Raw genomic sequence first — 54,814 nt, forward strand, 5'->3', positions numbered from 1 at the left:
AGCGCACGCGCCGGGACGGCCACCGCGACCGCCGCCGCGCCGACCGCGACCGCGTGCGGGCCGGCGGCCAGGTAGCCGGTCGCCACGATGGCCAACGCCGCCGCGGCGACGGTCGCCATCAGGCCGTACATCCGCTCGTCCGGGTCGGCGTGCGAGCGCAGCTGCAGGACCAGCGAGAGCAGCACCCACACTCCGAGCGTGCCCAGGATCGCCGCCGGCGCGTTCTCGCGGCCCGCGCCCAGCACGGCCACGTCCGCGGCGAGCGCGCCGGCGAAGCCCAGGGCGATGCCCTGGCGGGCGGGCCACATGCCGTTCAGCCGGAACCAGCCCGCTGCCGTCACGGCCTGGAGCGCGACCAGCGGCACGAGCAGCGCGTAGACGCCGAGCTCGGCCGTGCCGGCCAGCAGCAGACCCAGCAGCGCGGTGAGCGCGGCCGGCTGCATCCCGGGTTCGATGATCGGCGAGCGCCCCTCGGCGCGGGCCCGCTGGGCGTCGGTGACGCGGGCGTTGCCGGCGAGGGTGGCGGGACCGTAGACGGGCTCGTCGCCGGAGGGGGCGGCGGCGGGCGTCGCGGGAGCGGCGGGCCGGGGCTGTGCGTGCTGTGCTCGCTGTGCCTGCTGCGCGTGGGCAGCCGCCGGGTCCTGAGCTCCCACGGGCGGCAGGTACGCCGTCTCCGCGGCGGCAGCGGCGGGCGGCCGCGTGTGCGCCTGGGTGTCCCAGGTCTGCCCCTGCCACTGCTGCGTGTACTGGTGGGCTTCCTGCGGATCGTCGTACGCCTGCTGCCCGGGCCACACCTGCGGCTGGGGGTGCGGGTACGGCTGCTGCGGGGCGGGCGCCTGCGGGTACTGCTGCGGATGTTGCTGCGGGTACTGCTGCGCGTACGGGTCGTACCCGACGTAGGGGTTCTCGTGGGGGTTCTCGTTCCAGGACCCCTCATACGGCCGATCGGTCATCGCTCACCCTCCTGCGAACGGCGGGAGCACCTCGACCGTGCCGCCCTCGGTCAGCCGTACCGTCTCATGTCCGCGCGTCCCCACGGGGTCACCGTCGATCAGGAACGAGCAGCGCGCCAGGACGCGGACGAGTTCGCCGGGGTGCCGCTCGCGCACCGCGTCGAGCACCTCGGCGAGCGTCTCCGCCTCGTACGGCTCCTCGGCGACCCCGGCCGCGGCCTTCGCCGCCGCCCAGTAGCGCACCGTGACCTTTGCCATCCCGTCCCTCGAGTCGATCGGCCCTGCACTCGGCAATGGACCTCTGCAGTGAACAGGGTCAGGCTAGCCCGCCTGTGCGAGGGTCCAGCGCGCGATGCGGTGCAGGAGCTCGTCGGCGGCGGCGTTCTCGGCGTGGCCCATGCCGGGCTCCAGCCACAGTTCCCCGTGGTCACCGGCGGCAGTGGCCAGCATCCGGGGGTGGTCGAGGGGGAAGTAGCCGTCCCGGTCGCCGTGCACGATCAGCAGCGGGGTGGGCGCGATGCGGGGCACCGCCTCCACCGGGGAGAGCGGGACCGGGTCCCAGTCGCGGTGGTGGATGCGGGTGTGCAGCCCGTAGCGGCTGAGCAGGCGGCCCTCGGGGCGTGTGACCAGCCAGTGCAGCCGGCGCATGGGGGCCGTGCCCCGGTAGTACCAGCGCGCGGGCGCGCTGACGGAGACCACGGCGTCCGTGCGCGCCTCGGCCCGTGCGGCGTCCTCGCCGTGCAGGGCCGAGTGCCGCAGCACCACCGAGCCGCCCATGGAGAAGCCGACGGTCACCACGCGCGCGTGCCCGAAGCCCCGCGCCCACGCGACCGCCGCCGCCAGGTCCAGCACCTCACGGTCACCGACGGTCGAGCGCCCGCCGGAGGCCCCGTGGCCGCGGAAGGAGAAGGTCACGACGGCGCCGTGGTGCGCCAGGGCCCGCGCCGCCCGGCGCACGTGCGGCCGGTCCAGGTCGCCGGTGAAACCGTGGGCGATCACGAACACCAGGTCGCCGGAACCCTCGTGCACGCCCTCGTACGCACCCCCACGCACGCCCCCGTGCGCGGTCGCACCCGGCTCGTACACCGCGTCGAGGGCCACCCCGTCCGCCGTGCGCAGAAACGTCCTGACGCGCGTTCCCGACGCCGTACCGGGCTCCGGAACGCTCGTCGGACGCGCCACATGACCTGCCGATCCCGTGCTCATGTCGGTTATTCTGCTGCGAAGAGGACTCGGGCAGCGAAGCCCCCGGGTCCTTTTGTGCTTTTGTGCTTTCGGAAGCGTTGTGTGCGACGCGGGCAGCCGCGGGTGTACGGGGCCGTCGATCGCGCAGTGGCTCCCCGGAGCCACGGACTCCCCCACCGCTGAACGCGTGGGAGGTGCCCCCATCGCAGGGACCCGAGGAGGAACCGGACGTATGGACGAGCGGACCGTGCACGAACGTACGACGACCTGCGCAGGGGAGTCCCCCCTGGCCGGGCGGGGCCGAGCGCCCGAGGGAGGGATGCGATGAGTTCCCTGCTGCTCCTGACCAACGCCCTCCAGCCGTCGGCGGAGGTGCTCCCCGCCCTCGGCCTGCTGCTGCACAACGTGCGCGTGGCCCCGGCGGAGGGACCCGCGCTCGTGGACACCCCGAGTGCCGACGTCGTCCTGGTCGACGGGCGGCGCGACCTGCCGCAGGTGCGCAGCCTGTGCCGGCTGCTGCGCTCCACGGGCCTCGGCAGCCCGCTGATCCTCGTGGTCACGGAGGGCGGCCTCGCGGCCGTCACCGCCGACTGGGGCATCGACGACGTCCTGCTGGACACCGCCGGCCCCGCCGAAGTGGAGGCCCGGCTCCGGCTGGCCCTGGGCCGCCGGCAGATGGCGGGCGAGGACTCCCCCACGGAGATCCGCACCGGTGACCTGTCCGTGGACGAGGCGGCCTACAGCGCCAGGCTCAAGGGGCGGGCGCTGGACCTGACCTTCAAGGAGTTCGAGCTCCTGAAGTACCTCGCACAGCACCCGGGCCGCGTCTTCACCCGCGCCCAACTGCTGCAGGAGGTCTGGGGCTACGACTACTTCGGCGGCACCCGGACGGTCGACGTGCACGTACGGCGGCTGCGGGCCAAGCTCGGTCCCGAGCACGAGTCGCTGATCGGGACCGTCCGAAACGTCGGCTATCGATTCGTCACTCCCGAGAAGGCCGAGCGCGTCGCGGACGAGGCCAGGGCCAGGGCCGCACAACCAAAGCCGAACAATCCGGACGCCACGGACGATCCGGTGGCCGACCGGGCCCGCGCGCAGGCGTAGGGGGCGCTCCGGCGGGGCATGGTGTCCGCGCATCCACGTTTCGATCCGCGCGTCCATGCTTCGATACGCCCTGCCCGGTGCGGGTCCATCCGCGTAGACTCCGCGCGTGGCCAAGGTGACTCGGGACGACGTGGCGCGGCTGGCGGGAACATCCACCGCCGTGGTCAGCTATGTCATCAACAACGGACCCCGGCCGGTCGCCCCGGCCACGCGCGAGCGCGTCCTCGCCGCGATCAAGGAGCTGGGGTACCGGCCCGACCGGGTCGCCCAGGCGATGGCCTCGCGGCGCACGGACCTCATAGGCCTGATCATCCCGGACGCCCGCCAGCCCTTCTTCGGCGAGATGGCGCACGCGGTGGAGTGGGCCGCGGCCGAGCGCGGAAAGATGGTGCTCGTCGGCAACTCCGACTACGTGGCCGAGCGCGAGGTCCACTACCTGCGGGCGTTCCTCGGGATGCGGGTCTCCGGCCTGATCCTGGTCAGCCACGCGCTGAACGACCTGGCCGCCGCCGAGATCGAGGCCTGGGACGCCCGGGTGGTGCTGCTGCACGAGCGGCCCGAGGCCATCGACGACGTGGCCGTGGTCACCGACGACCTCGGCGGCGCCCAGCTCGCCGTACGCCACCTGCTGGAGCACGGCTACGAGTACGTCGCCTGCATGGGCGGCACGGCCGACACGCCGGCCGTGGGCGACCCGGTCTCCGACCACGTCGAGGGCTGGCGGCGCGCGATGGCCGAAGCCGGCCTCTCCACCGAGGGGCGTCTGTTCGAGGCGCTGTACAACCGCTACGACGCCTACCGGGTCGGCCTGGAGATCCTCTCGGGCCCGAACCGTCCCCCGGCGATCTTCTGCTCCACCGACGACCAGGCGGTCGGCCTGCTGCGGGCCGCGCGCGAGCTGCGCATCGACGTGCCGGGCGAGCTGGCGGTGGCCGGGTTCGACGACATCAAGGAGGCGGCGCTGGCGGACCCGCCGCTGACGACGGTCGCCTCGGACCGGTCGGCGATGGCCCGGACCGCCGTGGACCTGGTGCTCGACGACTCGCTGCGGGTCGCCGGTTCACGGCGGGAGCGGCTGAAGGTGTTCCCGTCGCGGCTGGTGGTACGGAGGTCCTGCGGCTGCAAGGAGCCGGGGAACGGGGAGTAGCCGCCCGCCGCGGCGCTTGCTCATAACGGGCATACGAGGTTCTGTCTGGCTTCTCAGCCGGGACTCAGGCGCCTTTCATGATCACGGGTCACTCTCATGGTCATGAGCGAGAGCATCCGCCGCAGCGGCGAGCACGAAGACCCCCGGAGTGACGGCCGGGCCCCGGTGCACCCGGAGTGGCCGCCCCCGCCGGCGTACGCCCCTGCGCCTCCTGCGGCTCCCGCGGCCCCCACGCTCCCCGCATCCCCCGCGCACGCGTCGAGGAAGCGTTCCCGGGGCCCGCTCGCCCTGTCGGCGGCGGTGGCGGTCGCCTCCGGCAGCACCGGCACCACCTACCGGGCGATCCAGACCGACGCGTCCCTCGACCCGGGCAACTCCGACGGCGCGCTGCTCGACGCCGGCGGCAACGTCATCGGCATCAACTCGGCGATGTACTCGGCTGTTTCCGGCTCGGACGCATCCGGTGCCGGCAGCGTCGGCCTCGGCTTCGCCATCCCGGTCAACACCGTCAAGTCCGACCTGGCCACGCCGCGCTCCGGCTCGCGGAGCTGAGCGGCGGCACCCACCACGGCAAGGAGTACGACATGATCCAGCAGGTTGTGCACGAGACCACGGACACCATCGACGCGACCGCCCCCGGCGGCATCGCCCAGGCCCTGACCGTCGCGAAGGAACTCCACGGCCCGGCGCACCGCGCCCCCGGGGTCGTCGCGGTCCCCGAGCTGATGGGCCTACGCACCTCCGCCGCGCGTCCGCACCGGCACAAGGTACCGCTGAGGAAGCTCACCGCGCTGGCGGCATGAGCGACGGCACGCGCGCTCCGGGCCGCACGCCGCGGCCCGGAAACGTGCGACGCTGAGAACGTCCCGCCCCGGACCGGCCGGTCCCGTGACCGAGCCGGCCCGGCCACGAGCCGAGTCACCCGAGGAACAACGACCGATGAGCCCCGCCGACGGCGACCGTGACCCCCAGCGCATCCTGATCGTCGACGACGAGCCGGCGGTGCGCGAAGCGCTCCAGCGCAGCCTCGCCTTCGAGGGGTACGACACCGAGGTCGCCGTGGACGGCACGGACGCGCTGGACAAGGCGAGCACGTACAAGCCCGACCTGGTGGTCCTCGACATCCAGATGCCGCGGATGGACGGCCTGACTGCGGCCCGCCGCATCCGTGGCGCCGGCGACACCATCCCCATCCTGATGCTGACCGCCCGCGACACCGTCGGCGACCGGGTCACCGGCCTGGACGCCGGCGCGGACGACTACCTGGTCAAGCCGTTCGAGCTGGACGAGCTGTTCGCCCGTATCCGGGCGCTGCTGCGCCGCAGTTCGTACGCGGCGGCCGTGGCGGGCGCGGCCGACGAGGGCGATGTCCTCACCTTCGGCGACCTGCGCATGGACCTCGCCACCCGCGAGGTCACGCGCGGCGGCCGGCAGGTGGAGCTGACCCGCACGGAGTTCACCCTGCTGGAGATGTTCCTGGCCCATCCGCGCCAGGTGCTCACCCGTGAGCAGATCCTGAAGGCGGTGTGGGGCTTCGACTTCGAGCCCTCGTCCAACTCCCTCGACGTCTACGTCATGTACCTGCGCCGCAAGACCGAGGCCGGCGGCGAGCCGCGTCTGGTGCACACCGTCCGCGGGGTGGGGTACGTGCTGCGGCAGGGCGGCGCCGAGTGAGCAAGGTCGTCCGCCGGTTCCGTACGCTGCCGATCCGCTCCCGCCTGGCCCTGCTGGTGGCGGCGGCGGTGGCGTTCGCGGTGGCGGCGGTCTCGGTGACCTGCTGGTTCGTCGTGCGGGGGAAGCTGTACGACGAGGTCGACAGCCGGCTCGCGAGTTACGGCAGGGTGACCCTCGACACGGCGAGGGAGCTGGCCGCCGACTGCGCGCAGACGACGGACAGGTCGACGAGCGACATGCAGCGCTCTTTCCTCTACGTACAGTTGGTGACGTCGCACGGCAAGTTCTGCGTGAGCCCCTGGTCCGAGGGCGCGATCAAGGTCACGAGCGTGGACAAGAAGGTGGCCGCCGCCCCCGGTGTGCGCAAACGTACCTTCCACACCAGCACCGATACGCACGGCAACAACGTCCGCGTGATGACCCTCGGCGTCCCGACGGCCTCCGGCCCCGGCGCCCAGGCCTACCCGGGCATCGCCTTCATGCTCGGCTTCTCCCTCAAGGACACCGAGAACACCCTCAGCGACCTGGCCCTGCTGCTCCTCCTCGTCTCCGGCACAGGAGTCCTCGGTGCGGGCGCCGCCGGCCTCGCGGTCGCCCGGGCGGGTCTGCGCCCGGTGGACAAGCTCACCCAGGCGGTGGAACACGTGGCCCGCACCGAGGACCTGAGGATCCGCATCCCCGTGGAGGACGACAGCGAGGACGAGATCGCCCGTCTGTCCCGCTCCTTCAACTCCATGACCTCCGCCCTGGCCAGCTCCCGGGACCTGCAGCAGCAGCTCATCGCGGACGCCGGCCACGAACTGCGCACCCCGCTGACCTCGCTCCGTACGAACATCGAACTCCTCACCCGCAGCGAGGAGACCGGCCGCCCGCTCCCCGAGGCCGACCGCAAGGCGCTGCTCGCCTCGGTCAAGGCCCAGATGACCGAGCTGGCCTCCCTGATCGGCGACCTGCAGGAACTGTCCCGCTCGGAGAGGCAGCGGGGCGAACGGGTCGAGGTCGTCGCCTTCCACGACACCGTGGAGGCGGCGCTGCGCCGCGCCCGGCTGCGCGGCCCGGAGCTGACCATCACGGCGGACCTGGACCCCTGGTACACCCGGGCGGAGCCGTCTGCGCTGGAGCGGGCGATCGTCAACGTCCTCGACAACGCGGTGAAGTTCAGCCCCGAGGGCGGCAAGGTCGAGGTCGTCCTCGAACAGGGTGCCCTCACCGTCCGCGACCACGGGCCCGGCATCCCCGCCGACGACCTCCCCTACGTCTTCGACCGCTTCTGGCGCTCCCCCGGCGCCCGCGCCCTCCCCGGCTCGGGCCTCGGCCTGTCCATCGTCGCCCGCACGGTCCAGCAGGCGGGCGGCGAGGTCGCCCTGACCCGGGCGGACGGCGGCGGCACGGTGGCGACGGTACGTCTCCCGGGCGCCCCCGTCCCACCGCCGGAAGGGCCGTACGGAACGGGCGCCTGAGGACCGGTACGGACGCCCGGCCCGGGTGCCGTGGAGCCAGGTGGCGAGGTCCCGCACCGAGGCGGGACACCGAGGTGCTCGTGGCGGGCGGCCTCCCGTCCGACCGGCCGCCCCTTCACCGGGAAGAAATTTCGTTGCATTTTTCCCGAAACGCCATCCCATTCCGGCTCTGCGCCGTATCCACTACTGAGACACATTCGAGCAGGAGGAAGACCATGGCGATCTTCAGTGCTCTCGTCCCTGCCCTGCGCCGTAATGACGGCCACGGCAGCGGCCACGGCTATGGACGCAGTGGCTACGGACGCAGCGGCTACGGCCACGGACGCAGCGGCCACGGCCACGGACGCAGCGGCCACGGCCACGGCCACGGACGCAGCGGCCACGGCCACGGTGGGCGTTACTAGTAACACGAAGCGGAGCGGACCGGCGGCCGAAGGCGCTGGTCCGCTCCGTCGCCATGTCCTGCGGCGCCTGCTGTCGGTGGACACGGACACCGACGCCGTGGTCGCCGGCGCCCCGCCGCTGCCGCCGCGCGAGGTCTTCCGGCGTTTCTGGCCCTACACCCGGGGGCGCCGGCTCTGGCTCGTGCCGCTCATACTGCTCAGCCTGCTGCAGCCGCTCGTCTCCGTGGGCGAACTGTGGCTGTTCAAGACCGTGGTGGACGGGGTGCTCGTCCCACGGGACCTCACCCCCTTCCTGTGGATCGCGCCGACGTACCTCGGGCTCATCGTCGTCTCCGGCATCCTGGGCTTCGCCGACAGTGTGACCTCGGCGTACGTCAGCGAACGCTTCCTGCTCTCCCTGCGCTCCGACGTCTTCCGGCACGTGCAGGGACTGTCACTGGGATTTTTCGAACGGCGGCGGCTGGGAGACGTGCTCTCGCGGATCACGGGAGACGTGGACGCCGTCGAACTGTTCCTGCTCTCCGGCGTGGTGGACGTGTTCTACTTCGTCCTCCAGCTGGGCATCTTCGTCGGTCTGCTCTTCTACCTGAGCTGGGACCTCACCCTCCTCGCGATCGTCATCGTGCCGCTGTTCTGGGGCGCCGCCCGTCACTTCTCCCGGCTGACCAAGCAGGCCTCCCGGGAGCACAGGCGCCGCAGCGGTTCGCTCAGCGCGGTCGCCGAGGAGTCGCTGGGCAACGTGACTCTGGTCCAGGCCTACAACCGGCAGGACTGGGAGCAGCGCCGCTTCGAGCGCGAGAACCTGGGCCGGTTCCACGCCTCGATGGCCTCGACGCGGATCCGGGCGGTCTACCGGCCCCTGGTGGAGTTCATCGAGGTGTGCGGCGGCCTCGCCGTCATGGGCCTGGGCACCTGGAAGCTGGCGCAGGGCCAGCTCACGCTGGGCGGGCTGCTGGTCTTCCTGGCGCTGATCGGCAAGCTCTACGGCCCGGTCCGCGACCTGTCCCGCCTCGCCCCCACCTTCTACGCCGCCTCCGCCTCCGCCGAACGCATCGCGGAACTGCTCGACCAGCGGCCCGAGGTCCGCGAGGCCGCGAATGCCCGGAGGATCGGCCGGGCGCACGGCGAGGTCGAGTTCGACGGCGTGTCCTTCCGCTACCCCGAAACCTCCCGCTGGGCGCTGTCCGACGTGTCGTTCCGCGTCGGTCCCGGCGAGACCCTGGCCCTGGTGGGAGCGAGCGGTGCCGGGAAGTCCACGGTGGCCAAGCTGCAACTGCGCTTCTACGACCCGGACCGGGGCGCCGTCCGCCTCGACGGCACCGACCTGCGGGAGCTGGCCCTGACCGACGTACGGAACAACGTCGCCGTGGTCCTGCAGGAGACGCTCGTCCTGCACGGCACGGTCCGGGAGAACATCGCCTACGGCCGGCCCGACGCGACCGACGCGGAGATCGTCGAGGCGGCCCGTGCCGCCGACGCCGACGAGTTCGTCCGGCTGCTGCCGGACGGCTACGACACCGTGGTCGGCCAGCGCGGCCGGATGCTGTCCGGTGGCCAGCGTCAGCGTCTCGCCATCGCCCGCGCGATGATCAGGGACGCGCCCGTGCTGCTCCTGGACGAGCCCACCACCGGCCTGGACGCCCAGTCGGGCCGCCGGATCATGGACCCGCTGCGCCGGCTCATGTCCGGCCGGACGACCGTCGTCATCTCCCACAACCTGCTCACGGTCCGCGACGCCACCCGGATCGTGGTGCTCGACCACGGCCGGGTGGTCGAGTCCGGAACCCACGACGAGCTGTTCCTGCACGGCGGCACGTACGCGCGGCTGCACCGGCTGCAGACAGCCTCTACCACGCAGGCCGGCCCACCGCAGCAGGGCGTGAGGCTGTCATGACCGCCACGCAGGCCACCGTACGACCGCCACTGCCCGCGGGCACCCGCCCGGTCGAGGGCTACGAGATCATCGGGCTCTTGGACCGCACCGGGTGGATGGACGTGTACGACTCCTGGAGCGAGGAGCGGGCCTGCCGGTGTGTCATCAAGATGGTGCGCCCTGACCTCCGCGACGACCCGGAACCGGCCGACCGGCTGCTGCGGGAGGGCCGGTGGCTGCGCGAGTTCACCCACCCGCACCTGGCCCGCGCGTACGAGACCTTCACGGAGCCCGAACCGCTCGTCGTCATGGAGACGCTGACCGGGGAGACGCTCGCTCACCTCATCGGCCGGCTGCGGCGTCGGCCGGCCGCCACCGACGTGGCCCTTCTCGGGGTGCAGCTGTGCTCCGCGGTCCACTACCTGCACGGCCGGGGCCTGCTTCACCTGGACCTCAAGCCGTCCAACGTCGTCGTGGACCGCGGCCATGCCAAGCTGCTCGACCTCAGCACGGCCCAGCCGCCCGGGGACGCCCCGAGCGGGGTGGGCACGTTCGGCTACCTCTCGCCGGAACAGGCGCGCGGCGGGCTGCTGACGGAGGCGGCCGACGTGTGGGGCATCGGCGCCACGCTGTACGAGGTGGCCGGGGGCGACGCGCCCTTCCACCGGGCCGACCGGGATGAGAGGGACGACCGGGGCGAGAGGGGCGAGACGGGGACGTACGACCGCACCGGCCGCACCACAGGTGACCGCCGGTATCCGCAACTGGAGGCGGCGGCCCCGCCGATCGCCTCCCTGCGGCGCCTGCCGCGCCCGCTCGCCGCGCTCATCGACGGCTGCCTGAGCCGGGACCCGGCGGACCGGCCCACGGTCCGTGAGTTGACCGCGGCGCTCGGCGCGCTGCTGCCCGCACCCGTCTGACCACGTCCCGTCGTCCGGCTACCGAACAACATCTGCCCTTCGCCCCTGGTGGCCCGGAGGGCCGCAGCGGCACGGCCAGGACGGCCTCGTCCGACGACAAAGCCGTCGGATCCACCGCCGGACGAGCGGAAAGCGACGCCTGTGGAGGCCCCGTAAGACCGGTCTTCCCGGAGAGCGGCAAGGGTCGGCAAAGCAGGAACCCGAGGTGGCATCGCGTGGCGGTGCGGACCGGAATCCCTTTCCCTCGGGCAGGAGAGGACGTCAAGTCTCGTCGGTGCCCGCGGCGAAGTGGGCCCTGGCCAGTACGGTGCCGTCGGGTGCCGTCACCCGGGCGGCGGCCAGCGTCGCGGGGTCGATGGCCGCCGGGCCGCCCCAGGAGCCGCGGCCGCCGTGCAGGGTGAACGCTCCGGCGCGGACCGTGGTGCCGTCCTTGTGCACCAGCACGCAGGTGACCTTCCCGTCGTGGGACGTGCTGCCCCCGGGAAGGTCGACGCTCATGTAGATCCAGCCCGGGGAGCCCCGGTGGGCGTAGATCTCACCAGCCGGTTTGCCGGGCGCGCCGGTGGAGACGAGCCCGCCCCACAGCATGCCCGTCCCGGCGGTGGCCGGAGCCGGCGGGGCCAGGGTGTCCTCGATCGCCGTGCCGACCGCCCAGCCGCCGAATCCGATGGCGAGGACGAGCACGCCCGAGACTGCGGCGACCTGCGGCCGTATCCGGCCGAGGACTCTCCGGCGCGGGATGCCGGACCCGCGGATGCGCGAAGCCCCCTCGTGCCCCGCCCCCCGCGTCAGCGCCTGCGCGACCCGGCTCTCGAACCCGACCGGCGGCTCGCCGCAGGGAAGCAGCCCGATCAGCCGGTCACCCACGAGAGTCAGCTGACGGATGTACTCCCGGCAGTCCGCGCACTCCTCCAGGTGAGCCACGGCGCCCGCCCGCTGCCGGCCCGGCAGCACGCCGAGCGCGAGCTCCGCGCCGATCTCGCGCAGCTCCTCGCAGGTGAGCTCACTGGGCATTGTCCCCTCGCTGGAAGGAAGCGAGCGTGGTCCGCAGCTTTCCCATCCCCGTCCTGATCCGCGTCTTGGCGGTGCCCAGCGGAATGTGCTCCCACTCGGCGACCTGCTGGGCGGTCATGCCGTAGATGCCCGCCATCACCAGGGCACGGCCCTGTTCGGGCGGCAGCTCGGCCATGGCGGCGCGCAGCCGGGAGGACGCCTCGTCGGCCAGCGCGTACCGCTCGGGGGTCTCGCTGACGACGTCCAGGATCGCGTCGAGGTCCTCCGGCGCGACCGGCTCCGGACGCCGCGAGCGGACGGCGTCGATGGCGAGGTTGTGGGCGATCGTGGTCAGCCAGGTGGTGACCGATCCACGCCGCGAGTCGTAGATCTGTGCATGGCGCCATGCCCTTTCGAACGTCTGCTGGGCGACATCCTCGGCGAGCTGCGGATCCCCGGTGACCGCGACGGCCACACCGAAGACCCGGTGCTGGAACCTGCGGACGAAACCGACGGCGAGCTCCGGGTCTCCGGTGGCCAGGCCGGACAGCAGTGCCTCGTCCGGAAGGCGGCCCACGGGGAACCGGAACTTCGACACATCCGTATATACGGCCCACCCCCGCCCGGGGATTGCCCGATCAAAACGGAATCCCATAATCCGATTCTTACGCCGGTCCGCCCTTCGCGCCTGCCGTGCCCGCTCCGGCGGCCGGTGAGGGAGCGGCCATGGTCGTGGAGCGCGCGGCCGCGCGGTCGGCAGTGACGGCGGGACGGCGGGACGGCGGGGCGGTGCGTGGAACCACCCGCCCCGGTAGGGCAGTCTTTCCCCTCGTGGGGAGCGTTCCGTATCAGGGTGGCGCGCCGGGGGGCGCGGGCGCGCACATGGTGGTGTGCGGGGACGACGGGCTCGCGCTCCGGCTGGCCGCCGAGCTGCGGGGCGTGTACGGCGAGCACGTGACGCTGGTCGTGCCGCCGTCCGAGCGCACGGTACGGCCACCGGTGGTGGGCCGGGCCCGTACGGCCTCCGCGCTGCTGGACCGGGTGGTGAACGCGGCGGTGCACCGGGCGGGCGGCAACGGCGCCGGCGTCGGCAGTGGTGGCGGTGGGCCCGGTCAACCGGGTGGCGCCGACCGGCAGCTGGAGGCCGCCGAGCTGACCGAGGCCGTCCTCGCGGACGCCGGTGTGGAGCGGGCGGCGGCGCTGGCCCTGGTGTACGAGGACGACGAGACCAACATCCGCGCCGCCCTCACCGCCCGCCGCCTCAACCCGCGGCTGCGGATCGTCCTGCGCCTGTACAACCGGCGGCTGGGCCAGCACATCGAGGAACTCCTCGACCAGGCCGCCGCGTTGGCGACCGGGGACGGCGAGGCGGCACTGGGCGGGGGCATGCTGGGCCCGGACGCGTCCACGACCGTGCTGTCCGACGCGGACACGGCCGCGCCCGCCCTGGTCGCCGGCGCCGTCGCCGGCACCAGCAAGGTCGTCCAGACCGACCGGCTGCTGCTGCGCGCGGTGGAGCGGCCGCCGTCCGCGCCGGACCGGGTCCCCGACCCCGGGCTGTGCACCCTGGCGCTGCTGTCCGCGACGAGCAGCGACCCTGCCGGGGCGGACGGGTCCGAGGACAGCGGGGAGCAGGGGCCGCAGCTGCTGCCGGACGAGGCGGCGGTACGGGCGGCCACGGGTCGCGGGACCGTGGTACTGGAGCAGGTGTCGTACGCCGCCGGTCCCCCGCTGTCCGTCGCCCGCGCGGTCGCGGCCGTCGTACCGCCGCTGGCGTCGCTGTTCTCGCGGCGGCTGCGGTGGTCGGTGGCGGGGCTGGTGGCGTGCGTGTTCGCGCTCGCGGTGGCGCTGTGGGTGGTGATGGATGTGCATCCGCTGGGTGCCCTGTACCTGACGCTGCTCGACCTGTTCGCCATCGACGACCCCGCGCTGGGCGAGCCGGTCGGGCGGCAGGTGCTGCAACTGCTGTCCGGGCTGGTGGGGCTGCTGCTGCTGCCGGTGCTGCTGGCGGCGGCGCTGGAGGCGCTGGGCACGTTCCGGTCGGCTGCCGCGCTGCGCAAGCCGCCGCGCGGGCTGAGCGGGCATGTCGTGCTGCTGGGGCTGGGGAAGATCGGCACGCGGGTGCTGACGCGGCTGCGGGAGCTGCGGATCCCGGTGGTGTGCGTGGAGTCCGACCCGGAGGCGCGCGGGATCGCGGCGGCGCGGCGGCTGCGGGTGCCGGTGGTGCTGGGGGACGTCACGCAGGAGGGTGTGCTGGAGGCCGCGAAGATCCACCGCGCGCACGCGCTGCTCGCGGTGACCAGCGCGGACACGACGAACCTGGAGGCCGTGCTGTACGCGCGGTCCGTGCGGCCCGATCTGCGGGTGGTGCTGCGGCTGTACGACGACGACTTCGCGACGGCGGTGTACCGCACACTGCGGACGGCGTACCCGCGCGCCCTGACGCGCAGCCGGAGCGTGTCGCACCTGGCGGCGCCCTCGTTCGCCGGGGCGATGTTCGGGCGGCAGATCCTGGGGGCGATCCCGGTGGAGCGGAGGGTGCTGCTGTTCGCCTCCGTGGACGTGGGCGGCCACGCGCAGTTGGAGGGCCGGACGGTGGCGGAGGCCTTCCGGGCGGGGGCCTGGCGGGTGCTGGCGCTGGATGCGGGGGTGACGGCCGGGAACCCTTCCGGGGGGTTGGCCGGGGGCCTCTCCGAGGGATCGGAGCTGGTGTGGGACCTTCCCTCCACGTATGTACTGCGGGCGGAGGACCGCGTGGTCCTCGCGGCGACCCGGCGGGGGCTGGCAGAGCTGTTGGGCCGTCGGTCCCGGGCGGGGGCACAGGGGTCATAGGGGCGGGCGGGGTCGGGGGTGCGGGGCAGAGCCCCCGCACCCCCGACCCGGGCTCACGCCCCGTTTCTCACTTCGGCAGGTGGCGGTCTGCGAAGTCGAGTTCCAGGCGGACCTGTTTGATGTGTTCGTCCACGACCAGGGAGCCGTGGCCGGCGTCGTAGCGGTAGACCTCGTGGACGGCGCCGCGGGACTGGAGGCGCTTGACGTAGTTCTCGATCTGCCGAATGGGGCAGCGGGGGTCGTTGACGCCGGCCGAGATGTAGACCGGGGCCTTGACCCGGTCGACGTAGGTGAGGGGGGAGGAGGCCTCGAAGCGCTCGGGGACCTCTTCCGGGGTGCCGCCGAGCAGCGTGCGGTCCATGGCCTTCAGCGCTTCCATCTCGTCCTGGTACGCCGTGACGTAGTCGGCGACCGGGACCGCCGCGATGCCCAGCGTCCAGGCGTCCGGCTGGGTGCCGAGGCCGAGCAGGGTGAGGTAGCCGCCCCAGGAGCCGCCGGTGAGGATCAGGCGGTCGGGGTCGGCGAGGCCCGAGGTGATCGCCCACTCGCGGACCGCCGCGATGTCCTCCAGCTCGATCAGGCCCACCCGGTGCTTGAGGGCGTCGGTCCACGCACGGCCGTACCCCGTGGAGCCGCGGTAGTTGACGCGGACCACCGCGTAGCCGTGGTCGACCCAGGCGGCCGGGCCCGCGGCGAAGGAGTCGCTGTCGTGCCAGGTGGGGCCGCCGTGGATGTCGAAGACCGTGGGGAGGGGGCCGGTGGCGCCCTCCGGCTTCTGGACCAGGGCGTGGATGCGGCCGCCGGGGCCCTCCACCCACACGTCCTCCACCGGGACCGAACCCGGGCACTTCATGCCGGGGGGATCCAGGACCACCCCGCCGCTCGTCGAACGCACCGCCGACGGCTCGGCCGCCGAGGACCACAGGTACTCCACGCTGCCGTCCGGGCGGGCGGACGCCCCGGAGACCGAGCCGGGCGGCGTGGGGATCCTCGCCAGCTCGCGGGTGGCCAGGTCGTAGCGGAACAGCTCGCTGCGGGCCTCGAAGCTGTGCGCGACGACGAGGGCGGTGCCGTCCGGGTACCACTCCGCGCTCACGTCGCCGGGCAGGTCCAGGGACAGGTCCGTCTCCTCGCCCGTCGTCACGTCCCAGACCAGGGGCTCCCAGCGGCCCCGCCGCTGGTGGCCGACGAGCAGCCGCGCGTCCCCCTCGACCGGGGCGAAGCCCAGCACCTCCAGGCCCAGCTCGACCGTCCCGCCCTTGGTGTCGTCCAGCTCGGCGACCGCCGTACCGTCCGCGCGCAGCACGCGCAGCGCCGAGTGCATCGCGTCGCCGTGCTCCGTGTGCTCGACGGCGATCAGCGTGCCGTCGTGGGAGAGGTCGCCCACGCCCGCCGACTCGCGGTGCCGGTAGATCTCCACCGTCGCCCGGCCCTCGCGGGCCAGGTGGATGGTCGTGCCCTCCTCGTCCGTCGACCGGCCCACGACCGCCGTCCGCCCGTCCCGCCCGAGCGCCAGCCCCGCCGGGTACGACGCCCGGAGACCGGGCACGGCCGCCTCGTCGGCCCCGCCCTCGAAGGCCTGCCGCCGCCAGATGCCGAACTCGTCGCCGTCCTTGTCGTCGAACCACCAGATCCAGCGTCCGTCCGGCGAGAGCACTCCGTCCGTCGTGCCGTTCGGCCGGTCGGTCACCTGCCGCTGCTCACCCGTCGCCCGGTCCCAGGCGTACAGCTCGTACGTCCCTGTCGCGTTCGACACGAACAGGGAACGCTCCGGGGCGTCCTCCGCCCAGTCCGGCAGCGACACGCGGGGCGCGCGGAAGCGCTTCTCCCAGTCCGGCATCTCCTCGATGAGCGCCCGCCGGTCGAGCTTCCGCGGCGAGTCGGACCCGTTGCTCTCAGTCATGACTCCATACTGCCTGGTCCCACCGACAGCGCGCCGACCAGTCTCCCCAGCCTGTGGAAAAAGTACGCTCCGGGCCACCCCCGCGGCCCGGGTGAGGCGCACGGCACCGTACCGTTGAAGGCGTGTACCGGTTTCTGCTGACGCCCCGCTGGTGGGGCATCAACGTCTTCGCGCTGCTCGCCATCCCCTTCTGCGTCTTCATGGGCTCCTGGCAGCTGGGCCGGTTCGAGGCACGGGTGCAGGACCACCGGACCGCGAACGAGCAGGCCGCCACCCACCGCGGCGAGGCGCCGCGCCCACTGGAGGAGCTGCTGCCGGTGGACAAGCGGACCTCCGGCATGCAGACCACCGCGACCGGCCGGTACGGCGAGCAGCTGCTGATCCCGGACCGCGAGCTGGACGGCAAGCAGGGGTACTACGTGCTGACGCTGCTGCGCACCGACTCCGGCAAGGCGCTGCCGGTCGTACGCGGCTGGCTGCCGGGGACCGCCGGGAAGGCGGACGCGGCGAAGGCCCCGGCACCGCCCGCGGGCGAGGTCACGGTCACCGGTGCGCTGCAGGCGTCCGAGACGCCGGGTGACAACGGGGTCAGCGCCCGCGGCGGACTGCCGTCCGGACAGACCGCGGCGATCAGCGCGGCCTCGCTGGTGAACCTCGTGCCCTACGACGTCTACGACGCCTGGGTCACGCTCAACCAGGGCGACTCCGGGATGACGGCGGTGCCCGCGAGGGCGCCGAGCAACACCGGGCTGGACCTGAAGGCGTTCCAGAACCTCGGCTACACCGGTGAGTGGTTCGTCTTCGCCGGGTTCGTGGTCTTCATGTGGTTCCGGCTGCTCCGGCGCGAGGTGGAGGCGGTCCGGGACGCGCAGCTGGGGCTGGGGACCGAGGAGGAGCAGGTCGCCGCGGTGTGAGCCGGACCGGCTGCCCACCCCGGCGACACCACTCCTCGCAGTCCGCGGCCTGCTACGAGGTCCGGCCGACCTGCTACGACGCCGTCAGCACTCCCGTGCGGTAGACCGTCCCCTCACACGCGTTGGACACCGTCGTCGACACCGTGGGTGAACCCGCCTCCGCCGTGTAGGAGACCACCACGCTGCCGTCGACCGGGCCGTCCGCCCTGAACGTCTGGGGCGTGAAGCCGGAGTCGCTGCCGGTGCTCGCCGTGCCCGTCGCGCCCGTGGCACTCGCGCCCTGAGTCGGGGACTCGTCGGGCGAGGGCCCGCCGGTCTCGCTGTCGCCGGGGCTGCCGCCGCCGGTGGTGGGACAGGTCTGGGAGGGCACCCAGGCGAACTTCACCTCGTACGCCGCACCGGGCGGCAGAACCAGTCCCGGCGCCTCCGTGGAGGGGTCGAGCAGCCTGGTCGCCGCGTCGCCCGGGACGTGGTCGGCCACGCTGATCCTGGTGTCGTCGGCCGCGCCCTGCGCGAGGGTGTCCACCCTGCCCGGGCCGCCGACCGAACAGCCCTTGGCCGAGACGTTCACGATGCGGAAGGTGCCGTGGACGGCACCGGCCGAGTCCGGGTCCTCGACCGTGGCGGTGGCGGAGCCGAGCTGGGAGGACGTGCACGCGGGCGTGTCGCCGCCGGAGTCGGCCGAGGGACTGTCCGGGCCGCCGACGGGGCCGGCGCCGGTGCCCGTGTCGCCCTTCCGGCCGTCCTCGCCGCCGCCTCCGCCCTTGTCGGTGGCCTTGCCCGAAGGGCCGCCGGCACCGCTCCCGCCGCCGTCCTGGCCCTTGCTCCGGCCCGTGCCGCCGTGCGCCTCGGAGGCCTGGCCGGCGATGGCCGGGTTGGCGTCGGAGCCGGTGGACTGGGAGACGTGCACGAGGGCGGGGACCGCGGTGCACACGAACAGGGCGGCGGCCGCCATGCCGACGGCGGCCTGGCGCTTGCGGGCGCGCCGGGCCGGGACCGCGCGCCGCAGGTGATCCAGCGCGCCGTCGCGCGGCTCGACGTCCTGGACCGCCTGGTGCAGCATCCTGCGCAGTTCCAGCTCGTCCGAGGCGAGCCCGTCGGGGCCCAGTTCGTCAGGGCTGTCGTTCACGGTTCCGTTCCCAGCGTGCGATGGCGTGTGCTCGTGCTCATGTGACCGCGCCGGCTCCTGCCGGGCGTGGGGCTCGTGCACGTCGCGCCCCTCGTTCTCGTCCTTCTCGCTCATGCCCGCGCTCCCATCGCGACCCGCAGCGCCGCAATGCCCCGTGAACCGTACGCCTTGACCGAGCCGAGCGAGATCCCCAGCGTCTCGGCGACCTGCGCCTCGGTCATGTCCGCGAAGTAGCGCAGCACCAGGACCTCGCGCTGGCGGCGCTGCAGGCCCTTCATCGCCTTGATCAGGGAGTCGCGCTCCAGCTGGTCGTAGGCGCCCTCCTCCGCGCTCGCCATGTCCGGCATCGGCTTGGACAGCAGCTTCAGGCCGAGGATGCGGCGGCGCAGGGCCGAGCGGGAGAGGTTGACGACCGTCTGCCGCAGATAGGCGAGGGTCTTCTCCGGGTCGCGGACGCGTTTGCGGGCGGAGTGGACGCGGATGAACGCCTCCTGGACGACGTCCTCGCAGGAGGCGGTGTCGTCGAGGAGCAGGGCGGCAAGGCCCAGCAGTGAGCGGTAGTGCGCACGGTAGGTCTCGGTGAGGTGGTCGACGGTGGTACCGGCCGCCACGCTCTCCTCGGTGCCGTCACGCTGACTGGGTATGCGGGCGGGCCGCGCGGCGGGCATCGGCGCGATCACCGGAAACCCGCCGGGCCTGCCGGGCAGGCGCGGACGGAGTGCCGCGCGGGGCGGCCGCAGGGCCGTGCCGCGGGCCGCTGCTGAAGATGTCCCCTGCTCGAAGAGCTTGGGGGAGAAGTCGAGAACCTCTGCCACGCCAGTTGGACACGCCTGCCCCCGCCGGGGTTGTACGCGCCGGGCATCACTTTTGCGTCGTGTGACGCCTCCGACACCGATCTCGCGGCAGGCGGCACGTCAGAACGCGCCTCGTATGCCCTCATGCGTCCCGCTCATCCCCTATGCCTGAATCACCGGGACGTCCCCACGCCCCGCAGTGTCCCCACGCCCCCGGAGGGCGACGGCAAAGACGCTCCCCGCCCTTGACACGGTTGCGCGGGACGGGGAGGGAGATCTTCCGCCGCCGAGACGGCACGGAGCAACTGGTTCGGACCACTGGCCGAACTCTGATTTTCACATGGATCTTACAAACAAAACATGGGGTGGCCACGGGATTTCCGCCGGTGACCCGGTTCCGCGACAGGAGTCACGGCGCCGCCACCGCGCCGTCACCTCGCCTCGCCGGCCACCAGCTCCGCGATCTGCGCGGTGTTGAGCGCGGCGCCCTTGCGCAGGTTGTCGCCGCACACGAAGAGTTCCAGCGCGGTGGGGTCGTCCAGCGCCCGGCGCACCCGCCCGACCCAGGTCGGATCGGTGCCCACCACATCGGCGGGCGTGGGGAACCCGCCCGCGGCCGGGTCGTCGTACAGCACCACCCCGGGCGCCGTGGCGAGAATCTCCCGTGCCCGGTCGACGGTGACCTCGTCCTCGAAGCGGGCGTGCACCGTCAGGGAGTGTGCGGTGACCACGGGCACGCGTACGCAGGTCACGGCGACCGGCAGCCGCGGCAGGCCGAGGATCCTGCGGGGCTCCTCCCGCAGCGCCATCTCCTCCGACGACCAGCCGTCGTCGCACAGCGAACCGGCCCACGGCACCACGTTCAGCGCCACCGGCTCCGGGAACGGCCCGGTGTCGTCCCCGACCGCCCGCCGTACGTCGCCGGGGCCGGTCCCCAGCTCCGTGCCCGCCACCAGGGACAGCTGCCGGCGCAGCGTCTCCACGCCCGCGCGCCCGGCCCCGCTGACCGCCTGGTACGAGGAGACGACCAGCTCACGCAGGCCGAACTCGGCGTGCAGCGCGCCCAGCGCCACGATCATGGACAGGGTGGTGCAGTGCGGGTTGGAGACGATCCCGCGCGGGCGCCGCCGCGCCGCGTGCGCGTTGACCTCGGGCACGACGAGCGGTACGTCCGGGTCCGTGCGGAAGGCCGCGGAGTTGTCCACGACGACCGCGCCCCCGGCCGCCGCCACCGGCGCCCACTGCCCGGCGACCTCCTCGGGGACGTCGAACAGGGCGATGTCCACCCCGTCGAAGGCGTCCTCGGTGAGCGCGACCACCTCGACCTCCTCGCCGCGCACGGCCAGCTTGCGGCCGACCGAGCGCGGGGAGGCGATCAGACGGATCTCGCCCCAGATGTCCGCGCGCTGGGACAGGATCGTGAGCAGGACCGTGCCGACGGCTCCGGTCGCTCCCACGACCGCGAGCGTCGGTCGGCCGGTCATCGGCCGGTGCCCCCGTAGACGACGGCCTCGTCGCTGTCGGAGTCCAGCCCGAAGGCGCTGTGCACGGCGCGCACGGCCTCCGGTACGTCGTCCTTGCGGGTGACGACCGAGATACGGATCTCGGAGGTCGAGATCAGCTCGATGTTCACCCCCGCGTCGGACAGCGCGGTGAAGAAGTCCGCCGTGACGCCCGGGTTGGTCTTCATGCCCGCGCCGATCAGGGAGATCTTGCCGATCTGGTCGTCGTAGCGCAGGGACTCGTAGCCGATGCCGGACCGGTTCTTCTTCAGCGCCTCGATGGCCTTGCGGCCCTCGGTCTTGGGCAGCGTGAAGGAGATGTCCGTCAGGCCGGTGGAGGCGGCGGACACGTTCTGCACGATCATGTCGATGTTGATCTCGGAATCGGCGATCGTACGGAAGATGGAGGCGGCCTCGCCGGGCTTGTCGGGCACGCCGACGACCGTGATCTTGGCCTCGGAGGTGTCGTGTGCGACACCGGAGATGATGGCCTGCTCCACCTTCTTGTCCCCTTGCTGCTGCGTCTTTTGAACGAGTGGCTCACTGCTGACCCACGTGCCGCGCAGCCCGCTGTAGGAGGAGCGGACGTGGATCGGGATGTTGTACCGGCGGGCGTACTCCACGCAGCGGTGGAGCAGCACCTTGGACCCGGAGGCGGCCAGTTCGAGCATGTCCTCGAACGAGATCCAGTCGATCTTCCGGGCCTTCGTCACCACACGCGGGTCGGCGGTGAACACTCCGTCGACGTCGGTGTAGATCTCGCACACCTCGGCGTCCAGGGCGGCCGCGAGCGCCACGGCGGTGGTGTCGGAGCCGCCGCGCCCCAGCGTGGTGATGTCCTTGCCCCGCTGGCTGACACCCTGGAAACCGGCGACGATGGCGATGTTGTCCTCGTCCAGCGCGGTCCGGATGCGGCCCGGCGTGACATCGATGATCCGGGCTTTGTTGTGGACCGAGTCGGTGATGACACCTGCCTGGCTGCCGGTGAACGACTGGGCCTTGTGGCCCAGGTTTTTGATCGCCATGGCCAGCAGGGCCATGGAGATCCGCTCTCCGGCGGTCAGCAGCATGTCGAGCTCGCGCCCGGCAGGCATCGGGGAAACCTGCTCGGCGAGATCGATCAGCTCGTCCGTCGTGTCGCCCATCGCGGAAACGACCACGACAACGTCGTTGCCGTTCCTCTTCGCTTCCACGATCCGCTTGGCGACGCGCTTGATGCCCTCGGCATCGGATACGGAGGAGCCTCCGTACTTCTGCACGACAAGGCCCACGTGCGCTCCTCGCTCAGTCCGTGTCTCTCGCACATACGCGGTCGCAGTGCGGTCGGCTCAGTTTATCGAGCGTCCGAATTTCTCTTCCGCGCTACCGCATCGTGAGATACCCGCCGCCCGCTTTCCAGGACGGCTCATGCCCATCGGGCGGAACACCACGCGAAACGTGTCCGGGGTCACACCGGGCGCCCGGCCGCTGATGCCTCCCGGCCGGCCGACGTCTACCGACCCGCCCGGCCCAGGCCCAGCCGGCTGATCTCCTCCGCCATGACCTTGCCGGCCTCGATCACGAGGGTGTCGTCGCCCATGCCCTGGTCGGTGTCCAGGCCGTCCAGCTCCTCCAGGGGCTGGTTGAGGCGGACGTGGGCGACCAGGGACTGCAGGGCGCGCAGGGTGGCGGAGGCCGTGGAGCCCCAGTTGGAGAAGTAGGAGAACTGCCACCACCACAGGGCCTCGGTGGTGCGCCCGGCGCGGTAGTGGGCCATGCCGTGGCGCAGGTCGGCCACGACGTCCGCGAGGTCGTCGGAGATACGGGCGGGGACGGGGGCCCGGCGGGGCTCGTAGGGGTCGAAGACCTCGGAGTAGACGTCGACCGGCTCCAGCAGGCGGGCCAGGCTCTCGCGGAGGCCGTCCACGTCCTGCTCCGGGCCGGAGTCGGGCTCGTAGCGCTCTTCGGGCACGATGTCCTCGTGCGCGCCGAGGCGGCCGCCGGCCAGCATCAGCTGGGAGACCTCCAGCAGGAGGAAGGGCACCGCCGAGTCCGGCTCGTCGCCCTTGGCGACCTCGGTGACCGCGACCAGGAAACTCTCGACCTGGTCGGCGATCTGGACCACGAAGTCGTCCGGGTTCTGGTGGGTCGCGTGCAGCGTGGCGTCAGACATCTAGGAGTCGTCTCCCCTCGAAGGCGCGGCCGAGGGTGACCTCGTCCGCGTACTCCAGGTCGCCACCCACCGGAAGGCCGCTGGCCAGGCGGGTGACCTTCAGGCCCATGGGCTTGATCATGCGGGCGAGGTACGTCGCCGTCGCCTCGCCCTCGAGATTCGGGTCCGTGGCCAGGATCAGTTCCGTGACCGTGCCGTCCGCGAGGCGGGCCAGCAGTTCTCGTATGCGCAGATCGTCCGGGCCGACGCCCTCGATGGGACTGATCGCCCCGCCGAGTACGTGGTACCGGCCGCGGAACTCGCGCGTGCGCTCGATGGCGACGACGTCCTTCGGCTCCTCCACCACGCAGATGACCGAGGTGTCGCGGCGGCTGTCGCGGCAGATCCCGCACAGCTCCTCCTGCGCGACATTGCCGCAGGTCGCGCAGAAGCGGACCTTCGCCTTCACCTCGAGCAGGGCCTGGGCCAGACGCCGTACGTCCGTCGGTTCGGCCTGCAGGACGTGGAAGGCGATCCGCTGCGCGCTCTTGGGACCGACGCCGGGCAGCCGCCCCAGCTCGTCGATGAGGTCCTGGACCACGCCTTCGTACAACGGACTGCCGCCCTTCCTGACGTGCTTCGGTACGTACGGTAGTTGCCCGGCGCCCGTCTTAGAAGGGCAGACCCGGGATGCCGCTGCCGCCGCCCAGGCCCTGGGCGAGCGGGCCCAGCTTCTGCTGCTGGAGCGTCTGGGCGTTGTCGTTGGCCGCCTGGACGGCCGCGACGATCAGGTCGGCGAGGGTCTCGGTGTCTTCCGGGTCGACCGCCTTCGGGTCGATCTTCAGCGCGCGCAGCTCGCCGGCGCCGGTGACGGTGGCCTTGACCAGTCCGCCGCCCGCCTGCCCGTCGACCTCGGTCCGCGCCAGTTCCTCCTGCGCCTGCTGCAGGTCCTGCTGCATCTTCTGGGCCTGCTGGAGCAGCTGCTGCATATTGGGCTGGCCACCACCGGGAATCACGATCAGCTCCTGCTTTCGTACGGCTGTCCGGGCGGGGACCGACTCCGGTTTCCCGCTGGCACGAGCCTACGTGGTCCGGGCAGCCAGCGCCCCGCCACTCTTTCGGGTGACTCTCGGATGAGCCCTATACCTGATCAACGCCCCCTTACGGGCGGAAAAGCCGCGCTTCCCTCTTCTTCGCCACCCATTGGGGGGTAGGAAGGGGTCCGGCGTGTCAGCCAGCGTCGCGGACCGTGATCAGTAGGGAGTGCCGGGTGGGTCAGCCGGAGATGCAGCCCGAGCGTCCGCCTCAGGACGGGCGGGGTGACGGGTCGGCCGGGCTGCGGCCGGGCGATCTGACCGGGCGGCCCTTCCCGCCCGGCGACTGGGCCGAGCCGGCGCAGTGCCTGGACGAGCTGTACCGGTGGGTGGAGCGGGGGGCGCTGCAGACCGTCGCCTGGTACCTGGCGGAGCGGGTGTGGAAGCGGCGCGGGGCGCGGGCGCTGCGGTGCGGGACCGCGGCCGGGGCGGTGGCCGGGGCGGTGCTGCCGCTGCTGGACCTGACCGGGGCGGTGGACGGAGTGGCGCCGTGGGGGTACATGGCGCTGCTGCTGTCCGCCTCGTGCGTCGGGATCGACCGGTACTTCGGGGTGACCTCCGGGTGGATGAGGGACGTGGCGACCGCGCAGGCCGTGCAACGGCGTCTGCAGGCCCTGCAGTTCGACTGGGCGTCGGAGAACGTACGGGAGATCCTGGGCCCCGCCGAGGGAACGGCCGGCGAGGCCGCCGAGCGCTGTCTCACGGTGCTGCGGCGCTTCTCGGAGGACGTGACCGAGCTGGTGCGCACCGAGACGGCCGACTGGATGGTGCAGTTCCGCGTCGGGGCGGCGCCGATGGGCCTGCAGTCGACGGTGTCGGGCGGCGGGCGGTCCGAGGCGGGCGGCGGACAGGGGCGCCTCGCGCTGCCGCCGGGCGCGGCACGGCCGAACATGCCCCGGCAGCGGCCGCCGGAGCCGCGGTGACGCCGGTCACCGCCGGGTGTAGGTCAACTGCTCCCCGTTGCTCGTGTTCACCCGCTTCAGGGTGCCGTCCGGCAGCAGGGTGACCTCCGTGGCCGCGCCCGGGCTGCAGGTCGAACGTGGCCCGCTGGCGACGGCGGAGGGGCCGATCTCCAACGGGCCGCTCGCGCCCGGCCGCTGGGTGAGCCGGGCCTCGAACACACAGTGGTAGCTGCCACCGGCGTCGGTCGGGCCGTCGGCGACCAGCGTGAGCACGGTGTCGCCCACGTTCCCCTGGCTGATGGTGAGTTGGCGGGTGTGGGCGCCGAGGGCGTTGTCGATCGCCGCCGTCCAGCTGCCGAGGTAGGCGGCCGGGACGGCCCCGTCGGCCGGTGCCGGGGAGTCCGGCGGCGAGGTCACCGGGCCGGGGTCGGAGCCGTTCGACTCCTTGGCGGCCGGTGTGGTGGGCGCGCTGACGGTGAGTGAGGGCTGGGGCCTTCCCCCCTTGTCGTCGCTGCTGCCGCCGCCCCGCATCAGGGCGTACACGGAGCCGCCCGCGCCGAGCGCCACCACCAGCGCCACCACGACCAGCGCCGCCGTGGAGCCACCGCCCCGGCGCGGTTCCCGCGGCGGCAGGGGGCTGGGGCCGTACGGCGGCGGACCGTACGGCGGGGTCGCGCCCAGGCCGCCGTAGGGCTGGTGCCCCGGAGCGGCGGGCTGCTGCGGGTAGCCGTAGGCGGCGTGCTGGGGGTGCTGTGGTAGGTGCTGCTGGGGGAAGCCGTACGAGCCGTACGCCGGGTGGGCGGGCACCGGACCCGGCGGGGGTGCCTGCCCCGCGGCCATCGTGGGGAGGTGGTTGACCGGGGTGTGCGTGCCTCCGCCGGGCTGTCCGGGGAACGGCGGGGCGGACTGCGGGGCGGACGGCGCACCGGCGGCGCCGGCATCGGAGGCGTCGGCGGTCGCCGCGTGCTCGGGCGAGGGCTGGGCAGCGGTGGCGGGCCGGCCCCCGGGCCGGACGACGGTGGGCGCCTCCCCGGCGGACCCGGACTCCGCCCTCTCCCCTCTCTCGGCCGGCTCCACCGCGCCGGCACCGGCCGCCCCGTCCGGCCCGCGCTCCCCCTGCGCCTGCGGCTCCTCCGGGTTCTCCGCGTCCAGCAACCGGACCGCGTGCCGTCCGAGTTGGGCGACCAGGGCGCTCGGCAGCCACGGGTCGCGGAAGTGGCCGTCGGCCACTGTGTCCTCGGCGCCGGTGCGTTCCAGGATCTGCTCCAGCGTCGGCCGGGCCGCCGGGTCCTTCTTCAGGCAGTCGCGGACGAGTTCGGCGATGCCCTCGGGCAGCGCCTGGAGGTCGGGTTCCTCCTCGGCGATGCGGAACATCAGCGCGTGCACCCCGCTGTCGGCACCGCCGAAGGGCAGCGCGCCGGTCGCGGCGTACGCGAGCACCGAGCCGAGGCAGAAGACGTCGCACGCCGGCGTGATCCGGTCACCGCGCACCTGCTCGGGCGCCATGAACCCGGGCGAGCCGACCAGCGCACCGGTCCGGGTGAGCCCGCCGTCCGTGACGGTCTCCAGCGCCCGCGCGATACCGAAGTCGATGACGCGCGGGCCGTCGATCGTGACGAGCACGTTGGACGGCTTGAGGTCGCGGTGGATGAGCCCGGCCGCGTGGATGTCCTTGAGCGCACCGGCCAGCCCGGCCGCGAGGATCCGTACCGACCGCTCGGGCAGCGGCCCGTGGTCGTGCCCGACGACCTGCTGCAGGCTGGGCCCGGCGACATACCCGGTGGCCACCCACGGCACGGCGGCCTCGGTGTCCGCGTCCAGCACGGGCGCCGTCCAGTACCCACCGACCCGCCGCGCGGCCCGCACCTCCTGCCGGAACCGCGCCCGGAACTCCTCCTGCTGCGCCAGCTCCTGCCGCACCAGCTTCACGGCGACGGTCCGCCCCCGGTCCGACCGGGCCAGATACACCCGCCCCATGCCCCCGGCCCCGAGCCGCGCCAGCAGCCGGTACGCGCCGATCCCCTGCGGATCACCAGGCCCCAGCTTCTCCACGGCCGAACCGCCTCCCCCCGGTATCCCCCGATACACCCCTGTGCGACAGACCGAGGATAGTGCGGCGACCCGCACGAGCGGGTGATCCGGTCTCCACGGTTCCGTAACAGCGACGGTTCCGTAACAGCGACACCCTGTCGTGAAAACCCCGCGACCGCAGACAGGCCGCCGATGTCACGTCCTCGTGCTCTCCGTCTACGCTCGCCCGCATGACCCCTCAGCCGAATCCCGAAGCCGGCGCAGCCGTCAAGGCCGCCGACCGTGCGCACGTGTTCCACTCCTGGTCCGCGCAGGACCTCATCGACCCGCCGGCCGTGGCCGGTGCCGAAGGGTCGTACTTCTGGGACTACGACGGCAGGCGCTACCTGGACTTCGCCAGCGGGCTCGTCTACACCAACATCGGCTACCAGCACCCCAAGGTCGTCGCCGCGATCCAGGAGCAGGCCGCGAACCTGGCCACGTTCGCGCCGGCCTTCGCCGTCGAGGCGCGGTCCGAGGCGGCGCGGCTGATCGCCGAGCGGACCCCGGGCGACCTGGACAAGATCTTCTTCACCAACGGCGGCGCGGACGCCGTCGAGCACGCGGTGCGCATGGCCCGGCTGCACACCGGGCGGCCCAAGGTCCTCTCGGCGTACCGCTCGTACCACGGCGGCACGCAGCAGGCCGTCAACATCACCGGCGACCCGCGGCGCTGGCCCTCGGACAGCGGCTCGGCGGGCGTCGTGCGCTTCTGGGCGCCCTTCCTCTACCGCTCCCGCTTCTACGCCGAGTCCGAGCAGCAGGAGTGCGCGCGCGCCCTGGAGCACCTGGAGGCGACGATCGCCTTCGAGGGACCGGCGACCATCGCCGCGATCATCCTGGAGACCGTCCCCGGCACGGCCGGGATCATGGTGCCGCCGCCCGGCTATCTCGCCGGCGTGCGCGAGCTGTGCGACAAGTACGGGATCGTCTTCGTGCTGGACGAGGTCATGGCCGGATTCGGGCGCACCGGTACGTGGTTCGCGGCGGACCTGTTCGACGTCGTACCGGACCTGATCACCTTCGCCAAGGGCGTGAACTCCGGGTACGTCCCGCTCGGCGGCGTCGCGATCTCCGACAAGATCGCTCAGACGTTCGGCAAGCGCGTCTACCCCGGCGGCCTGACCTACTCCGGGCACCCCCTGGCCTGCGCGGCGGCCGTCGCGACGATCAACGTGATGGCCGAGGAGGGCATCGTCGAGAACGCCGAGCGGCTCGGCGCCGAGGTCGTGGAGCCGGCGCTGCGCGAGCTGGCCGAGCGGCACCCGAGCGTCGGCGACGTGCGCGGCGTCGGCATGTTCTGGGCCGTCGAGCTGGTGAGGAACCGCGAGACCCGCGAGCCGCTGGTGCCGTACAACGCGGCCGGCGAGGCGAACGCCCCGATGGCGGCCTTCGGCGCCGCCGCCAAGGCGAACGGCCTGTGGCCCTTCATCAACATGAACCGCACGCACGTCGTCCCGCCGTGCAACGCGACCGCGGCCGAGCTGAAGGAGGGCCTGGCGGCGCTGGACGCCGCGCTGTCGGTGGCCGACGAGTACACCGACTGACACCCCTGCCCGCACCCGGAGTGCCGGGATCGGGAAAATTCGAACGCGTAAGGTGGCGTGCTCGTAGACATGGGCGTACGAGTACGAGAGCACGCGAGTACGCCACCCGCACGCGCAAGGAGACGCCCCGACCATGCCCGGCAACAGCGGCACCGGCGCCGTGACGCGCAGCACCCTGCGGCAGCAGATCGCGGACGCGCTCCGGGACGAGGTGCTGGCCGGACGGCTGCAGCCGGGGCAGGAGTGCACGGTCAAGGAGATCGCCGAGCAGTACGGGGTGTCCGCGACCCCCGTCCGCGAGGCGCTCGTCGACCTGTCCGCGCAGGGACTGCTGGAGGCCGACCAGCACCGCGGCTTCCGGGTGCGCGAGTACTCCCTGGACAACCTCCGCGCGATGATCGAGGCCCGCGGCCTGGTCACCGACGGCATGTTCCGGATCGTGGCCGGGGGCCCCAAGTCCTTCCGCCGTCCCGACGACCCGCGCCTCAGGGCCGTACTCACCGGGGTGCGCCGGCGCGGCGAGGAGGCGCAGCGCGCGGCCGCCGCGGGCGACCTGACCGTACTGATCGGCTACGACCTGCGCTTCTGGCGGGAACTCGCCGCCCTGTTCGGCAACCCCTACCTCTCCGACTTCCTGCACCGGCTGCGCGTGCAGTCCTGGGTGTGCGCGGTGCAGCACCTGCGCCGCCGCACCGATCTGCGCGGCGAGCTGTGGTCCGGCCACACCGAACTCGTCGACGCCCTGTCGGCGGGCGACGCCACGGCCGCGCGTGCGATCGTCGCCGCGTACAACGCGGACTCCCTCGCTCTCGTCGAGCGGCTGGCGGCCGACGCGTGAGCGGTGCCGTACCCACCACTACCGACTACGCTTCTACACTCCCTGACCACCCGACCACCGAACGCGCTGGAAGCCCTGCCCTCCCCGAGGAGCCCTCTTTGGCCTGTGACCTGTGGCTGGTACCGCTCGTCGACGTGTTGTGCCACACCCCCGACAACCCGTTCGCCGAGGAACTCGCGCAGTACAACAAGGTGCTCGCCGAGAACGGGCTCCCACCGGTGCCGGTGTACCAGTACATGCCCGGCCTGTCCGGGGAGGTGGCGCCGGTGGCCGGCTTCGACTACGACGCGCTGCACTTCCTGCGCCGCGCCTACCTCCTGCAGATCTGCGGCCTGCCGCTGACCCCGGTCGACGAACTGGGCGGCGACTACGAGCAGTTGCTGGAGATGTTCGAGACGACGGCCCAGCAGTCCCACCTGGTCTGGCACTACGACCACGCCGGCGCCTACGTCCCCCTGGACTTCCCGCACCCCCTGTCCAACGACGAACTCCTCGCCGGCGGCGGCCCCCTCGGATCCTCCCAGACCCTCCTGCGCGAGCTGGAGTACGTCGCCCCGTCCCTGGGCATCGACCCGGCCAACCCCCCGGCGGCCCCCGACCCTCCGTCGGCCCCCACCGAACTCGAACAGCCGGCCGCCCCCGCCCCCTACGACCCCAGCCCCTTCGCCCGCGAACGCCACGTCTGGCTGGGCCTCCACACGGCGGCCACGCGGAGCCTGGCGCAGGGGTCGATGATCGTCTTCAGCTGAGGGCCCGGCCCCGAAGACGATTACGAGCCAAATCCGCACGCACGTCCGATACCTCCCAAGCGCACCGCACTCCAGATCAAGTCCCCCAAGAAGCAAAGGATTTGGGCGAACGTCCCGCCGGTCTCCCAGGTCGTCCCATGCCCCGGCGCCTCCGACCGCCCGGGAGAGCGGCGGCACCGCCCTGTCGCTGGTGGCGGGTCAGTGGGGCAACGGCCGGCACAAGGAACCACCGCAGCGACTCGAATGGAGGCGTCCCGCCGGGAAGAACCCACGGGCGGACGTCGAGCAGCCCCTCAGGGTTACGGTCACGGCCGCTTCGGCCCCCTCGTACGTCTCCTTCATGCTGCACAGCACGGTCAACGAGTCCGGCATCCCGGACGAGGACACACGGCGACAGAAGGTTCTGGCCTGCGGAGACGGGATCACCGACCCGGGCTGCCGGATCACGGACCACAGGGACGGCTCGTACACGATCGAGGTCGTGGGCGCGCTGCCGCCGGACCACCCGTATCGCGTCCTGTACGTACAGTGGGCACCGAACCGTCCCGGCGCTGAGGAGATCTGGGCCTCATGGCAGCTACCCACTGGCTAGGCGACCCGCCTGCGGATCGTGAGCGGCTCGCGCCCTGGGCACTGTCCCGGATCGCGGCCGCGGCCGCCGAGGACGCGCGCGTGGACGCGATGGTCGACATCGAGTACGCAGCACGCGACATCGAGGCGGACCTCGGCGGCCGTTTCGGCGCCGGCGTGGTGGGCGGACCGTCGAACCGGCGGCCAGGAGGAAGGCGCAGCTTCCACCTTGACGGAATCTCCCCCCTCCGTCTCAGGGAGGAGGACAGCGACGAACCGTGGGCCGCACTGCTCGATCCGGCACGCCTGATCCGGGGCATCGGAACAGTGTCAGAGGCACATCGAAGCGGAGAGTGGGTCGAACTCACCCTCATCCCACATGCGTTGTTCGCCGCCCCCACCGACCCCTGGCTGCCGCCGGGCGCCCACAGCCTGACCGTACGGCTCGACCCGGCCACTGGCTTCCTCCGGTCCGCCGCGCTCCACGACAGGCAAGGCCCGCTGGCTACGGCCCAGGTCAGGGGCCTGGACGTCCTGGACGCACGGTTCTCGGCCGAGGCGGGCACGACCCTGGCCCGTATGGCCAGAACCTTGCTGGAGCCCGCCCGCCTGACAGCAGAAGTCCGCATCGAGGCCGACCCGCACGACGACCACTCCTTCACGCCTGTGCCCTCGGCCCGCTCCTGGACCATCTCGTCCGGCAGGGAAATCCTCACGATGACAGGAGATTACGAACCGGACCGGACAAGCCCGGCGGCCGCCCGCCTGGCGGAACTGCTCACCCCGGCCCGTATCGTCTCCCACCTCGCACACGTCACGGCCACGTCACCGACCTCCGTCGAGGCCGCCGTCCGCCCTCTGCGCACCTTCCCATTCAGCGCCTGGGCCCCGGACGAGAGCCTGACATGCCGTTTCACCGTGGACCCGACGACGGGCGTCCTCGTACGAGCCGAAGCGACAACAGAACACCGCACAGTTTTCCGCCACATCGTCACCGCACTCGGCCCGGAGGGACATGCCCAGCCATGGGACTACAGCTCCATCGGCGGTTGATCGGCGGTGGGTACGTCAGCTCCCCACTCGCAGTTCCAGCCCCCTTCGCCCGCGAACGCCACGTCTGACTGAACCTGCGCGCGGCGGCGACACGGAGCCTGGCGCGGGGCTCGATGATCGCCTTCAGCCGAGGCCGGACGACGCGGCTGCCACCCGCCATGGGCGATGACCGTGAATGTTCTCCGGCCGGTCGTTCGGGTGGGACCGAGAGGAAAGAAAATCCGACATTCCGGCCGGCAGGTCGCGGTCGCTGTCGATGCCACGGAAGTAGGGATCCTTGGCGGTGACGAGCTCGGCGCGGGCGGCATCGACCAGCGCACGGGCAGGAACAGGGAGAGCGTCTCTGTTGCTCTCCGCTTCCTTCGTCCAGTCTGCTTGCCAGGGTGGCCCCCTGAATGCGCTGGTCACTGGCCGGGGGCCGCCTTCGCTGCCGAGCGGCGGATGCGACCGGCCTCCTCGGGCGCGGTGCGCTCGCCCGAAGCGGCCGGAGGCGTCGGCGGCGGGACACGATCTTCCGGTGGGGACTCATGACACCCCTCCTGCTGAAAGGGTGAACACCCGGCAGGTGAATGTCATTCATGCACTCACATGAGCGGCATGTGAACACTGGAGGCCAAGATGCTCCCCCTTTTTCAGAAGGGGTGTGTGCCTCCTGGCCGGGCGGTCGAGGGGTCGTGTCCCACGACGTGCAACACCGTTACGTCAAGGCATCGGGACGCCATCTTCCGCGTAGGTCCGTGGGGGTTGTACTCCCACTTCATTCACTCACCGGGCGCTCTCCTGAGTGGTGGCCAGGATGCGGTTGATCTCGGCAGCGGCAGCGCGGCGCTCGGCACGGTCGTCGGAGGTGGCGACGATCCGTTCGCACTCGGCCAGACGGGTCGCCAGGGTGGGGAGACGGTGGATGACGACCCACATGAACCAATGTTCGAGAAAAGCCCGGCAGGGGGTGAGTATGAACGTGTCGCGGGCCTCCGGCGTGGCTTCTTCCCAGTGCCTGTCGAACCGCGGGAGGGCACCGGCGGGGTCGAGGCGTGTCACTGCGACACGGAGGGCCGCCGGGGTCTTGTCCGGCAGGGGGATCAGCGGGTCGCCGTCGTGCGGCCCCACAGGTCGCACAGTCACGTGCGATCTCCGATGCGATCGGGAATCGGTTCCAGGGCCGACGGTATCGAGTGCGGGCCTGCCCCGCGCTCGCATCGCGAGTCCGGGGCAGGCCACGACGAGACTGACGACTCAGGGCTGCGTGCGCCTGATGCCTACGGCCAGTCGACACCCGGACTGCCGACCGAAGGCCTGCGGCAGTCCGGGGTGCGGTTCGCCGGTGTGGTCACGGGCTCGTCGGCGAGCGCGTAGCACAGCTGGGCGTGGAGCAGTTCGGCTTCGGCGATCGTGAGGCGCAGTGCCGCGTCCGCGTCGAAGACCCCGTCGCGGCGCAGCCACAGGTCGATGGCGAGGGTGCCGTCGTCCTGCCGGCGGACCGGCTTGCTGGGGACGCGGCTCACCTGAATCCGCGCGTTCGGCGTCGTGCTCATCAGGCCGCCACCCCCGTGGGAGCGCCGACGCGGTGGCCGTGGATCACCCACGGTCCGACGTCGACCCCCTCCAGCGCGAGCACGAGAGCCGCGCGGCGCTCCGCCTGCCGCTGCCACCGTTCGTGCGCGAGCAGGTAGGGGCGTACGAGGGGGCCGGTGTCGTGGAGCGGGGTGGGGATTCCGGTCCCGGTCCGGGTGCGGGACTTCGCCGGAGGGGCGGCGCACAGTCCGGGTACGGCGGTGCGGTGGATCAGCAGGCGCAGTCCGGACAGGGTGCGCGGGGGTGTGGGTACGTGTCCCGGCCGCCCCAGCCCGCGGCGCCGGCCGGTGGCCGGGAGGAAGAGGGACAGGATTAGGGCAAGCGTTCGTTCCAGGGCAAGCCGGATAGACTTGGTCATGCTGATGCTCCTTCGCAGCGTTGGCTCCGCCCCGGGGTGGTGGCTCACCTCCGGGGCGTTTTCTGTGCACTGCCCGCCAGGCCGTTACCGAGTGCCCGGCAAGCGCTACACAGCGTACGCACAGCGTGATGCGTCAGACAACATGTTGTGCGAAGTCGTATCAAGTGATCGGACGCTACGTCGCGAAGCGGTCGAACTCGCCGGCCTTCGCCCCTTCCAGGAAGGCCCGCAACTTGCGGCGAGTGGTCTGCACGACCACCTCCGGGTCGTCACCCTCCCGCAGGAAGATTCGATCGCCCTGTTCCGCGATCTCTATGCAGCTTCCGGTGTCCGCCGAGAAGGACGACTTCCGCCAGTGAAGTTCCACCTGCTCCTGCCTCAGATCTCTTCCGCTACCTGCCGGATGAAGTTGATGGACTCGCTGGGCTCCAGGGCACGTTCACGCATCCGGTCGAGAACGGCGCGGTAGTTCGCCAGGTAGGTCTCGGCGTGCAGGAAACTCACGCCCGTGGGTACGTCGATCTGCACCGTGTCCAACTGCGTTACGGGGCCGCAGGCGTACAGCGTCGAGCTGCCCGCGTTCGCGAAGCCCCCCACACTGAACGGCACCACCCGGAGCGTGACGTTGGGCCGTTCGGCCTGCTTCAGCAAGTGCTCGATCTGCCGCAGCAGGACATGACGGTCTCCGAACCGCATCCGCAGCGCGGACTCATGGATCAGGAACTCGCACAGTGGCGGGTTGGAGCGGTCGAGCAGCTCCGCCCGCCTCGATCGAAAAGCCACGTGCCGATCCAGGTCGGTGGGCGACATGGCCGGAACCGCTTCCGCGAAGATGCCGCGCATGTAGTCGGGGAGCTGAAGCAGGCCGGGCATATGCATGATCTGCGCGGAGCGCAAAGCCGCCGCGTGGTGCTCCATCTCCGCGATGTCCAGCAGGCCAGCGGACAGCACGTCCCGGTACTCGTCCCACCAGTACGGCCCGCGTTCCCGGGCCATCTCGGCCAGCGCGTCGATGTACTGGGCGTCGGGACAGCGATAGTTGGCGGCCCACACCCGGACCCGATCGCTGCTCACACCTGAACGGGCCGACTCCGTGTTGCTGACCGTCGTCCGGTCGGTGCGGTGCAGGGCGGCGGCCTCGTTGATCGACATGCCGATGTGCTCGCGCATTCTGCGCAACTCGGCACCCAGACGACGCTGCCGTTCGGTGGACGGCTTTCGGACGGGCATCGGGCAGCTCCCCCTGTCACCGCTTTCGACGATGTGGGACGGCCGGTACGGTTCACCGCACCGGCCGCCCTGTCAAATCTCCCGGAGGGGCGACGCGCCTACAGGAACGAGTTGATCTCGATCGTCTCCTCGCGGCCCGGGCCCACGCCGATCGCGGAGATCGGGGCGCCGGACATGTCCTCCAGGGCCTTGACGTAGGCCTGGGCGTTCTTCGGGAGGTCGGCGAAGGTCTTGGCCTCGCTGATGTCCTCCTGCCAGCCGGGGAGGTACTCGTAGACCGGCTTCGCGTGGTGGAAGTCGGTCTGGGAGTACGGGAGCTCCTCGACCCGCTCGCCGTCGATGTCGTAGGCGACGCAGACCGGGATCTGCTCCCAGCCGCTCAGGACGTCGAGCTTGGTGAGGAAGAAGTCGGTCAGGCCGTTCACTCGGGTGGCGTACCTCGCGATCACCGCGTCGAACCAGCCGCAGCGGCGGTCACGGCCCGTCGTCACGCCCCGCTCGCCGCCGATGCGGCGCAGCGCCTCGCCGTCCTCGTCGAACAGCTCGGTCGGGAAGGGGCCGGCGCCGACGCGGGTCGTGTAGGCCTTCAGGATGCCGATGACGCGGCTGATCTTCGTCGGACCGACGCCGGCACCCGTGCAGGCGCCGCCCGCGGTCGGGTTGGAGGAGGTGACGAAGGGGTACGTGCCGTGGTCGATGTCGAGGAGGGTGCCCTGGCCGCCCTCGAAGAGGACCACCTTGTCGTCGTCCAGCGCCTGGTTGAGGATCAGGACGGTGTCGGCGACGTACGGCTCGATCTGCTCGGCGTAGCCCAGCAGCTCCTCGACCACCTGGGTGGCGGTGATCGCGCGCCGGTTGTAGAGCTTGGTGAGGATCTGGTTCTTGACGTCGAGGGCCGCCTCCACCTTCTGGGTGAGGATCGACTCGTCGTACAGGTCCTGCACCCGGATGCCGACGCGGTTGATCTTGTCCGCGTAGGTCGGGCCGATGCCCCGGCCCGTGGTGCCGATCTTGCGCTTGCCGAGGAAGCGTTCCGTCACCTTGTCGACAGTGACGTTGTACGGCGTGATGATGTGGGCGTTACCGCTGATCAGCAGCTTGGAGGTGTCGACTCCGCGCTCGTTCAGACCGCTCAGCTCGGAGAGCAGGACCGACGGGTCGACGACGACACCGTTGCCGATGACCGGCGTACAACCGGGCGACAGGATTCCGGAAGGGAGGAGGTGCAGTGCATACTTCTGGTCACCGACGACGACGGTGTGGCCGGCGTTGTTGCCGCCCTGGTAACGCACCACATAGTCCACCGAGCCGCCGAGCAGGTCGGTGGCCTTTCCCTTGCCCTCGTCACCCCACTGAGCACCGAGCAGCACAAGTGCGGGCACGCGCGTACACCCCTTCCGGGCGGGGCATGTCCAAGGTCAGGGGCGTACGCGGGCTCGCAGCCACGTATCCCCGCGACCGTGGTCGGTCGCACAACCCGTCGGACCGGATGCCCCGGAATAGACGAAGCCCCCGCGCAATCGCGCAAAGGGGCTCTTGCACAAAGATGCTACCCGAGGAAGCGAGGCAGGACCGAGGTGGCGACTCATCCCACGTCCGATCAGCTGCTGGTGGTCATCGACCCGGTCGCCCGGCGAACGGACGGGGAATCCGTACGGATCGCGAAAGACGTGCTCAGCGGGGGTGCCACCACCAAGGTGTGCCTGCCGGACGGGCCGGAGGAGTTCGCCCGCGCGCTGGTGCGGCGCGGCTCGCGGCGGCCGGTGGTGGTCGGCGACGACCGGGCGCTGCTGCGGGCGGTGTCGGTGCTGCACCGGCAGCGGGAACTGGCCGAATGTGTGCTGTCGGTCGTGCCGGTCGGGGGTGTCACGTCCCTGGCCCATTCGCTGGGCGTGCCCGCGGGGGCGGTGGCGGCGGCACGGGCGGTGCTGGACGGTGCCGAGCGGCGGCTGGACCTGCTCGTCGACGACAGTGACGGTGTGGTGCTGGGGGCGCTGCGGATTCCTCCGGTCTCCCCGCGGGAGGCTCCGGTGGGGGCCACGGCGGTCTCGGCGGGGGCCGTCGGGCACCCGTGGCTGCGGACCTGCCAGTCCCTCGTACGGACACTGGTGACCCGCCCGCCGAGGGCGACGGCGGTGGCCGGTCCGGGTGCCTCCCGGCTGCGCGTGGAGGTCGACGGGGAGATGGTCGTGGACCTGGACCAGCCGGTGGAGGCCGTCTCGGTCACGCCCGGGGATTCCGGGAGGGCGGAGGTGGAGGTACGGCCCCTGTCGGGGCCCGGCGCGGAGGCCTCGCCCCTGCTGGCACAGGGGCGCACGGTGACCGTCTCGGGCGCGGACTTCCGGTACCGGGCGGACGCGGTGGTGTCGGGGCCGGTGCGGACGCGGACGTGGCGGGTGGTGGAGGGGGCCTGGGGGCTCACGGTGCCGGTTTCGGCGGGGTGACGTCAGGCTTGAGTCTTGGGCCGGTGGAACTCGCTTGTGTCGAGGGTGCAGCCGAAGGGGTCCGGGATGGGCAGCTTCTCGCCGAACGGCTTGCTGATGCGGACCTGGTATTTCCTCGCCGACGGAGACCCGTAAACGATGGCCTCCTGCTCCTGCATGTCCAGGAGCAGGTACACGGGAACGCCCGCCCTGGCATAGACCTCGACCTTGCCGGTCAGGTCGTCGTTCCGTGTGGGGGGAGAAGTCAGCTCGGCGACGAAGGACAGGGCTTCGCCGTCCAAGCGGTTGCTCTCCGTTTGAAAGACCCGCTGATGCGCCGCATGAATGTCCGGCCCGTACGCGCACTCATCCCCTGGGAAGACGAACAACTGAGGGGTCCGCTCGATGACGTGGCCCTTAGGGAGGTAAGGCCCGAGTTGGTCGCAGACCGACTTCATGATCGGGGTGTAATACCCCTTCGACCACGGCGACAAGACGATGTTCCCCCTGATGATCTCGGCCTTGAAGCCGACGGGCGCAATCAGCTCATCGAGGGCGTCCAGCATCACCTCGAGGCTTCCGGATCCGGTGCCGCTTATCGTCGGTCGCTCTGTCATCAACGTCATGATGCGCCCTCCCTCTGATACAGACCAGTCCGCCACTCAGAGTATCCGATCGACTACATCACTCGCCCAGGTTCTCCTCCCGGTACTCGCGCCACCGCTCCATCATCCCCGCCACATCCCGCTCGATGAACTCGAAGAACGCCAGGGTCTCGGACAGCCTGCGCCCCGCCGGGGTCTCCGCGCCCAGGCCGGCGACGCCCTCCCGCAGGGCGCCCTCCCACCGTTTGATGATCGCCTCGCGGTTGGTCAGCGCCTCGTACCACTGGTTGCTGTGCACCCGGTAGCGCTCCCGGCGCGAACCGGGCTCCCGCTCCCGTGACACCAGGTGCACCTGGGACAGGTAGCGCACCGCGCCGGAGACCGCCGCCGGGCTGATCCTCAGCTGGTCGCCCAGCTCGGCGGAGGTCAGGGCGCCGGAGTCGGAGGCGAGCAGCGCGGCGAAGACCCGGGCCGGCATGCGCGGCACGCCCGCCTCGACGAGCTGTGCCGCGAAGTGCTCCACGAACCGCGACACCGCCTCCGGGTCCCGCTCCACCGCCGCCGCCTTCGACTCCGCCATGCCTCCAGCCTATCCGCGATTCATACGCTTTCTTAACTTCACAAATTTCTGAAAGAAGCGTACGTTGCGCAGCATGACGCAGGCAATCACCGTCTCCGGGCTGCACAAGTCCTTCGGCCGGACCCACGCCCTGGACGGCCTCGACCTGGACGTCGCCACCGGCGAGGTCCACGGCTTCCTCGGGCCGAACGGCTCCGGCAAGTCCACCACCATCCGGGTCCTGCTCGGCCTGCTGCGCGCCGACTCCGGCGCCGCGCAGGTGCTGGGCCGCGACTCCTGGACGGACGCGGTGGAGGTGCACCGCCGGATCGCCTACGTCCCCGGGGACGTGACCCTGTGGCGCAACCTCTCCGGGGGCGAGGTCATCGACCTGTACGGCAGGCTGCGCGGAGGACTCGACCGGCGGCGCCGGGACGAGCTGGTCGAACGCTTCGAGCTGGACCCCACGAAGAAGGGCCGGACGTACTCCAAGGGCAACCGGCAGAAGGTCGCCCTGGTCGCCGCCTTCGCCTCCGACGTCGACCTGCTGATCCTGGACGAGCCGACCTCGGGCCTCGACCCGCTGATGGAGGAGGTCTTCCAGCGCTGCGTGGCGGAGGAACGCGACCGCGGCCGCACCGTCCTGCTCTCCTCCCACATCCTCAGCGAGGTCGAGGAGCTGTGCGACCGGGTGAGCATCATCCGCAGGGGCCGCACCGTGGAGAGCGGTTCGCTGGCCGACCTGCGCCACCTCACCCGCACCAGCGTCACCGCCGAACTCGCCGGACCCCCCGACGGGCTCGCCCGTCTGCCCGGCGTCCACGACCTCGACGTACAGGGCCGGCGGGTCCGCCTCCAGGTGGACACCGACAAGCTGAACGAGGTGCTGCGCTCGCTGAGCCGGACGGGCGTACGCTCGCTGACCTCCACCCCGCCGACGCTGGAGGAGCTGTTCCTGCGGCACTACCAGGACGAGGCCGGTTCCGAGGCGGACGACAGGACCGCGGAGGTGACGCGATGACCGCCACGGCCTCCCCCGCCCCTGCCGCGCGGACCGGCCGCTCCCGCCATCTCGCCGGCACCGGCACCCTGCTGCGCTTCGCCCTGCGCCGCGACCGCGTGATGATCCCGGTCTGGGTCGCGGTCAACGCCCTGATGGTCCTGTCCATGCCGAACACGATCAAGGGCCTGTACGCCACCCCGGCCGAACGCGCCGACCTGATGCGGCAGATGGCGACGAACGCCTCCCTGCGCGCCATGGTCGGCCCGGTGTTCGGCGACTCGCTGGGCGCGCTGACGGCCTGGCGGGTCGGGGTGTACGCGGGGGCACTCGCCGCCGTCATGAGCCTGCTCGTCGTCGTACGGCACACCCGGGACGAGGAGGAGAGCGGGCGGCAGGAGTTGGTGTCGTCGGGGATGGTGGGCCGCCGGGCCCCGCTGACGGCGGCGCTGCTCGCGGCGGCGGTCGCGAACGCTGCCCTGGCCCTGCTGATCACGGCAGGCCTCGCCGGACAGGGCGCCCCGGGTGCTCTCGCCTTCGGGCTCGGGGTGGCGGGTGTGGGGATGGTCTTCGCCACGATGGCGGCGATCGTCGCCCAGCTCACGGAGAGCGCCCGGCTGGCCCGCGGCCTGACCTCCGCCGTCCTGGGCGCGGCCTTCGTCCTGCGGGCGGCGGGCGACTCGGCGACGGATGGGGGCACCGCCCAGGCGTTCAGCACTGGGGGAGGGTCGTCCGTGCTGACCTGGGTGTCCCCGCTGGGCTGGCTGGAGAACCTGCGGGCCTTCGCCGGCGAGCGCTGGTGGGTGCTGCTGCTGTTCGCCGCCGCGGCGGTCGTCCAGGCCGGCGTCGCCTACGAGCTGGCCGGGCGCCGGGACATCGGCATGAGTTTCCTGCCGACCCGGCCGGGACCCGCCCGGGGGCACATCGGAACGGCGGGCGCGCTGGCCTGGCGGCTGCAGCGGGGCAGCGTGCTCGGCTGGAGCGTCGGCTTCTTCGTCGCGGGAGTCGTCTACGGCGGGATGGCGGACGGCGCGGCCCAGCTGGTCGGCGACAACGCCAAGGCCCGGGAGATCTTCCAGCGGATGGGCGGGCAGGCCGGCCTGACGGACGCCTTCCTCGCCGCGATGGTCGGGATGCTCGGCCTGGTCGCCGCGCTCCACGTCGTCTCCTCCGTGCTGCGCCTGAGCGGCGAGGAGAGCTCCGGCCGCGCCGAGCCGGTGCTGGCGGGCGCGGTGGGCCGGCTGCGCTGGGCCGCCGGGCATCTGCTGCTCGCCTTCGGCGGCTCGGTCCTGATCATGCTCCTGGCCGGGCTGGGCCTCGCGGTCGGCCACGGCAAGCAGGTCGGGCCGGTGCTCGGCGCGTGCCTGGTGCAGGTGGCCGGGGTGTGGGTGGTCGGCGGTGTCGCCGTCCTGCTCCACGGCGTCCTGCCGCGGGGGGCCGTGGCCGCGTGGGGCGTGGCCGGGGCGGTGCTGCTGATCGGCTGGATCGGCCCCGCGCTGGACGTCCCACAGCTCGTGCTGGACCTCTCCCCCTTCGGGCACCTGCCCAAGCTGCCGGGCGGGCGGATGGAGTGGGGGCCGGTCGGCGTCCTGTCGGCGCTCGCGGTGCTCCTGGTGGCCGGAGGGCTGGCGGGACTGCGCAGGCGGGACATCGGCGGCTGAGCGTGCGACGGGGTGCGCGGCTCAGTCGGCGTACTGCTTGAGCTCCTCGGTGTCGAGTTCGATACCGAGGGGCTCCGGCAGCGAGAGCTTGACGCCGAAAGACTTCCTGGCGGCACTGCGGTACCCCTCTCCCGGGGCGGGGTCGCTGTAGAGCGTGACGGAGGAGTCGTCGCGGTCGACCAACAGGTAGAACGGAATGCCCGCGTCACCGTAGGCCAAGGGCTTCTCCTTGCGGTCCCGCTGATCGGTGTCCGAGTCGTACGACGTGACCTCCAGGACCAGCAGCACCCCCTCGGTCGGCGCCCACTCACCATGCCCTGCGAAGTGCGCTGCGGGCACCAGCACCCCGTCCGGACGCGCCCGTCCCTTGCGGTACTTCTCCACCCTCAGCCCTTGCCCCTGATACAGGTCCAGGTCGGGCCGCGACTGCATACAGCGCCGCATCAGCCACATCACGATGGTGTTGTGGTCGCCATCAGGCACGTTCTTGACCCCGATCCGCCCGTCGATGAACTCGAACCTGACGGCGTCGTCGGTCTCCCTGGCCGCGAATTCGGCGATCCTCTCGAACTCCTCCACGGACATCTGGGACGTGTGCGTCGTGCGCTCTGCCATAACCGTCATGGTGCACCCCCTCTCGGGTCACGGCCAGTATGCCGAGCGGCGGGTGGTCGATGATCGGAAATGATCCGTCATCAGCCGAACGGGTGAGCCGGGCACGGACGTCAGCGCACCACCACGCCCAGCCCCTCCAGCCCCCGGATCACGAAGTTCGGCTTGCGCTGCGGCTCCGCCGCCAGGGCGAGCGTGGGAGCTTGCTCCAGCAGGGCTCCCATGGAGGCCGCCAGTTCGATGCGGGCCAGGGGGGCGCCGATGCAGTAGTGGATGCCCGCGCTGAAGGAGATGTGGGGGTTGTCCCGGCGGGTGAGGTCCAGGCGGGCGGGGTCGGTGAAGACCGCCGGGTCGTGGTTGGCCGAGCCGAAGAGCATGGCGATCTCCGCGCCCCTCGGGATCGTCGTGCCGGCGACCTCGATCTCGTCCAGGACCCAGCGTTCGAAGAGCTGCAGCGGGGTGTCGTAGCGCATCAGCTCCTCGATCGCGGACGGGATCAGGGAGTGGTCCGCGCGCAGGGCCGCCAGCTGGTCCGGGTTGCGGAACAGTGCCCACCAGCCGTTGACCGTGGCGTTCACCGTGGCCTCGTGGCCGGCGTTGAGGAGCAGTACGGCCGTGGAGATCATCTCCTGTTCCGTCAGCCGGTCGTCCTCGTCGTGCGCGGCGATCAGCCCCGAGATCAGGTCCTCGCCCGGCTTCTTGCGGCGCTCGGCGATCAGCTCGCGCAGGTAGTCGGAGAACTCGGCCGACGCCCGCACCGCCTTGGCCGCCGCATCCTCGGACGGGTTCAGCTCGTACATCCCGCAGATGTCCGCCGACCAGGGCCGCAGCGGGGCCCGGTCCGCCTCGGGGATGCCCAGCATCTCGGCGATCACGGCGACCGGCAGCGGTTCGGCGACATCCGTGAGCAGGTCGCCGCCGCCCGCCTCCACCAGGGCGGAGACCAGCTCGTTCGCCAGCCGGTGCACGTACGGCTTCAGCTGCTCCACCGTGCGCGGGGTGAACGCCTTCGACACCAGGCGCCGGATCCGGGTGTGGTCCGGCGGCTCCAGGTCGAGCATCCCGTGGTCGTTGAGGACGTGGAACGGCTCGTGCTCCGGCGGGGGCGCCGTACGGCCGAACTCCTCGTGCGTGAACCGGTGCTGGTAGGTCCGGCCCAGCCCGCGGTCCCGCAGCAGCGCCGAGACGTCCGCGTGGTGCGGGACCAGCCACTGGTCGCTGGGCTCGTAGTAGAGCACGCGGCCCCGCCCGCGCAGTTCGGCGTAGGCGGGGTACGGATCGGCGACGAACGCCGGGTCCCACGGGTCGAAAGCGAGGTCGGAGACAGCTGCCATGCCCGGACGCTAGCCCGGCCCGCCCCGGTCTGACCAGGGGTGCCGCCGCACCTCACACCGCCCGGCCGGGGCGGCTCACCCCGGCGTGACCAGCCGCGCCTCGTACGCGAACACCGCCGCCTGGGTCCGGTCCCGCAGCCCCAGCTTCACCAGGATCCGGCTCACATGGGTCTTGATGGTCGACTCGGCGACCACCAGCCGCTCGGCGATCTCCGCGTTCGACAGTCCCTGCGCGATCAGCACCAGCACCTCCGTCTCCCGCTCGGTCAGCTCCCCGTACGCCGCCTGCCCGGTGGCCGCCGGCCGCGGGGGCTCGGTCATCCTGGAGAACTCCGTGATCAGCCGCCGGGTGACCGAGGGCGCGAGCAGCGCCTCGCCGGCCGCGACCACCCGCACCCCGTCGGCGAGCTGCCGCGCCGAGGCGTCCTTGAGCAGGAAGCCGGAGGCTCCCGCCCGCAGCGCCTGGTACACGTACTCGTCCAGGTCGAAGGTGGTCAGCACCAGTACCTTCGCCGTGCCGTCCGCGGCGACGATCTCCCGGGTCGCCTCGATGCCGTTCAGCTCCGGCATGCGGATGTCCATCAGCACCACGTCCGGGGCCAGTTCGCGTACCCGCTCCACCGCCTCGCGTCCGTTGACGGCCTCGCCGACGACCTCGATGTCGGGCATCGCGTTCAGCAGGACCGAGAAGCCCTCGCGCACCATCATCTGGTCGTCCGCGATCAGGACGCGGATCGTCGTGCCGGTCGTCATGCTCCGGCTCCGTCGTCGTCCGTGCGGCCACCGTCCGTACGGCCACCGTCCGCGCGCTCGCCGTCCGTGCGCCCCGTCACCGTGGCGACCGGCAGGAACACCGCCACCTCGTACCCTCCGTCGTCGGCCGGGCCCGCCGTCATCTCGCCGTCCAGCATCGACACCCGCTCCCGCATGCCGGTGACGCCGTGTCCGGCCCCGGGCGAGGGTTTGATGAGCGACGGCTCGGGCGGCGGGCCGTTGACCACGCGCAGGGCGAGCCCGCCGAGGACGTAGCCGACCTCCACCCGGGCGCTCGCGCCGGGCGCGTGCCGCAGGGTGTTGCTCAGGGCCTCCTGGACGATCCGGTACGCCGACAGCTCCACGCCCTGCGGCAGTTCGCGCACCGCGCCCATCACCGTCTTCTCCACGCTCAGACCGGCCTCCCGCACGTTCGCCAGCAGCGTGTCGAGGTCGGCGAGCGTGGGCTGCGGGGCCTGGGGAGCCTCGTAGTCCTCGGCGCGGACGACCCCGAGGACGCGGCGCAGCTCGGTCAGGGCCGCCACCGCGTTCTCCCGGATCGTGGCGAACGCCTTCTCCAGCTCCGGCGGCGGGTTCTCCACCCGGTAGGGGGCGGCCTCGGCCTGGATGGCGACGACGGACATGTGGTGGGCCACGACGTCGTGCAGCTCGCGGGCGATCGTGGTGCGCTCCTCCAGCAGGGTGCGCCGGGACCGCTCGTGCGCGGTCACCGTCTGCTGGGCGGTCACCTCCTGCTCGGCGTCGCGGCGTATGTGCCAGAGGGTGACGACGAGGAGGAGGAGCGCGGAGATGACCAGCATGGGTGCCGAGTTGTCGCTGTGGTGGTAGCCGATCACGGCCTGGGCGGCCAAGGCGTAGCACGCGGTGACCATCCAGGTCCACGCCGCCGTGCGCGGCCGGGTACGTATGGCCACCACCGTGAGCACCGTCAGGTGCGCGACGAAGCTGCCGGGCGACCACGGCCAGCCGCTGAGGTTGCCGAACACCACCCACGAGGCCGCGGTCGCCACCAGGGACAGCCAGAAGGCTCCGACCGGGCGAACCAGGGTGAGCAGGACCGGGACCAGGGCCAGCAGGCCGTACACCGGTGCCGGGCCGCCGTGGGCGCTCGCCCACGCGAGGAGCATGGCCAACAGACCGGCCCCCACCACCACGGCGTGCGGGGTCCAGGCCGCGTACTCCCGCAGACGGCCGGGCAGCCGCCGGGTCAGCGGGCCGTCGACGCTCATGCGGCGCAGCGGACGGTAGGCGAAGGCGCCCTGGAACAGATCCTGCCGCAGCCCGCGCGAGGCGTTCGCGGCCAGCTCGTACTCGGGGCTGCGTGGCTTGTACGCGCCGAACGCGCCGCCCGGCGCCGTCCGCTGCGTCTGGGTCGTCTCAGTCACGGTGAGAACGGTAGAGGGGAGGCGGGGTCGCGGTCGTCCCCAGTGAGAGGGGTCTTCCACGGTCCGTCTCAGGTACTACCGGCAGCACGGCCCGGCCCCCGGCCCCGGGACTCACCACGCCAGCTGGGCGATCTCCTCCGCCACCACCGCGCACGCGTCCGCCGCCGGATCGATCAGGGGGAAGTGGCCGACCTCCGCCAGGAGGGTCAGGCCCACCAGCTCGCCCGCCTTCGCCGCCGCCTCCGTGTAGGACTCCGCGACCGCCTGGGGTACGTCCACGTCGGCACGGCCCTGGACGAGGGTCGTCGCGATGCCGGTCGGCAGGAGGAGGGCCGGGTCGGCGTAGGGCCGGCGCTCCACGAAGCCCTCGTCGCCGCCCAGGAGTTGGCGGGCCGCTCCGCCGCACACGTCCAGTTTTTCGGCGACGGCGAAGTCGGCGATCGGGGCGAGGGCGACCACGCCGCGCAGCGGTGCGGGGCCGTCCGTGCGCCAGGGGGCGTCGGCCGGGAGGACGTGACGGGCCGCCGCCCACAGGGCCAGGTGGCCGCCCGCCGAGTGACCGGTGATCACCGTGCGCCGTGTGTCGGCCTGCGGAAGCGCCTGCCGTACCAGCGCGGGCAGGGCGTCCAGGGCGGCGGCCACGTCGTCGAACGTGTCCGGCCAGCGGCCCGCGACCGGGACCTCGTCCCCGGCCGCCGGGGCGGTGCTGCCGCGCCGGTACTCGACGTTGGCCACGGCGAAGCCGCGGCGGGCGAGGAAGTCCGCGAAGGGGGTGATGTGGCGGCGGTCGTACGGGGACCGCCAGGCGCCACCGTGCAGCACCACCACGAGCGGGGCCGGGGAAGCCGGGGAGGAGGACGCCGGGGAGCCGGGGGTGCCGCGCGGGGCGTAGAAGTCGACGACCTGGTCGGGGTGGTCGCCGTAGGCGGCCGTGGCGTCGGGGTCGACGGGCGCGTGCGAGAAGGCCGACTCCTCCTCCGCGGCGGCACGCGCGGCCGCGTCACGGCCGGCGGTGTTCTCCGGTTCTGCGGCATCGCCCGGTGCGGCGGCGTCCGGCATGCTCCAACCTCTCAGCGACGTAACGGTATGAGCGGACCGGAGGAAAATCGTTCGGCCGTTGGCCGGGACGGTACCAGGCCGATCATGTGCGCGGAGGCGGGGATGTCACGCTCGGTGAGGCCGGACGGTCCTGCCACACGGCGTGGGGGCCGTGCGGCAGGACCGTTCACCGGAATCGGCCGGGTGGGCGGCGGGTCAGCCGAGCAGCACCTCCGCCAGTACCCGCGCCGCCCGCTCCACGTCCCTGAAGCCGACGTACAGCGGGGTGAAGCCGAAGCGCAGGACGTCGGGGTGGCGGAAGTCGCCGACCACGCCGCGCTCGATCAGCCGCTTCATCACGTCCCCGGCGTCCGGACAGCGCAGGGCCACCTGGCTGCCCCGCTCCTCGTGGGCCACCGGGGTCAGACACTGCACGCGTCCGGCGGGGACGTACTCGGCGACGCACTCCAGGAAGAAGTCCGTCAGCGCGAGGGACTTGGCGCGCACGGCCTCGACCGTCACCCCGTCCCAGACGTCCAGCGCCGCCTCCAGGACGAGCAGGGAGAGGATGTCGGGCGTGCCCACCCGCCCCCGCAGCGCGCCCGCCGCCGGCTCGTACGCGTCCCGCATGCCGAAGGGCTCGGCGTGCGAGTTCCAGCCGGGCAGCGGGGAGTCGAAGCGGTCCTGGAGGTCGCGGCGGATGTACAGGAACGCCGGTGAACCCGGGCCGCCGTTCAGGTACTTGTAGGTGCACCCGACCGCCAGGCCGACGCCGTGCTCGTCCAGCCCCACCGGCAGGGCGCCCGCGCTGTGGCACAGGTCCCAGACGGCGTACGCGCCCGCCGCGTGCACGGCCGCGGTGAGGGAGGGCAGGTCGTACAGGCGGCCGGTGCGGTAGTCGACGTGGTTGAGCAGGACCGCGGCGGTGCGGGAGGACAGGGCCCCGGGCACCTCGGCCGGCGTCACCGGGCGCAGGGCGCAGCCCGTCATGCGGGCCGCCGAGCCCGCGATGTAGCCGTCCGTGGGGAAGGTCGTCGCGTCGACCAGGATCTCGTCCCGGTCGCTGCCGCCGTCACCCGGCTCCCGGGCCATCCGTACGGCCGCCACCAGCGCCTTGAACACGTTGACGCTGGTCGAGTCGCCCACCACGATCCGGCCGGGCGCCGCCCCGACCAGCGGGGCGATCCGGTCGCCGATCCGCTCGGGCGCGGTCCACCAGCCGCTCTCCGTCCAGGAGCGGATGCGCAGCTCGCCCCACTGGCGGCGGACGACGTCGGCGATCCGGTCGGGGACGTGCGCGGGGAGCGCGCCGAGCGAGTTTCCGTCCAGGTAGACGCCCTCGTCGAGGACGAACCGGTCGCGGAGCCCCGCCAGTTCGTCCGCCGCGTCCAGCTTCTCTGCTTTTGCGATCGGTTCAGACATGGGACCTCGCTGTCCACAGCTCGGGGAAGACGTTCTTGCGGGCCCGCTTCTCCAGCCAGGCCACCCCGGCGGAGCCGCCCGTGCCGGGCTTGGCGCCCATCGCGCGGCGGGTGGCGACCAGGTGGTCGTTGCGCCAGCGCCAGACCAGTTCGGCGACATCCGTCAACGCCTCGCCCAGGCGGGCGAGTTCGTGGTCAGGGTCACCGGAGTAGAGCGCCGTCCAGACGGCCTCGACCTCCTCCGAGGGCTCGTAGCGCAGCGAGACGTCACGGTGCAGGACGGCGTCCGGGACGGCGTGCCCGCGCCGGGCGAGCAGCCGCAGCACCTCGTCGTACAGGCTCGGCTCGTGCAGCGCCTTCTCCAGTTCCGCGTGGGCGCGGGGGGCGCCGCGGTGCGGGACGAGCATGGACGCGGACTTGTCGCCGAGCAGGAACTCCATCCGGCGGTACATCGCCGACTGGAAGCCGGAGCCCTCGCCGAGGGCGCCGCGGTAGCTGTTGAACTGGGCCGGGGTGAGCTGTCCGAGCGGCTTCCAGGAGGCGTTCAGCGCCTCCAGTTCCCGTACGGACCGCTTCAGCGCGGCGGTCGCCGTCGGTACGTCGTCCGAGCGCAGGGCGCGGGCGGCGGTCTCCCACTCGTGCACGATGACGGTGAACCACAGCTCCATCACCTGGGTGGTGACCAGGAAGACCATCTCTCCGGGATCGTCCGAGAGGGGCTGCTGGAGGTGGGTGAGCACGTCCGCCCTGACGTAGTCCTCGTACGGCGTCGTGCCCGCGAAGTCGAGATGCGGGGTCTCGGGCTCATTGGTCTCAGCGGCCTCGGTGTGCTGAGGGGTCGGGTGAGCCTGTTGGGACATCGCTGTCTCCTGTTGTACTCCGGGTAGCGGTCCGCCCCTGCCGATGCCGGCACGGGGGCCCCGGTCCCCACCGGCATCCTGCGCACCCCGGGCACGGAGCGCAAGGCCCGCCCGGTCGTTCGGGCGGGCCCGCGTGCAGGACGCGCAGGAAGCCGCGGTTCGGCTCGTGCTCCCAGGTTCACGAGGCCAGGCCGGACCGCACCCGACCGGCGGTTTTGTCAGGTCTCCTCGGTCCAGTACCGCTGGAGCCGCGCCATCGCCTCTTCCTTGGTCAGGGCTGCGACCTCCTCCTCGGCGAGCCCGGCGCGGTGGATCAGCAGGAACACCAGATCGGCGGGGAGGGTTTCCTTCGGCGTCTCGGGGGCCCCACGGTCCGGGAGCGTGCCGTCCAGCACGCATGTCCAGAACCCGTCTTCGGTGACGTCCAGTTGGTCGCGCAGGATGTGCGCCCATATGGCGGCCCCATAGACCGTGCGGTCCACTGGGTGGGAGATCCGGGTGCGCAGCACCCGGCCGTCGTGGAGCGTGAGTTCGTACGTCACATGATGCGTGCCGGTGCGGCCCCGTGCATCCCGCACCCGCTTCCACCCTTCGATGTGGCAGAAGCTGTCGTGACGCCGGCGGCCCGGCTGGGGCCACGTCAACGCGGGGCCCCCACGATCCAGTCCCGCAGTTCCGCGTCGTCACTCAGCGCGATCAGCTGTACCAGTCCCCAGTTGTCCTGGTGGTTGGGTGCCGTCCGCAGTCGCTCCTGCCAGTCCTCCGCGTACTCGCGCAGAGCATCGGCCATTTCCCCTATGGCCTCGTCGAAGGTGGCGCCGTCCGCGGCCACCGGCAGCCCCGGAATGAACACCGACCAACCGCCCGCCTCGGGGACCACCCGCGCCTTCGACGGACACACCAGGGCCAGGTACCGGAGCAGCCGGGAGACGTCCACGACGGCGGCCCGGCCCTGGTCGCGGCGCACAGTGGCGACCCGTCCCTCGTCAGCCGCGTCCAGGAGGTCCTTCAGGTGCGCGCGCGCCTCGGTGTAGCTCTCGTAGTGCACGGCCGACATGGGACCTCCTTGGATTCAGGGCTCCACCGTGCACCACGGGGGTAAGTACGTCAAGTACTTCGCGTACTTACCTCAAGCCCGTCGCGTCCGGGTGGCCGGGGGCGAGCGCGGCCGGAGAGCGGGCCGACGCACTGCCTGGCGCCGGTGCGCAACTGGCAGACTGCACGTATGACCACGCACAAGAACCTGCTCAGCGGCCCTGAGCCGACGTACCTGCCGGAAAACGAAGAGGCGTACCGCCTGCTGGGCGAGGACTCGTTGCCGCCGGCCGAGGTAGTGGCGAAGCACCCCACGTTCTCGCTGGCCTGGGCCATGCTCGCCGATGACGCTTTCGAGGCCGGGCGAGTGGTCGAGTCGTACGCGTACGCACGCACCGGCTACCACCGTGGACTCGACCAGCTCCGCCGGGCCGGCTGGAAGGGGCATGGCCCCGTCCCCTGGAGCCACCAGGCCAATCGCGGTTTCCTGCGTTGCCTCGCCGCCCTGGCCCGCGCGGCCGGCGCGATCAACGAAAAGGACGAGACGGAGCGCTGCTGGCAGTTCCTTCAGGACAGCAGCGCCGAGGCGTACGCCGAGCTGAAGCGATAACAGCCACAGCGGCTCGAAAGAACGTGCTGCCGCTCCTCAAGAAGCGGCAGCACGGAGGATCCGATCACGGACCGGGCCCCGCCCGAGCCGTCATCGACCAACTGCCCCACGCCGGCGACGACGCCGGATACCGCGCGGCCACCTCGGCGGGCGAGGTCATGGGATCCGGTCTGCTGCATTGCCCGTGATCGGCAACAGTTGCCTTCGGCCCCTCAGGAACGGCCGGTTCCGCGGGCACACTGCAAGGTGAAGGACGACGACACGATCACGAGGCCGACCCAGCGCTGGAAGCCGTGGACCCGCGCCCTGTGTCCAGCGGTGGAGCCGTCACCCAGCCGTGGGTGCGGCATTCCGGGTGACGGCAGTCCGGGGCCGGGCGGCGGACGGTCGCGAAGGCCAGCACCGCCCCCGCCACCAGCACTCCCGCGCAGACCGGCATCGCACGGTGGAACGCGGCGTCGAAGGCGGGCGGGGAGCGGTACGCCTCCGGGCCCATCCCGGACAGCAGGGGCAGGGCGGCCACCGCGATCAGGCCGGCCGCGCGGGCGGCGGCGTTGTTGATGCCGCTGGCCAGGCCGGCGCGGGAGGTGTCCACCGAGGCGAGGACGGTGGCGGTCAGCGGGGCGACCAGGGTGACCATGCCGGCGCCCATGACCAGCAGGGCCGGCAGGACGTCGGTCAGGTAGTCCGCGCCCTCGCCGACCCGCAGCATCAGCAGCATCGCCGCCGCGCAGAGCAGTGGTCCGGCCGTGAGCGGGATACGTGGGCCGATGCGGTCGGCGAGGGCGCCCGAGCGGGCCGAGAAGAGAAGCATGAGGACGGTGGTCGGGAGCAGGGCGGTGCCCGCGGCGAGCGGCGAGTAGCCGGCGACGACCTGGAGCTGGAGCGCGGTGAGGAAGAAGAAGCCGCCGAAGGCCGCGTACACGCACAGGGTGACCAGGTTGACCGCGGTGAACTGGCGGGAGGCGAAGATGTCCAGCGGCATCATCGGGTCCCGGCGGTGCTTCTCGACGTACCCGAAGGCGACCGCGGCGGCCACCCCAGCGGTCGCGGTCAGGGCTACGGCCAGGGAGCCGCCGCGGGCCTCGATCAGGGCGTACGTCACCAGGGCGAGGGACAGCGCGCCGAGCGCCGCGCCCAGGACGTCGAAGCGGCCGTGGGCGGCGGGGTCGGCGGACTCGGGGACGTGGCGTACGGCGATGGGCGCGCAGGCCAGGGCCAGGGGGATGTTCAGCAGGAAGACCCAGCGCCAGCCGGGGCCGGCCACCAGCCAGCCGCCGAGGAACGGGCCGACGGCCGCGCCGATGCCCCCGAAACCGGACCACAGGCCCACGGCTCTGCCCCGGTCGTCCGGGTGGAAGGAGGCCTGGATGAGGGCGAGGGAGCCGGGGGTGAGGAGGGCGCCGCCGATGCCCTGCAGGGCGCGGGCGGCGACCAGGACGGCCGGGTTCGGGGCGAGGCCGCACAGCAGGGAGGCGGCGGCGAACCAGACGACTCCGAGCACGAAGATGCGGCGACGGCCGTACCTGTCGCCGAGTGAGCCGCCGAGAAGGATCAGGCCGGCCAGGGTGACCAGGTACGCGTTGACCGTCCACTGCAGGGCGCCGAGGCTCGCGTCCAGGTCGCGGCCGATGCGGGGCAGGGCGACGTTGACGACGGTCGAGTCCAGCAGGGCCATGCTGGAGCCGAGCACGGTGGTGAGCAGGATCCAGCGGCCGGTGGGGCTGGAGATCCGGACGGCCGGGGTGTGCTGTGCGGTGACAGCCATGGTGGGATCATCCCGCGCCGGCCGGTCCGGAGCCAGGCGGGCGGGCGGGAAGACGGAGGACGGACGGCGACGGGCCGGTGCCGCGGCTGCGGCACCGGCCCGTCGGAAGGCACCGTGACGTTACTTGATCTTCGTGCCCGTCGAGCGCAGGTTGCCGCAGGCCTCGACGATGCGCTGGGCCATCGACGCCTCGGCCAGCTTGCCCCAGGTGCGCGGGTCGTAGGTCTTCTTGGAGCCGACCTCGCCGTCGACCTTGAGGACGCCGTCGTAGTTCTTGAACATGTGGTCGGCCACGGGACGCGTGAAGGCGTACTGGGTGTCCGTGTCGATGTTCATCTTCACCACGCCGTTCTCCAGCGCGGTGCGGATCTCCTCCTCCGTGGAGCCGGAGCCGCCGTGGAAGACGAAGTCGAACGGCTTGCTGTCGGCCGGGCGGCCGAACTTCGCCGCGACGCCCTCGTTGAGCTCCCTCAGCAGGTCCGGGCGGAGGACGACGTTGCCCGGCTTGTACACGCCGTGCACGTTGCCGAAGGAGGCGGCCAGCAGGTAGCGGCCCTTGTCGCCCAGGCCCAGGGCCTCGGCGGTGCGGATCGCGTCCTCGACCGTGGTGTACAGCTCGTCGTTGATCTCGTGGGAGACGCCGTCCTCCTCGCCGCCCGTCGGGGTGATCTCCACCTCGAGGATGATCTTCGCGGCGACGGTACGGGCGAGCAGCTCCTGGGCGATCTTCAGGTTGTCGGCCAGGGTCTCCGCGGAGCCGTCCCACATGTGGGACTGGAACAGCGGGTTCCTGCCGTCCTTGACGCGCTCCTCGGAGATCGCGAGCAGCGGACGTACGTACCCGTCGAGCTTGTCCTTCGGGCAGTGGTCCGTGTGCAGCGCGATGTTGACCGGGTACTTCTCGGCGACGATGTGCGCGTACTCGGCCAGGGCCACGGCGCCGGTGACCATGTCCTTGCTGTACTGGCCGCCCAGGAACTCGGCGCCGCCCGTGGAGATCTGGACGATGCCGTCGCTCTCCGCCTCCGCGAAACCGCGCAGGGCCGCGTGCAGGGTCTGGGAGGACGTCACGTTGATGGCCGGGTAGGCGAACTTGCCTGCCTTCGCCCGGTCGAGCATCTCGTTGTAGACCTCGGGGGTTGCGATGGGCATCTGTCCGCTCCTTGTATCTGCGGGGTGCGTCTGCGTGCTTACGGCCCTGACCTAGGGAGTGACGTCATTGTCGGCCCCATCTTCGCAGACGTTGCCGGAAGTGTCGGACACCCAGTCCAACCTGTGGATGAACCGGGTCGTCCGGGACGGGGCGCCCGGTCCGCCCACCGGCTCAGTCCAGGCCCAGCTCGTCCTTCGAGTACGCGAACAGGTACGGCACCCCGGCGCCCTCCTGGATCTTCTCGGCCGCGCCGGTCGCCCGGTCCACGATCGTCGCCACGGCCACGACCTCGGCGCCCGCCTCGCGCACGGCCTCCACGGCGGCGAGCGGGGAACCGCCGGTCGTGGAGGTGTCCTCGACGACCAGCACCCGGCGGCCCTTGATCTCCGGGCCCTCCACGCGCCGCTGCAGTCCGTGCGCCTTGGCGGCCTTGCGCACCACGAAGGCGTCCAGCCTGCGCCCGCGCGCGGCGGCGGCGTGCAGCATCGCCGCGGCGACCGGGTCGGCGCCCATGGTCAGGCCGCCGACCGCGTCGAACCCGAGGTCGGCGGTCAGGTCCAGGAGCACCTGGCCGACCAGCGGGGCCGCCTCGCCGTCGAGGGTGACGCGGCGCAGGTCGACGTAGTAGTCGGCCTCCAGGCCGGACGACAGCGTCACCCTGCCGTGCACCACGGCCTTGTCCTTGATCTGCTGCAGCAGCTCGCCGCGAACGTCGCTCATGCCGGCCAGCTTAAGCGCCGCGCCAGGTCCAGGTCGTCGTGGCCTCCAGTGGTTCCAGCGGTGTGACCAGGCGCGGGAGGGTGTTCAGGCCGCCCGGCGGACCGGTCTGCGGCTCCACGCACACGGCGGCCTGCTGCTCGTCGTAGACGACGACCCACTCCACGGGGCTGGTCACCCTCAGCTCCAGCTGCCCGGGCCAGGTGAGCGTGACGTCGACGCCTCCGGGCATGCCGAAGCAGTCGTCCCAGGGGCCGGGCTTGGGGTCGATGCGGTGACCGGTGGGCAGGTGGTCCTCGCCGCGCTCCTCCTGCCAGGCGGGCTGGAAGTCGATCCGTACGTCGTCCCGCCCGAGGTTGCGGTTGAACCACGGGTGCCAGCCGACCTGGGCCGGGAAGGAGGACTCGTACGTCTCCACGGACATCGTCAGCGTCAGGGCGTTCCCGGTCAGGGTGACCACCTGGGTGACGCGGCCGGGGTAGGGCCAGGGGTCGACCAGGTCGTACGTCATCACCGCCTCGTCCGCCGAGGTGCGGGCCGTGCGCCAGACGCCGTCGCGGGCGGTGCCGTGGATGGCGTGCGGCGGGGAGTTGAGCGGCATCTGGTGGACGACGGCACCGTCCCGGAACCGGCCGTCGCGGATGCGTCCGCACCAGGGGACCATCGGGAAACAGCCGAACCGCTCTCCCTGACGGAGCAGCTCCAGCCCCCCGACGCGGAGCCCCGCGACGCGCCCTCCGTTGCCCGGCCGCACGATCGCCTCCGCGTCTCCCGCGGTCAGCGTGATGTCTTCGTTACTCACGCAACGAGGCTACTGTGCGGATCAAGGGGGTGGTTTCCGCCGGGGGCGCCGGTGCGGGGGGGGCGCGGCCGAGCCGCGCAAGGCGGATACGCTCCGGCGGCGCGAGGCGGGTGCCGCCCGGCTGCGCGGTGCCGCCGCGCAAATCGGGCGCCG

The 54,814-nt window shown here is 72.2% G+C and carries 56 protein-coding genes and 1 pseudogene; 21 read left to right on the forward strand and 36 right to left on the reverse strand.

Annotated features, from left to right (window positions below; translation table 11 throughout):
* The 3 genes from DEP02_RS07590 to DEP02_RS07600 all read right to left on the reverse strand — a co-directional run.
* A partial coding sequence (locus DEP02_RS07590) for a hypothetical protein (protein WP_112466577.1) occupies positions 1-953 on the reverse strand: 953 nt, incomplete at its 3' end.
* Positions 954-956: 3 nt separating this feature from the next.
* Positions 957-1,211 carry a MoaD/ThiS family protein gene (locus DEP02_RS07595; protein ID WP_112466578.1) on the reverse strand — a complete coding sequence of 85 codons (255 nt, stop codon included), beginning with the start codon at positions 1,209-1,211 and terminating at the stop codon, positions 957-959.
* A 63-nt stretch (positions 1,212-1,274) separates the two neighbouring features.
* A complete protein-coding gene (locus tag DEP02_RS07600) occupies positions 1,275-2,159 on the reverse strand; it encodes an alpha/beta hydrolase (protein ID WP_112466579.1) in 885 nt (294 codons plus the stop codon).
* A gap of 303 nt (positions 2,160-2,462) precedes the next feature.
* On the opposite strand from DEP02_RS07600, the gene DEP02_RS07605 reads away from it, so the two are divergent.
* The 9 genes and pseudogenes from DEP02_RS07605 to DEP02_RS07640 all read left to right on the forward strand — a co-directional run bounded on the left by DEP02_RS07605 (position 2,463) and on the right by DEP02_RS07640 (position 10,720).
* Positions 2,463-3,242 (forward strand): winged helix-turn-helix transcriptional regulator, encoded by a 780-nt coding sequence (locus tag DEP02_RS07605; protein WP_112466580.1) that lies wholly within the window; start codon positions 2,463-2,465, stop codon positions 3,240-3,242.
* 106 nt (positions 3,243-3,348) lie between these two features.
* Positions 3,349-4,389 carry a LacI family DNA-binding transcriptional regulator gene (locus tag DEP02_RS07610; protein WP_112466581.1) on the forward strand — a complete coding sequence of 347 codons (1,041 nt, stop codon included), beginning with the start codon at positions 3,349-3,351 and terminating at the stop codon, positions 4,387-4,389.
* A gap of 312 nt (positions 4,390-4,701) precedes the next feature.
* Positions 4,702-4,941, forward strand: a pseudogene (locus DEP02_RS35785) (serine protease); the annotation flags it as partial.
* A 32-nt stretch (positions 4,942-4,973) separates the two neighbouring features.
* The gene (locus DEP02_RS07620) at positions 4,974-5,192 is read left to right on the forward strand and encodes a hypothetical protein (protein ID WP_112466582.1); all 219 of its coding nucleotides are present in this window, start codon (positions 4,974-4,976) and stop codon (positions 5,190-5,192) included.
* 136 nt (positions 5,193-5,328) lie between these two features.
* A complete protein-coding gene (locus DEP02_RS07625) occupies positions 5,329-6,063 on the forward strand; it encodes a response regulator transcription factor (protein ID WP_112466583.1) in 735 nt (244 codons plus the stop codon).
* Entirely contained in the window at positions 6,060-7,523 is a 1,464-nt protein-coding gene (locus DEP02_RS07630; protein WP_112466584.1) for a HAMP domain-containing sensor histidine kinase, read from the forward strand. The genes DEP02_RS07625 and DEP02_RS07630 overlap by 4 nt, the downstream gene beginning before the upstream one ends.
* Positions 7,524-7,738: 215 nt before the next feature.
* Positions 7,739-7,927: a hypothetical protein gene (locus DEP02_RS34435; protein WP_232838997.1), complete on the forward strand. Its 189-nt coding sequence runs from the start codon at positions 7,739-7,741 to the stop codon at positions 7,925-7,927.
* Positions 7,928-8,003: 76 nt separating this feature from the next.
* Complete coding sequence (locus DEP02_RS07635; RefSeq protein WP_232838998.1) at positions 8,004-9,821, forward strand: ABC transporter ATP-binding protein; 1,818 nt, start codon at positions 8,004-8,006, stop codon at positions 9,819-9,821.
* Positions 9,818-10,720 carry a serine/threonine-protein kinase gene (locus DEP02_RS07640; protein WP_112466586.1) on the forward strand — a complete coding sequence of 301 codons (903 nt, stop codon included), beginning with the start codon at positions 9,818-9,820 and terminating at the stop codon, positions 10,718-10,720. Before DEP02_RS07635 ends, DEP02_RS07640 begins: the two co-directional genes overlap by 4 nt.
* A gap of 261 nt (positions 10,721-10,981) precedes the next feature.
* On the opposite strand, the gene DEP02_RS07645 is transcribed toward DEP02_RS07640, so the two are convergent.
* Positions 10,982-11,734, reverse strand: a complete 753-nt coding sequence (locus DEP02_RS07645) for a hypothetical protein (RefSeq protein WP_112466587.1) — start codon at positions 11,732-11,734, stop codon at positions 10,982-10,984.
* Positions 11,724-12,311, reverse strand: coding sequence for an RNA polymerase sigma factor (locus DEP02_RS07650; RefSeq protein ID WP_112466588.1), 588 nt, complete (start codon positions 12,309-12,311; stop codon positions 11,724-11,726). Before DEP02_RS07650 ends, DEP02_RS07645 begins: the two co-directional genes overlap by 11 nt.
* 284 nt (positions 12,312-12,595) lie before the next feature.
* On the opposite strand from DEP02_RS07650, the gene DEP02_RS07655 reads away from it, so the two are divergent.
* Positions 12,596-14,545, forward strand: coding sequence for an NAD-binding protein (locus DEP02_RS07655; RefSeq protein WP_112466589.1), 1,950 nt, complete (start codon positions 12,596-12,598; stop codon positions 14,543-14,545).
* A 67-nt stretch (positions 14,546-14,612) separates the two neighbouring features.
* Here DEP02_RS07655 and DEP02_RS07660 read toward each other — a convergent pair whose 3' ends face one another.
* Positions 14,613-16,448: a S9 family peptidase gene (locus tag DEP02_RS07660; protein WP_112466590.1), complete on the reverse strand. Its 1,836-nt coding sequence runs from the start codon at positions 16,446-16,448 to the stop codon at positions 14,613-14,615.
* Between the two features lie 122 nt (positions 16,449-16,570).
* On the opposite strand from DEP02_RS07660, the gene DEP02_RS07665 reads away from it, so the two are divergent.
* Positions 16,571-17,362, forward strand: a complete 792-nt coding sequence (locus tag DEP02_RS07665; RefSeq protein WP_112466591.1) for an SURF1 family protein — start codon at positions 16,571-16,573, stop codon at positions 17,360-17,362.
* 73 nt (positions 17,363-17,435) lie between these two features.
* Here the strand turns inward: DEP02_RS07665 and DEP02_RS07670 are convergent, their stop codons facing one another.
* The 7 genes from DEP02_RS07670 to DEP02_RS07700 form a co-directional block, all read right to left on the reverse strand.
* Positions 17,436-18,491, reverse strand: a complete 1,056-nt coding sequence (locus tag DEP02_RS07670) for a hypothetical protein (RefSeq protein ID WP_232838999.1) — start codon at positions 18,489-18,491, stop codon at positions 17,436-17,438.
* A 110-nt stretch (positions 18,492-18,601) separates the two neighbouring features.
* Positions 18,602-19,306 carry a SigE family RNA polymerase sigma factor gene (locus tag DEP02_RS07675; RefSeq protein WP_112466593.1) on the reverse strand — a complete coding sequence of 235 codons (705 nt, stop codon included), beginning with the start codon at positions 19,304-19,306 and terminating at the stop codon, positions 18,602-18,604.
* A gap of 410 nt (positions 19,307-19,716) precedes the next feature.
* Entirely contained in the window at positions 19,717-20,769 is a 1,053-nt protein-coding gene (locus DEP02_RS07680) for an aspartate-semialdehyde dehydrogenase (RefSeq protein ID WP_112466594.1), read from the reverse strand.
* Positions 20,766-22,058 (reverse strand): aspartate kinase, encoded by a 1,293-nt coding sequence (locus DEP02_RS07685; protein ID WP_112466595.1) that lies wholly within the window; start codon positions 22,056-22,058, stop codon positions 20,766-20,768. Before DEP02_RS07685 ends, DEP02_RS07680 begins: the two co-directional genes overlap by 4 nt.
* 221 nt (positions 22,059-22,279) lie before the next feature.
* The gene (locus tag DEP02_RS07690; RefSeq protein ID WP_112466596.1) at positions 22,280-22,939 is read right to left on the reverse strand and encodes a DUF5063 domain-containing protein; all 660 of its coding nucleotides are present in this window, start codon (positions 22,937-22,939) and stop codon (positions 22,280-22,282) included.
* Positions 22,932-23,531 (reverse strand): recombination mediator RecR, encoded by a 600-nt coding sequence (gene recR / locus DEP02_RS07695; protein WP_112466597.1) that lies wholly within the window; start codon positions 23,529-23,531, stop codon positions 22,932-22,934. Before recR ends, DEP02_RS07690 begins: the two co-directional genes overlap by 8 nt.
* A 58-nt stretch (positions 23,532-23,589) precedes the next feature.
* Complete coding sequence (locus DEP02_RS07700) at positions 23,590-23,934, reverse strand: YbaB/EbfC family nucleoid-associated protein (protein WP_112466598.1); 345 nt, start codon at positions 23,932-23,934, stop codon at positions 23,590-23,592.
* Between the two features lie 254 nt (positions 23,935-24,188).
* On the opposite strand from DEP02_RS07700, the gene DEP02_RS07705 reads away from it, so the two are divergent.
* Positions 24,189-24,935 (forward strand): SLATT domain-containing protein, encoded by a 747-nt coding sequence (locus DEP02_RS07705; RefSeq protein ID WP_112466599.1) that lies wholly within the window; start codon positions 24,189-24,191, stop codon positions 24,933-24,935.
* Positions 24,936-24,941: 6 nt separating this feature from the next.
* Here the strand turns inward: DEP02_RS07705 and DEP02_RS07710 are convergent, their stop codons facing one another.
* Positions 24,942-26,966 carry a serine/threonine-protein kinase gene (locus tag DEP02_RS07710; RefSeq protein ID WP_112466600.1) on the reverse strand — a complete coding sequence of 675 codons (2,025 nt, stop codon included), beginning with the start codon at positions 26,964-26,966 and terminating at the stop codon, positions 24,942-24,944.
* A gap of 209 nt (positions 26,967-27,175) precedes the next feature.
* On the opposite strand from DEP02_RS07710, the gene DEP02_RS07715 reads away from it, so the two are divergent.
* The 5 genes from DEP02_RS07715 to DEP02_RS07735 all read left to right on the forward strand — a co-directional run bounded on the left by DEP02_RS07715 (position 27,176) and on the right by DEP02_RS07735 (position 31,741).
* Positions 27,176-28,531: an aspartate aminotransferase family protein gene (locus DEP02_RS07715; RefSeq protein ID WP_112466601.1), complete on the forward strand. Its 1,356-nt coding sequence runs from the start codon at positions 27,176-27,178 to the stop codon at positions 28,529-28,531.
* Positions 28,532-28,664: 133 nt separating this feature from the next.
* On the forward strand, positions 28,665-29,369 hold the full coding sequence (locus DEP02_RS07720; RefSeq protein WP_112466602.1) for a GntR family transcriptional regulator: 705 nt from the start codon (positions 28,665-28,667) through the stop codon (positions 29,367-29,369).
* A gap of 98 nt (positions 29,370-29,467) precedes the next feature.
* Entirely contained in the window at positions 29,468-30,118 is a 651-nt protein-coding gene (locus tag DEP02_RS07725; protein ID WP_112466603.1) for a putative DNA-mimic protein, read from the forward strand.
* A 340-nt stretch (positions 30,119-30,458) separates the two neighbouring features.
* Positions 30,459-30,710, forward strand: coding sequence for a hypothetical protein (locus DEP02_RS33285; protein WP_157977378.1), 252 nt, complete (start codon positions 30,459-30,461; stop codon positions 30,708-30,710).
* Positions 30,689-31,741: a hypothetical protein gene (locus tag DEP02_RS07735; RefSeq protein ID WP_112466605.1), complete on the forward strand. Its 1,053-nt coding sequence runs from the start codon at positions 30,689-30,691 to the stop codon at positions 31,739-31,741. Before DEP02_RS33285 ends, DEP02_RS07735 begins: the two co-directional genes overlap by 22 nt.
* Positions 31,742-31,864: 123 nt before the next feature.
* Here the strand turns inward: DEP02_RS07735 and DEP02_RS07740 are convergent, their stop codons facing one another.
* From DEP02_RS07740 to DEP02_RS07770, 7 genes are all read right to left on the reverse strand, one after another.
* The gene (locus tag DEP02_RS07740; protein ID WP_198668336.1) at positions 31,865-32,149 is read right to left on the reverse strand and encodes a hypothetical protein; all 285 of its coding nucleotides are present in this window, start codon (positions 32,147-32,149) and stop codon (positions 31,865-31,867) included.
* A 357-nt stretch (positions 32,150-32,506) separates the two neighbouring features.
* Entirely contained in the window at positions 32,507-32,866 is a 360-nt protein-coding gene (locus DEP02_RS07745) for a DUF6247 family protein (protein ID WP_232839000.1), read from the reverse strand.
* A 134-nt stretch (positions 32,867-33,000) separates the two neighbouring features.
* Positions 33,001-33,276: a hypothetical protein gene (locus tag DEP02_RS07750; protein ID WP_112466606.1), complete on the reverse strand. Its 276-nt coding sequence runs from the start codon at positions 33,274-33,276 to the stop codon at positions 33,001-33,003.
* On the reverse strand, positions 33,276-33,674 hold the full coding sequence (locus DEP02_RS34440; protein ID WP_232839001.1) for a hypothetical protein: 399 nt from the start codon (positions 33,672-33,674) through the stop codon (positions 33,276-33,278). The genes DEP02_RS07750 and DEP02_RS34440 overlap by 1 nt, the downstream gene beginning before the upstream one ends.
* A gap of 175 nt (positions 33,675-33,849) precedes the next feature.
* Positions 33,850-34,041, reverse strand: coding sequence for a DUF397 domain-containing protein (locus DEP02_RS07760; protein ID WP_112466607.1), 192 nt, complete (start codon positions 34,039-34,041; stop codon positions 33,850-33,852).
* Between the two features lie 11 nt (positions 34,042-34,052).
* A complete protein-coding gene (locus DEP02_RS07765; protein WP_112466608.1) occupies positions 34,053-34,904 on the reverse strand; it encodes a helix-turn-helix domain-containing protein in 852 nt (283 codons plus the stop codon).
* Between the two features lie 98 nt (positions 34,905-35,002).
* Complete coding sequence (locus DEP02_RS07770) at positions 35,003-36,286, reverse strand: adenylosuccinate synthase (RefSeq protein WP_112466609.1); 1,284 nt, start codon at positions 36,284-36,286, stop codon at positions 35,003-35,005.
* Between the two features lie 195 nt (positions 36,287-36,481).
* Here DEP02_RS07770 and DEP02_RS07775 point away from each other — a divergent pair, with 195 nt between their 5' ends.
* Positions 36,482-37,348 (forward strand): diacylglycerol kinase family protein, encoded by an 867-nt coding sequence (locus DEP02_RS07775; RefSeq protein WP_112466610.1) that lies wholly within the window; start codon positions 36,482-36,484, stop codon positions 37,346-37,348.
* 2 nt (positions 37,349-37,350) lie between these two features.
* Here DEP02_RS07775 and DEP02_RS07780 read toward each other — a convergent pair whose 3' ends face one another.
* Together DEP02_RS07780 and DEP02_RS07785 are read right to left on the reverse strand one after the other, a co-directional pair.
* On the reverse strand, positions 37,351-37,953 hold the full coding sequence (locus DEP02_RS07780; protein WP_112466611.1) for a Uma2 family endonuclease: 603 nt from the start codon (positions 37,951-37,953) through the stop codon (positions 37,351-37,353).
* Positions 37,954-38,011: 58 nt separating this feature from the next.
* Positions 38,012-38,512 carry a GbsR/MarR family transcriptional regulator gene (locus DEP02_RS07785; RefSeq protein ID WP_112466612.1) on the reverse strand — a complete coding sequence of 167 codons (501 nt, stop codon included), beginning with the start codon at positions 38,510-38,512 and terminating at the stop codon, positions 38,012-38,014.
* A gap of 73 nt (positions 38,513-38,585) precedes the next feature.
* Between DEP02_RS07785 and DEP02_RS07790 the strand changes: the two genes are divergently transcribed.
* Together DEP02_RS07790 and DEP02_RS07795 are read left to right on the forward strand one after the other, a co-directional pair.
* The gene (locus DEP02_RS07790; RefSeq protein ID WP_112466613.1) at positions 38,586-39,512 is read left to right on the forward strand and encodes an ABC transporter ATP-binding protein; all 927 of its coding nucleotides are present in this window, start codon (positions 38,586-38,588) and stop codon (positions 39,510-39,512) included.
* Positions 39,509-41,152 (forward strand): ABC transporter permease, encoded by a 1,644-nt coding sequence (locus DEP02_RS07795; RefSeq protein ID WP_112466614.1) that lies wholly within the window; start codon positions 39,509-39,511, stop codon positions 41,150-41,152. Before DEP02_RS07790 ends, DEP02_RS07795 begins: the two co-directional genes overlap by 4 nt.
* 21 nt (positions 41,153-41,173) lie before the next feature.
* Here the strand turns inward: DEP02_RS07795 and DEP02_RS07800 are convergent, their stop codons facing one another.
* From DEP02_RS07800 to DEP02_RS07840, 9 genes are all read right to left on the reverse strand, one after another.
* Positions 41,174-41,776 (reverse strand): Uma2 family endonuclease, encoded by a 603-nt coding sequence (locus DEP02_RS07800; RefSeq protein ID WP_112466615.1) that lies wholly within the window; start codon positions 41,774-41,776, stop codon positions 41,174-41,176.
* Between the two features lie 101 nt (positions 41,777-41,877).
* The gene (locus tag DEP02_RS07805; protein ID WP_112466616.1) at positions 41,878-43,098 is read right to left on the reverse strand and encodes a cytochrome P450; all 1,221 of its coding nucleotides are present in this window, start codon (positions 43,096-43,098) and stop codon (positions 41,878-41,880) included.
* Between the two features lie 75 nt (positions 43,099-43,173).
* Positions 43,174-43,851, reverse strand: a complete 678-nt coding sequence (locus DEP02_RS07810; protein WP_112466617.1) for a response regulator — start codon at positions 43,849-43,851, stop codon at positions 43,174-43,176.
* Positions 43,848-45,257 carry a sensor histidine kinase gene (locus tag DEP02_RS07815; protein ID WP_112466618.1) on the reverse strand — a complete coding sequence of 470 codons (1,410 nt, stop codon included), beginning with the start codon at positions 45,255-45,257 and terminating at the stop codon, positions 43,848-43,850. Before DEP02_RS07815 ends, DEP02_RS07810 begins: the two co-directional genes overlap by 4 nt.
* Before the next feature lie 111 nt (positions 45,258-45,368).
* Positions 45,369-46,316, reverse strand: a complete 948-nt coding sequence (locus DEP02_RS07820; protein ID WP_112466619.1) for an alpha/beta hydrolase — start codon at positions 46,314-46,316, stop codon at positions 45,369-45,371.
* Between the two features lie 195 nt (positions 46,317-46,511).
* The gene (gene kynU, locus DEP02_RS07825) at positions 46,512-47,717 is read right to left on the reverse strand and encodes a kynureninase (protein ID WP_112466620.1); all 1,206 of its coding nucleotides are present in this window, start codon (positions 47,715-47,717) and stop codon (positions 46,512-46,514) included.
* Positions 47,710-48,576 (reverse strand): tryptophan 2,3-dioxygenase family protein, encoded by an 867-nt coding sequence (locus DEP02_RS07830; protein ID WP_112466621.1) that lies wholly within the window; start codon positions 48,574-48,576, stop codon positions 47,710-47,712. Before DEP02_RS07830 ends, kynU begins: the two co-directional genes overlap by 8 nt.
* Before the next feature lie 218 nt (positions 48,577-48,794).
* A complete protein-coding gene (locus DEP02_RS07835) occupies positions 48,795-49,154 on the reverse strand; it encodes a cytotoxic translational repressor of toxin-antitoxin stability system (protein ID WP_232839002.1) in 360 nt (119 codons plus the stop codon).
* A gap of 62 nt (positions 49,155-49,216) precedes the next feature.
* Positions 49,217-49,633 (reverse strand): RelB antitoxin-like protein, encoded by a 417-nt coding sequence (locus tag DEP02_RS07840; RefSeq protein WP_112466623.1) that lies wholly within the window; start codon positions 49,631-49,633, stop codon positions 49,217-49,219.
* 168 nt (positions 49,634-49,801) lie between these two features.
* Here DEP02_RS07840 and DEP02_RS07845 point away from each other — a divergent pair, with 168 nt between their 5' ends.
* Positions 49,802-50,221: a DUF3151 domain-containing protein gene (locus DEP02_RS07845; protein WP_112466624.1), complete on the forward strand. Its 420-nt coding sequence runs from the start codon at positions 49,802-49,804 to the stop codon at positions 50,219-50,221.
* Between the two features lie 265 nt (positions 50,222-50,486).
* On the opposite strand, the gene DEP02_RS07850 is transcribed toward DEP02_RS07845, so the two are convergent.
* From DEP02_RS07850 to DEP02_RS07865, 4 genes are all read right to left on the reverse strand, one after another.
* Positions 50,487-51,989 (reverse strand): MFS transporter, encoded by a 1,503-nt coding sequence (locus DEP02_RS07850; protein ID WP_112466625.1) that lies wholly within the window; start codon positions 51,987-51,989, stop codon positions 50,487-50,489.
* A 120-nt stretch (positions 51,990-52,109) separates the two neighbouring features.
* Positions 52,110-53,141, reverse strand: coding sequence for a class II fructose-bisphosphate aldolase (gene fbaA, locus DEP02_RS07855; protein ID WP_112466626.1), 1,032 nt, complete (start codon positions 53,139-53,141; stop codon positions 52,110-52,112).
* Between the two features lie 172 nt (positions 53,142-53,313).
* The gene (gene pyrE / locus DEP02_RS07860; RefSeq protein WP_112466627.1) at positions 53,314-53,862 is read right to left on the reverse strand and encodes an orotate phosphoribosyltransferase; all 549 of its coding nucleotides are present in this window, start codon (positions 53,860-53,862) and stop codon (positions 53,314-53,316) included.
* A gap of 10 nt (positions 53,863-53,872) precedes the next feature.
* Positions 53,873-54,661 (reverse strand): aldose epimerase family protein, encoded by a 789-nt coding sequence (locus tag DEP02_RS07865; RefSeq protein ID WP_112466628.1) that lies wholly within the window; start codon positions 54,659-54,661, stop codon positions 53,873-53,875.
* Between the last annotated feature and the right edge of the window lie 153 nt (positions 54,662-54,814).

Source organism: Streptomyces triticisoli (assembly GCF_003270085.1).
Lineage (GTDB): Bacteria > Actinomycetota > Actinomycetes > Streptomycetales > Streptomycetaceae > Streptomyces > Streptomyces triticisoli.

Bases quoted from the DNA above. Each gene is read 5' to 3' on its own strand.
- DEP02_RS07595 (WP_112466578.1), bottom strand. From the start codon at position 1,211: ATGGCAAAGGTCACGGTGCGCTACTGGGCGGCGGCGAAGGCCGCGGCC.
- DEP02_RS07600 (WP_112466579.1), bottom strand. From the start codon at position 2,159: ATGAGCACGGGATCGGCAGGTCATGTGGCGCGTCCGACGAGCGTTCCG.
- DEP02_RS07605 (WP_112466580.1), top strand. From the start codon at position 2,463: ATGAGTTCCCTGCTGCTCCTGACCAACGCCCTCCAGCCGTCGGCGGAG.
- DEP02_RS07620 (WP_112466582.1), top strand. From the start codon at position 4,974: ATGATCCAGCAGGTTGTGCACGAGACCACGGACACCATCGACGCGACC.
- DEP02_RS07625 (WP_112466583.1), top strand. From the start codon at position 5,329: ATGAGCCCCGCCGACGGCGACCGTGACCCCCAGCGCATCCTGATCGTC.
- DEP02_RS34435 (WP_232838997.1), top strand. From the start codon at position 7,739: ATGGCGATCTTCAGTGCTCTCGTCCCTGCCCTGCGCCGTAATGACGGC.
- DEP02_RS07640 (WP_112466586.1), top strand. From the start codon at position 9,818: ATGACCGCCACGCAGGCCACCGTACGACCGCCACTGCCCGCGGGCACC.
- DEP02_RS07645 (WP_112466587.1), bottom strand. From the start codon at position 11,734: ATGCCCAGTGAGCTCACCTGCGAGGAGCTGCGCGAGATCGGCGCGGAG.
- DEP02_RS07655 (WP_112466589.1), top strand. From the start codon at position 12,596: ATGGTGGTGTGCGGGGACGACGGGCTCGCGCTCCGGCTGGCCGCCGAG.
- DEP02_RS07660 (WP_112466590.1), bottom strand. From the start codon at position 16,448: ATGACTGAGAGCAACGGGTCCGACTCGCCGCGGAAGCTCGACCGGCGG.
- DEP02_RS07680 (WP_112466594.1), bottom strand. From the start codon at position 20,769: ATGACCGGCCGACCGACGCTCGCGGTCGTGGGAGCGACCGGAGCCGTC.
- DEP02_RS07690 (WP_112466596.1), bottom strand. From the start codon at position 22,939: ATGTCTGACGCCACGCTGCACGCGACCCACCAGAACCCGGACGACTTC.
- DEP02_RS07715 (WP_112466601.1), top strand. From the start codon at position 27,176: ATGACCCCTCAGCCGAATCCCGAAGCCGGCGCAGCCGTCAAGGCCGCC.
- DEP02_RS07720 (WP_112466602.1), top strand. From the start codon at position 28,665: ATGCCCGGCAACAGCGGCACCGGCGCCGTGACGCGCAGCACCCTGCGG.
- DEP02_RS33285 (WP_157977378.1), top strand. From the start codon at position 30,459: ATGCTGCACAGCACGGTCAACGAGTCCGGCATCCCGGACGAGGACACA.
- DEP02_RS07735 (WP_112466605.1), top strand. From the start codon at position 30,689: ATGGCAGCTACCCACTGGCTAGGCGACCCGCCTGCGGATCGTGAGCGG.
- DEP02_RS07750 (WP_112466606.1), bottom strand. From the start codon at position 33,276: ATGAGCACGACGCCGAACGCGCGGATTCAGGTGAGCCGCGTCCCCAGC.
- DEP02_RS34440 (WP_232839001.1), bottom strand. From the start codon at position 33,674: ATGACCAAGTCTATCCGGCTTGCCCTGGAACGAACGCTTGCCCTAATC.
- DEP02_RS07765 (WP_112466608.1), bottom strand. From the start codon at position 34,904: ATGCCCGTCCGAAAGCCGTCCACCGAACGGCAGCGTCGTCTGGGTGCC.
- DEP02_RS07780 (WP_112466611.1), bottom strand. From the start codon at position 37,953: ATGACGTTGATGACAGAGCGACCGACGATAAGCGGCACCGGATCCGGA.
- DEP02_RS07785 (WP_112466612.1), bottom strand. From the start codon at position 38,512: ATGGCGGAGTCGAAGGCGGCGGCGGTGGAGCGGGACCCGGAGGCGGTG.
- DEP02_RS07790 (WP_112466613.1), top strand. From the start codon at position 38,586: ATGACGCAGGCAATCACCGTCTCCGGGCTGCACAAGTCCTTCGGCCGG.
- DEP02_RS07795 (WP_112466614.1), top strand. From the start codon at position 39,509: ATGACCGCCACGGCCTCCCCCGCCCCTGCCGCGCGGACCGGCCGCTCC.
- DEP02_RS07800 (WP_112466615.1), bottom strand. From the start codon at position 41,776: ATGACGGTTATGGCAGAGCGCACGACGCACACGTCCCAGATGTCCGTG.
- DEP02_RS07805 (WP_112466616.1), bottom strand. From the start codon at position 43,098: ATGGCAGCTGTCTCCGACCTCGCTTTCGACCCGTGGGACCCGGCGTTC.
- DEP02_RS07810 (WP_112466617.1), bottom strand. From the start codon at position 43,851: ATGACGACCGGCACGACGATCCGCGTCCTGATCGCGGACGACCAGATG.
- DEP02_RS07820 (WP_112466619.1), bottom strand. From the start codon at position 46,316: ATGCCGGACGCCGCCGCACCGGGCGATGCCGCAGAACCGGAGAACACC.
- kynU (WP_112466620.1), bottom strand. From the start codon at position 47,717: ATGTCTGAACCGATCGCAAAAGCAGAGAAGCTGGACGCGGCGGACGAA.
- DEP02_RS07830 (WP_112466621.1), bottom strand. From the start codon at position 48,576: ATGTCCCAACAGGCTCACCCGACCCCTCAGCACACCGAGGCCGCTGAG.
- DEP02_RS07840 (WP_112466623.1), bottom strand. From the start codon at position 49,633: ATGTCGGCCGTGCACTACGAGAGCTACACCGAGGCGCGCGCGCACCTG.
- DEP02_RS07845 (WP_112466624.1), top strand. From the start codon at position 49,802: ATGACCACGCACAAGAACCTGCTCAGCGGCCCTGAGCCGACGTACCTG.
- DEP02_RS07850 (WP_112466625.1), bottom strand. From the start codon at position 51,989: ATGGCTGTCACCGCACAGCACACCCCGGCCGTCCGGATCTCCAGCCCC.
- fbaA (WP_112466626.1), bottom strand. From the start codon at position 53,141: ATGCCCATCGCAACCCCCGAGGTCTACAACGAGATGCTCGACCGGGCG.
- pyrE (WP_112466627.1), bottom strand. From the start codon at position 53,862: ATGAGCGACGTTCGCGGCGAGCTGCTGCAGCAGATCAAGGACAAGGCC.